The organism is Pelovirga sp., assembly GCF_059864205.1.
In genome coordinates this window covers 1-57,671 of sequence record NZ_JCBCBS010000157.1, presented here as the reverse complement: position 1 = coordinate 57,671, position 57,671 = coordinate 1, and the positions used below count along the sequence as shown (strand labels likewise).

The window sequence follows — 57,671 nt, the reverse complement described above, 5'->3', positions numbered from 1 at the left end:
ATGGATGGCGTTGTGATAGAAGATGATGTCATGATTGCTGCCGGCGCCCTGGTTACGCCAGGAACTCACGTACCTTCCGGCACCCTTTTTGCGGGTTCTCCTGCTCGTTGTAAAAGAAGGTTGACAGAGGAGGAAGTTGCCTTTCTTCTGCAATCTGCTAACAATTATCTCGAGTATGTGAAAACCTACGAAATCTAAACCCCTTATCTGTCGTGGCGGGTGCCCTGTGAATAATGTGAATCTGGACGGACTTAAAGATAGTCCCCTTTTTAAGGGCCTGGCTGCGAAAGAAATGGAATTATTTGGTACATTTCTTACGCCCCAGCAGATTTCCGCCGGCAAAACCATCTATATCGAAAACATGACGGGTGAGTCTTTATATCTGCTCAGCAAGGGGGCGGTTCGTATTTCACAGATGCTGGCGGAAGGTGATGAACAGACCCTGGTAATCCTTGGCCCTGGTGACACCTTTGGCGAACTGGCGGTTATTGATGGTGGACCGCGCGCAGCGACGGCGCGTGTTGTCGAAGATGTCAGTCTTTTTGCACTGCTGCGCAAAGACTATTATCAGCTCTGCAATAACAATCCGCGTCTGGGCATGCAGTTGACGTTGAACCTCTTCCGCTCCTTCAGTGAACGCCTGCGGCGCTCTAAACAGGATTATCGTAATATGTTGATTGCCAGCATCAACAGAAAAAAACAGTGATCTTCCGTTCTGCAGGATAAACCTGGAAGGGCGCCTTTAGTGGCTCCCTTTTTTTTGATTTGGCCCTGGCTTTTTTCAACCTTTTCGCACAGATGCTTAACCACGGAGACACAATGTCTGTCTTGCTTAACCAGCAGTTGATGTTCGGTTTAATTGGCGGCCTTGGGTTGTTTCTTTTCGGCATGAAAATCATGTCGGAAGGGTTACAAAAAATTGCCGGCGAAAAAATGCGGCAGATTTTAGCGGTCTTGACCAATCATCGGCTGGTTGCGGCCCTGGTTGGGGTCGGGGTTACGGCTCTTATTCAATCTTCCAGCGCAACCACAGTCATGGTGGTCGGCTTTGTCAATGCCGGTCTGCTCACCCTGATGCAGGCCATCGGAGTGATCCTGGGGGTCAATATTGGATCTACCATCACCGCCCAGATCATCGCCTTTAATGTCACTCAATATGCTTTGCCGGCTATTGGTTTTGGCGCAGCGTTAAGACTCTTCAGCAAAAAAAGACGGGTCAGTTATTTTGGTGAGGTGGTGCTCGGTTTCGGCCTGGTTTTTTTCGGCCTGGCCATCATGCGTCAGGGGTTTGATCCGTTACGTTCCAGTGAAGGATTTCAGCAGATTTTTATGCTGATTGGTGACTACAAATCTCTGGGCATACTGATTGGTGCTATCGTGACTATCATTGTTCAGAGTAGTACCGCCACCCTTGCTCTTACTCTGGCCCTGGCCACATCGGGTCTCATTACCTTTGACGCCAGTGTTGCCTTGATTCTGGGCGAAAACATCGGCACCACCATCACCGCCAATATCTCCGCTATCGGCACCAATATTGCTGCGCGCCGGGCGGCTTTTGCTCACTTTTTATTCAATGTTATCGGCGTGATTCTGATGCTGATTTTTTTCCAGCTTTATCTGAAGTTGATCACAGCGATAACCCCGGGAGAAGCCGACTTTGTTGTCCAGACCCAGGCACAGGCAGAGCTGTACGCTACTCCTGTGGGTGACAAACCCCACATCGCGCGCTACATCGCCAATGCTCATACCTTGTTCAATGTGATCAACACCCTCATTTTTCTGCCCTTTATTGGGGTGCTGGCTAAAATTTCGACCTATTTTATCCGTGGCGAAGGGCGGCAAGAGGTTATTCAGGTAAGGTTTATTGATGACCGGGTTCTTAATACTCCTCCCATTGCGATTGGTCAGGCACGCCGCGAAACCCGGCGCATGGCTCAACTTGCTTTTACCATGCTTGAGGAAACTAATCACTTTCTTGATGATAATGATGTACGACGTATTCCGGAACTGGAGAAAAATGAGGCAACCCTTGATCTCCTTCAACAGGAGATAATGAACTTTCTTGCCAAACTCTCACATCGCTCCATCTCTGCTGACACCTCTGTACAGATCAAAAAGCTGATGAATATCGTTGATCATTTAGAACGTATTGGTGATCACTGTCAGACTCTGTGGGAATTGAACACTCGTAAAATTAACGACAGAATCAAGTTTTCTCATACTGGTGTCAATGAGGTTGCTGCTATTGCTGACCGCGCCTACGAATTTTTACGTTTTATTATTGATGCGATGGAACATGATAAAAGGGAAATCGTTCAGCAGTCTATTGACTATGAAGATAGCATTGATGCCCTGGAAGAATCTTTGCGCATGAACCATATTACTCGCCTAAATACTGGTGAGTGTGCCGTTCAGCCGGGGCTGATCTTTATCGATATGCTTCAGTGTTACGAAAAGATCGGCGATCATACCTTCAAAATTTCTGACACCCTGACAAGCGACTAACGATGCAAGCTACCGTTGATATTGGCAGCAATACCGTCAGAATGCTTGTTGGTAGCTGTGACGCCGGTCGTTTGCAGCCACGCCTTTATGAACGCCGCATCACCCGACTGGGTGGTGGTTTTTCTGTGAAAATGGGACTGTCTGCCACCGCCATGGCGAGAACCCTTGCCGCTCTGAAAGAATTTTCGACTATTCTTGAACAACATCAGGCACAGTGCCTGCGAGCAGTCGGCACGGCCGCACTGCGTCGGGCTGTAAACCGCCAACAGTTCATTGAACAGGTTTTTCAGCATACAGGGCTCAGCATCGACGTGATTGATGGTGTCGAAGAGGCGCAACTAGCTGCCATCGGCGTACTGTCAGCCATCAGCCCACACCCTGGGAATGCGGTTATCTTTGATATCGGCGGTGGCAGTACCGAGCTTATTATTGTCATTGACGGACGTGTCTGCGTTCAGCAGAGCTATCCGTTTGGAGTGGTACGCCTTGCCGAAGAATACGACCCACACCAGCAAGAACAGACAATTGCTGCTATGCTGACTGATTTTCGCAGCCTATTCCAACACCAACTTTCATCTTCTCAGCCCATAGAATTGATCGGCACAGCAGGTACAATGACCACCCTGGCGGCTATTGATCTTGGTATGATCCACTATGACCCGACCGCGATCAATAACCACCGACTATCCCTGGCCTGGATGCACACCCTCTATGATCAGCTTGTAACCTTGTCGGCTATTGATCGTGAGCAGTTAGCGGGAATGGAGCAGGGCAGGGGGGATCTGATTCTTCCCGGTTTGCGGACAGCCACAGTGATTGCCGAAGCCCTTGGTGTCACTCACCTTAAAGTTGCTGATGCCGGCCTGCTCGAAGGAGTCTTTTTGGCTGCATGTCGTGATTGACAGATGTTCGAGCATTGCCTATTATCGCCATTCCATTTTTCTCCATCAACCTCTCAATTACTCAAATTACCAAGGCTGATCATGAATAAAGTTCTGCTCTCTGGAAACGAAGCGATTGCCCGGGGAACGTATGAGGCAGGCGCATTGGTCGCTTGTGCCTATCCCGGTACCCCCAGTACCGAAATCCTCGAAAACATGACGCGCTATAAGGAAGTTAAATCATCCTGGGCACCGAACGAAAAGGTCGCCCTCGAAGTTGGTATTGGTGCCTGTTTTGGTGGTGCCAGAGCCCTGGTGTCGATGAAACACGTTGGGGTTAATGTGGCTGCCGACCCTCTGTTTACCCTCACCTATACCGGTGTGCGCGGCGGTCTGGTGCTGGTTACTGCTGACGATCCGGAGCTGCATTCATCGCAGAACGAACAGGATAACCGTAACTTTGCCAAATTTGCCAAGATGCCGATGTTCGAACCGGCTGACAGTCAGGAAGCCCTTGATTTCACCAAGCTGGCCTTTGAGGTGAGTGAACAGTTCGATACACCGGCTTTTTTACGCAGTACGACGCGGATTTCTCACTCCAAGTCGGTCGTTATTTTGGGTGAGCGCCCGCAAAACATTCCGACCCCAAGCCTTGAGCGCAATCCTGCCAAACTGGTAATGCTCCCCGGCAATGCCCGTAAGCGTCACTACGATGTCGAGGAACGTATCCTTAAATTGGAAGAGTGGGGTTGCAGTCAGTCATTCAACCGGGTTGAAAAGGGCAAAGGGGAGGTTGGTGTTATCACCTCCGGAGTTTCTTATCAGTACGTCAAAGAGGTGCTGCCCGATGCTGATGTTCTCAAGCTTGGCATGGTTTATCCTCTGCCCAAACAACTGATCCGTGACTTTGCTGCCAAGTACACAACTCTCTATGTGGTTGAAGAACTGGACCCCTTCATTGAAGAACAGGTTCAGGCCATGGGTATTCCTGTTATCGGCAAAGCGAAAATTCCCATCTGTGGTGAATTAACCCCCGGGCGTCTGGCCAAAGGGCTTTTCGGTACCGCATTGCCGGATGAAAGTTCAACCCAACATCTGCCCCCGCGGCCACCTAACATGTGTCCGGGTTGCCCGCATCGCGGGGTTTTTATGGAGTTGAATCGCGCCAAAGCTTATGTTACCGGTGATATCGGCTGTTATACCCTGGGCTTTATGCCGCCCCTGTCGGCCATGGATACTTGTGTCTGTATGGGTGCAAGTATCGGTAACGCCACAGGTATCAGCAAGGTATTAAGTGAAGAGGAACAACGCAAGGTCGTTGCCGTTATTGGCGATTCGACCTTCCTGCATACCGGTATCAATGGTTTGATGGACATGGTTTACAATAATTCCACGGCCACTGTGATTATTCTCGACAATCGCATCACTGCCATGACCGGTCGCCAGGAAAATCCGGCTTCCGGTTACACCCTCGACAACAATCCGGCTTTTCGTGTCGATTTGGAACAACTCTGTCGCGCTGTTGGCGTGGAGCATGTGCGGATTGTCGATCCCTATAACATTGCCCTGACGCGCAGAACCCTGCGTGAGGAGATGGCCCGGCCGGAAGTTTCCGTCATCATCACCACCAGACCGTGCGTTTTGGTGCCCAGAGACAATCTTGAGCGGCGTCCGTCACTCTATGTCGACCATGACGTCTGTACCGGCTGCAAAGCCTGCCTGCGCCTGGGATGTCCTGCTATCGCCTGGGACGAAACCAGTAAAAAATCTAATATCGACAGGATCATCTGCGTTGGTTGCAAGGTCTGCCAGCAGACCTGCGGCTTTAACGCTTTCAAGGAAATAGAGGCCTGATAAGATGAAGACAACTAATATTCTTATTGCCGGGGTGGGTGGTCAGGGCATCCTGCTTGCCAGCGAGGTGCTGTCTGAAGTCTGTCTGATGGCGGGACTTGACGTTAAGAAAAATGAGATCCACGGCATGTCCCAGCGTGGTGGCAGTGTCGTTTCCCATGTGCGCTATGGCGAAAAAGTTTACTCGTCGATTATCCCGGAAGGAGAGGTTGACATTATTTTCAGCTTTGAATTAATGGAGACCTGTCGCTATCTGCCTTTGCTGCGCAAGAACGGTCGCGTTGTGGTGAACGACTGGAAGATCGCTCCACCTTCTGTTGCTCTGGGTAAGCAATCTTATCCGGAGAATCTAATTGCTACAATTGAGCAGCAATTTCCCTTAACAACCGTGGTTGACGGCCTGACCCTGGCGCTGGAAACCGGCAACGCTAAAACCGTCAACACAGTACTGCTGGGCGCGCTGTCCAATATTCTCGATTTTGACCATGAGATGTGGTTGATTGCTCTGAAAAAAATGGTTCCGGAAAAACTGGTTGATATCAATCTTCAAGCGTTTGCGGCAGGACGCGGAACCAACAGCTAGAAAAGTGGACAGGGAGAATCCGGATGATTTGGAACGATGATTTTGAAACATTGCCCAGAGAAGCAATTGAATCGCTACAGTTGCGCCGCCTGCAACAAACGCTGGAACGGGTTTACGCTACCGTCCCTTTTTATCGTAAGGCATTTGATCAGCTCGGGGTCAAACCAAAAGATATCAAAAAGCTCGAAGATTTGCAGCGCCTGCCTTTTACCTTAAAAAAGGATATGCGTGACAACTACCCTTACGGGCTTTTTGCTGTACCATTGGAACAGATTGTCCGTATTCATGCCTCTTCGGGGACGACCGGCAAGCCCACGGTTGTCGGCTACACCAAACGCGACATCGAAACCTGGACAGAACTGATGGCGCGCTCATTTTACGCTGCCGGTGCTCACAAAGGTGATGTCATTCATAACGCCTACGGTTATGGTTTGTTCACCGGAGGCCTGGGGGCCCACTATGGTGCTGAGCGCATCGGGGCCTCGGTCATTCCCATGTCGGGCGGCAACACCAAAAAGCAGTTGATGATCATGCAGGATTTTGGTTCCACAGTGCTGACCTGCACGCCGTCTTATAGCCTGTTTCTTGCTGAAGTCGCAGCAGAAGAGGGGATCGATATCCGCAAGCTCAAGCTAAAAGTCGGTATCCTCGGTGCTGAACCCTGGAGTGAAAAGATGCGCCAGGAAATCGAGAGTAAGCTCAACATAAAAGCGATTGATATTTATGGATTATCTGAAATTCTTGGGCCTGGCGTCGGTATTGAGTGCATCGAAGCTCAGAATGGTTTGCATGTCTGGGAAGATCACTTTCTACTGGAAATTATTAATCCCGAAACCCAGGAGGTATTGCCGGACGGTGAAAAAGGTGAACTGGTCATCACCACCATCACCAAAGAGGGGATACCTCTGATCCGTTACCGAACCCGCGATATTACCTGTCTGACCCGTGAACCCTGTATCTGCGGCAGAACCCATGCGCGTATCGAGCGACTTAGCGGGCGCAGTGATGACATGCTGATTATTCGTGGGGTCAATGTCTTCCCCAGTCAGATCGAGTCCGTACTGTTCACCATCAAGGGGATTGAACCCCATTATCAGTTGCTGGTTGATCGTGAAGGGACCCTGGATACACTTGAAGTATTGGTTGAGGTTGACGAGCAGACATTTTCCGATGAGGTACGTAAGCTGCAGCAACTATCAGGACTGATTCAAAAACAGATCAAGGATCTGCTCGGTGTTACCTGCAAGGTACGGCTGGTTGAACCCAAAACCCTGGCACGCAGTGAAGGCAAGGCGCAGCGTGTTATCGACAACCGCACTAAAATTACATCATGACCAAGGAGCAAGCCATGAAAGTCGAGCAGATTTCGGTTTTTATAGAGAACAAATCGGGTCGCCTGGCAGAAGTTTCCGGTGTGCTGGGTGATGCCAATGTCAATATTCGTGCACTGTCGTTGGCAGACACCTCTGATTTCGGCATCCTGCGGCTGATTGTCGATGACAGTGAAAAAGCCCTCAGTGTCCTGCGTGACAAGCATTTTACCGTTAATAAAACCGAAGTTATCGGGGTGGAAGTTCCCGACAGGCCCGGGGGATTGTCATCGATTTTAAAAATTCTCGACAATAACCAGATTAACGTCGAATACATGTACGCCTTTGTTGAGCGCTCGGGCAGCAATGCCGTGATTATCTTTCGCTTTGATAATGTTGACCAGGCCATTGCGGTATTGCTTAAAAACGGTGTCAATATCCTTGATGGTAAAAAAATAATATCGATATAGCTTTTAGTTAAGCAAGTATAGTGAAAGTGAATTATCATCAATGCCTGATCACCATTTAATCTGGAACACTGAAGCGGAGTGCCTGCCGCGCGAGCAAATTGAGCGCTTACAGCTGGAGCGCCTGCTGCAAACCCTGCAGCTGGTGAGTGACAATGTTCCCTGTTATCAACATAAATTCAAGGGTTGTGGTTTCAAGCCTGGTGACCTTAAAACGCTGGATGACATCCAGCATCTGCCATTCACCAGCAAGGAAGATCTGCGTCTGAACTATCCTTATGGCATGTTTGCTGTTCCTATGCGTGATGTTGTGCGTATCCACTCATCATCCGGGACCACCGGCAAGCCGACCGTCGTGGGCTACACCAAACGGGATATCAGTACCTGGACAGAGCTGGTAGCGCGCTTTATGACCGCCGCCGGGGTCACCCGCGAAGACATTGTCCATATCGCCTTTGGTTATGGTTTGTTTACCGGCGCTTTTGGTCTGCATTACGGCTCAGAGGCGATTGGTGCCTCAGTGATACCGATCTCCGGCGGCAACACCGATAAACAGATTATGATCATGCAGGATTATCGTTCTTCCGCACTGGTTTGTACGCCATCTTATGGCCTGACAATTGCTGATCGACTGGAGAAAAAGGGGATCGATCCGGCGAGTCTGGCGTTGCGTGTCGGGCTGTTCGGAGCCGAACCCTGGAGCGAGCAGATGCGTTGTGAACTGGAAACTCGCCTGGGAATTATCGCAACCGACAATTATGGGTTGTCGGAAATCATGGGGCCTGGTGTTGCCGGCGACTGCAGGTTAAAGCGCGGAATGCACCTGGCAGAAGATCACTTTATCTTTGAAATCATCGACCCTGACACGGGCCAGGTCCTGCCAAAAGGCTCTAAAGGGGAATTGGTTATTACTAGTCTGACCAAACAGGCCTTTCCCATGATCCGTTATCGCACCCGTGATATTACCCGAATTCATTACGATCACTGCGATTGTGGACGCACCCTGGCGCGAATGGAAAAAACCTGCGGCCGTACCGATGATATGCTGATTATCAAGGGGGTCAACGTATTTCCAACCCAGATTGAGGAAGTGTTGCTGCAGATTGAAGGGTGCCAGCCGCATTACCAACTGATTGTTGATCGTGTTAATAATTCAGATCAATTGGAAGTGCAGGTCGAAGTGAATGAGCACATCTTCTTTGATGAAATGAAGCGTCAGCGCCAATTCGTAACCGAAGCGGAAAAACGACTGGCAACGGTTCTCGGTGTCAGTGCCAAGGTCAAACTGGTCGAACCTTCATCCATTGTTCGTCATGAAGGCAAAGCCAGCCGCGTTATCGATAAACGCAAGCAATAGCCGGTGACTTTAGCCGTCAAATTTCTTGACATGCGCAGGTCAATCACTGATAATGCGCCTCGCTGTCAATAACGGGATGTGGCGCAGTCTGGTAGCGCACTTGACTGGGGGTCAAGGGGCCGCTGGTTCAAATCCAGTCATCCCGACCAATAAAAAAAGGATCACTTCACAAAAGAGGTGGTCCTTTTTTTTATGAATCATTTTACCCCCAAAAAGAGCGTACCTGTAGGGAGTTGAACTTTTATATACAATTATAGTTAGTGTGTCGCATAATATATATTATGTAAACTAATGTGCCGGTTTGGTGAATGGGTCATTTTAGCCGACACTGGCAAGCTCAAGACGACTCCCCCAGCGCTTGATCAGTTCTTCTCTTACCGGTCGGGCTTCTGGTGTGGTCAAGCGGTCGGTCTGCTCGACATAATCAAATGCTGCCTGCCTTGCTGCCTCAAGAATTGATACGTCTCGCGTCAGACTGGCGACCCGAAAGTCCGGCAAACCGGCCTGTCTGGTTCCAAGGAAATCTCCAGGTCCCCGAATCTGCAGGTCAGCTTCGGCGATTTTAAAACCGTCTTCCGTTTTGATCATAACGTCCAATCGTTTTTGGGCATCCTCGCTGTAATGTTCGGACGGAATCAGAATGCAGTAGCTCTGCTCAGCGCCACGGCCAACGCGTCCACGCAACTGATGCAACTGCGCCAGGCCAAAACGATCGGCATGTTCAATGACCATCAAAGTAGCATTGGGCACATCAACTCCCACCTCAATCACGGTTGTCGCCACCAGTATCCTGATGTCACCCGCACGAAAAGCGTTCATGACCACTTCCTTGTCTGCGCTTTTCATTTTGCCGTGGAGCAATCCGATCTGATCTTCAGGGAATATCTCACTGAGTTGTTGCGCGGCAATGGTTGCCGCCTGCAGATCACTTTTCTCTGAATCTTCAACCAAGGGATAAACAATGTAGGTCTGGCGACCTTTTTTGAGTTCTTCCCGGATAAAATCATGGGCTTTGGAGCGATTGCGCTGGTGAATTATCTTTGTTGAAACGGGTTTTCTGCCGGGCGGCAGTTCATCAATGACCGAAACGGACAGATCACCATAGAGGGTCATGGACAGGGTTCGCGGAATCGGCGTCGCCGTCATCACCAGGATATCCGGGTTGTTCCCTTTGGTTTTAAGGATGCCGCGCTGGCGCACCCCGAAACGATGCTGTTCATCGATAATACCAAGTCCAAGTTGCTGAAATTCAACGTTTTCCTGCAGTACGGCATGGGTTCCGGCAACCAGATCTATTGCTCCGGCAGCGATTCCAGCGTAACATTTTTTCTTTTCTGCCTGACTGGAGCTCCCCTGCAACAGACAGCAGGTCAGCCCCAACCTCTCCAGCCAGGGGACAAAGGTGCGAAAATGCTGTTCAGCCAGGATCTCCGTCGGCGCAACAACGGCAACCTGGAAGTTGTTTTCGATAGCAATCAGCGCCGCCATCAATGCCACAATCGTTTTGCCGCTGCCAACATCTCCCTGTAACAGGCGATTCATGGGGTGCGGAGCAGCCATGTCCTCTTTGATTTCGCCAAGCACCCGACGTTGCGCTGCTGTCAGCTTAAAGGGCAGGATCCTGCTTAATGGCAGCGTGTATTTGTGCGAACAGGGCATGATGCTCCCCTGCTCCAGTTGCACCCCTGCCCTTTTTAACGCCAGCCCCGCTTCCAGATAGAAAAACTCATCAAAAACAAGGGACTTACGACTTAAGTGACGCCCTTCTTCCAACTCCTTGAGGTTGGACTGCTTGTCAGGCCAGTGGACCTGGCGGAGGGCTTCCGGGCGATCGAGAAGATGGTATTTTTTTCGGATGGAATCAGGGGTGGTTGCCGGCAGATAGTGGGCGTAATCGCGGATCAGTGGAAACCAGATCGAGCGTATCTGCTTCTGGCTGATCCCTTCGGTTAAAGGGTATACCGGGACAATGCGACCAAAAGAAACAGGATCTTTACGGCTCAACAACGCCATGTCATCAGCGTCCTGGATCAGTTCGGAATCAGGATGATGGATTTCACGGGTGGCGCCAAAACGTTTGACCTCACCGATAAAAATGGCGGTCTGTCCGATTGGAAAACGCTTTTGCAGCCAGATTTTGCGATAAAAAAACCATTTTAGCGAGATGGTCCCACTGTCATCACCGACAATGACTTCATAAATGCGTCGCGATGTGCGTTTGCTTTGGGACTCGCCGGAAGCAAGCACAGTGCCCTTGAACACGTCAGGGGATCCGTCGCTTAGCTGGCGAATTGATTTTAGTTGGCGGCGGTCTTCGTAACGATGCGGCAGATGATAAAAAGCATCTTCAAGGCTAGCCAAGCCAAGCTTTTGTAAACGGGATTGTACTTTCGGGCCAACGCCGGTCAGCAGGATTAAGGGCTGGGATAAGATCCTGGCCGGATCTGAAGCTGTCCGATCAGGCATAATGGCTAGATATCACTCACTGGTCTGGTTCAAGGCTGCCAGCAATTTGTCAATATCAATTCCATGGGCATGAGCGCCCTGAGCAAGGGTTTCGGTCGAGGCCCCCAAACAACCGACGCAACCTAAGTTAAAGTTAGAAAGAATTTGCGCAGCGTCGGGATAAATCTGCAGCAGTTGATCAAAGGTCATATCCTTGGTAACAGGCTGATTCATAGAAAACCTCCGGCGATAATAACGAATTTTCAAATTCTCCCAAAAAAAATGCGAAAAAGCAAGGTGTCCGGCCCGACCATGCCATTTAGCAACCTGATTAGCACCGATCTTCCGTTCTACTCTGAAAAGTCGTCACTCTCGCGAAATCGGGAGTCCAGGGATCTGAGCAACCCCCCTGGATAACCGCCTTCGCGGGTATGACGTGCATTGTCGTTAAACACAGCGGAAGATCAGTACTAATCAGATTAAGCAAAATATTTCAGATAAGTGATCAACGCTGATTAAATATAGACAACACGGGTAATCTCATAGACACGCACACCTGATGGCACGACAATAGTGACTTCTTCGTCGACGCTGTGGCCGATCAGAGCTTTGCCAACCGGTGAAGTTATGGATATTTTGCCATCCTTGATGTCGGCTTCATCTTCACCAACAATCTGGTATGTTGCTTCTTTTTCGGTATCGATATCAAAGACAGTGACGGTCGCACCAAAAACAATTTTATCACTTTTGATGATGGCCGGATCAATTACCTGAGCTCGGGCAATTTTGTCGTTTAATTCCTGAATACGCCCCTCGACAAACCCCTGCCGCTCTTTGGCCGCATCGTATTCAGCATTTTCCGACAAATCGCCATGACCACGAGCTTCCGCTATATCCTGAACTACCTTGGGTCGTTCAACCCGAACCAGGGTTTTTAATTCTTCCTGCAGGCGACGATGCCCCTCTACGGTCATTGGAACCGAATTACCCATGTCTCTCGCTCCTAAAAAAAACAGCGGGCGGTGATTCACCGCCCACTGGTTAATTAAGTGTGTATTGTTGTTATAGATACTGATAATACTCTTGCAGGGGTTTAACGTCAAGGGTTTCTCGCTGCATCGCCAGTACCCCATCGGTAACCGCGTTAATTCCGGCAACGGTGGTAAAGTAGGCAATCTCATTCATCAGAGCGGCACGCCTGATGGAGTAGGAATCGGCCACCGAAGCAGCACCTAATGTGGTGTTGAAAACCATGGTGAATTCACGATTTTTAATGGCATCAACGCAGTGTGGCCGCCCCTCTTTGACCTTGTTGATATTGCTGACCTCAATCCCGTGATCGCTGAAAAACTGTGCTGTGCCCGCAGTTGCAACAATCTTGAAGCCGGCGCTTGCCAGGCGTTTGATGGCATCTAGAGCAGGTCGTTTGTCAGCGTCCTTGACACTGACAAAAACGGCTCCTGTCGTCGGCAACTTTACCCCCGCTGCTATCTGTGCCTTTGCAAAGGCGCGACCAAAGTCGAAGTCGATGCCCATGACCTCACCGGTTGATTTCATTTCCGGTCCCAACAGGGTGTCAACCCCGGGGAACTTGACGAAGGGGAAAACCGCTTCTTTAACGGAAATATAAGGGGGGATAATTTCACCTGATATCCCCTGCTCTGCCAACGACTGCCCTGCCATAACCAGCGCCGCAATTTGGGCCAGCGGTCGACCAGTAGCTTTGGAGACAAAAGGCACAGTACGACTGGCGCGTGGATTGACCTCCAGCAGATAGATGGCGTTGTCCTTGATGGCATACTGGATGTTCATCAGGCCGACAACCTTCAACTCCAGCGCCAGCTCCCGGGTTTGCCGACGAATTTCTGCAAGCAATTGCTGGGACAAGGAAATGGTCGGCAATGCACAGGCTGAATCGCCGGAATGGATGCCGGCTTCTTCAATGTGCTGCATAATTCCGCCGATGACCACATCGACACCATCAGCGATCGCATCGACATCCACTTCAATGGCATCCTGCAGGAATTTATCAATCAAGATAGGATGTTCGGGAGAGGCTGCCACCGCAAACTTCATGTAATTGCGCAGACGCTCGACATCATAAACAATTTCCATCGCGCGGCCGCCGAGCACGTAGGAAGGGCGAACCACCACCGGATAGCTGATTCGCTCGGCAATGACCTCGGCTTCTTCACAGGAGCGGGCAATGCCATTGTCCGGTTGCAGCAGTTCAAGCTTGTTGAGCAGGGCCTGAAAACGCTCTCGATCTTCGGCCCGGTCGATGGCATCCGGAGATGTGCCGATCACCGGCACACCGGCCTGTTCAAGGGCAACAGCGAGTTTTAACGGTGTTTGACCACCATACTGGACAATCACCCCTTCGGGTTTTTCAATGGCAACAATTTCAAGCACATCCTCCAGGGTCAACGGCTCAAAGTAAAGACGATCAGAGGTATCATAATCGGTAGAAACCGTTTCCGGGTTACAGTTAACCATAATGGTTTCAAAACCCGCCTTAGCCAGGGCAAAAGCGCCATGGACACAGCAGTAGTCGAATTCAATGCCTTGACCGATGCGGTTCGGGCCGCCACCTAAAATGATGATCTTGCGTTTGTCGGTAGGCTCCGCTTCACACTCGGTTTCATAAGTTGAATAAAAGTAGGGTGTGTAGGCTTCAAATTCAGCACCACAGGTATCCACGCGCTTGAACACCGGACGAATCTCATGAGCGTGCCGATACTGACGCACACTTGTTTCCGAACTGTTCAGCAGGGTAGCCAGGCGTCGGTCAGAAAAACCGTACTGTTTGGCCTGACGCAACAGATCGCTAAAGTCAGGGTTGTCTTCGTTCGTCGGCAACTTGCCGGCAAGCAGATCCCCTTCCATGTGAATCAGTTGGGCGATGTTGGAAACGAACCAGGGATCGATTCCGCTGAGTTGATAGATTCTGTCAACGCTAAAACCGGCGCGCAGGCCATCCGCCAGATACCAGATCCGTTCCCAGCCGGGAACCTGGAGCTTATTGCAGATCAGCGCTTGTTGTTCCTCGGTTAAGGGTGTTTTATAGTCCGCCGGAGCGGCAAAAATACGACTTTCCAAGCCATAAGAGCCAATCTCCATGGAACGCAAGGCCTTGTGAAAGCTCTCTTTGAAGGTGCGACCGATAGCCATTGCCTCCCCCACCGATTTCATCTGGGTGGTCAGGGTTGCATCAGCCTGGGGAAATTTTTCAAAGGTAAAACGGGGAATCTTGGTGACAACATAATCGATGGTCGGCTCAAAGGAGGCCAGGGTTTCTCTGGTGATATCGTTATAAATTTCATCCAAACGATAACCGACCGAGAGTTTGGCAGCAATTTTAGCGATGGGAAAGCCGGTGGCTTTACTCGCCAGGGCGGATGAGCGGGACACCCGCGGGTTCATTTCGATGACAACCAGGCGACCGTCGACCGGATTAATGCCGAACTGAATGTTGGAGCCGCCGGTATCAACACCGATCTCACGGATGATCTTCAAGGAGGCATCACGCAGGATCTGGTATTCCTTGTCAGTCAGGGTCTGGGCCGGTGCGACGGTAATGGAGTCGCCGGTATGAACCCCCATGGCGTCGAAATTTTCAATAGAACAGATGATGACGACATTATCGGCACAGTCGCGCATTACCTCCAATTCGTATTCTTTCCATCCCAGAATCGACTCATCGACCAGCACTTCATTGGTTGGCGACGCCTCAATCCCGGCCATCACCATCTCTTCATATTCTTCGCGGTTGTAGGCAATGCCACCGCCACTGCCGCCGAGGGTGAAAGATGGTCGGATAATGGTGGGAAAGCCAACATACTCGAGAATCTCCATCGCTTCCTGATAATTGTGAGCCAATCCGGAACGTGGAACCTCCAGACCGATTTTATCCATCGCCCGCTTGAACAGGGTACGATCTTCAGCTTTTTCAATTGACTCCTGGTTGGCACCAATCAGTTCCACGCCGAATTTTTGCAGCACTCCCCGCTGGGCTACTACCAGGGCGGTATTCAAAGCAGTTTGCCCACCTAATGTGGGTAGTACGGCATCGGGACGTTCTTTTTCTATAATCCGTTCAAGCACGTCGGGATTAACCGGCTCCACGTAGGTACGATCAGCAAAATCAGGGTCGGTCATAATGGTCGCCGGATTGGAGTTGAGCAGGATAACCTCGTACCCTTCTTCTTTTAACGCCTTACAGGCCTGGGTGCCGGAATAATCAAATTCACAGGCCTGACCAATGACGATAGGTCCGGCACCGATAATCAATATTTTTTTAAGGTCTTGACGTTTTGGCATGCTGATCCCTTGGAAGAGAGTGCTATGAAACTGAATATTTCAAAGTGTTACATGATATTCCTGCAATGAATGAATCTGTTCCGCCCCCTGAATTCGCGCAGCAATCCCCTGCGCTGCCGCCTGCGCTGCAGCTGCTGTGGTGATATAGGGTACCTTGTAACGGATAGCGGTTTTACGGATATATGAGTCATCATGCAGACTCTGTCTGCCGATCGGCGTATTGATCACCAGCTGAATCTCACCATTCTTGAGCAGATCGGCAATATTGGGGCGTCCTTCATGCATCTTTTGGACGGGTTCAACGTCCACCCCATGCTGTTGCAGATACGCCGCCGTGCCGGAGGTGGCGAGCAGCTTAAAACCGTTGGCAGCAAAGGTTCGCGCCGCACCAAGAATCGCTGATTTGTCAGCTTCAGCAACCGTCATCAAAACCGTACCACTTAAGGGCAGGCTGGTGCCGGTGGCTTCTTGTGCCCGGTAGAAGGCTAACCCATAGCTGCTTGCCAGACCGAGTACCTCTCCAGTGGAGCGCATCTCAGGGCCCAATACCGGATCGACTTCGGGAAACATGTTAAACGGGAAAACCGCTTCTTTAACGCCAAAGTAGGGAATATGTTGTTTGAGCGAGGCCGGAATATCCAGTGATTTGCCCAGCATCGCCTGAACGGCCAGACGTGGCATGGGAATAGCACAAACCTTGGAGACCAACGGTACGGTACGGCTGGCGCGGGGATTTGCCTCAAGGATATAAACCTGATCCTGATAAATGGCATACTGGATATTCATCAGACCGACAACCCCCATTTCAACGGCAATGCGACGAGTATATTCGCTGATGGTGTCAATATGCTGCGCCGGGATATTAACCGGGGGGATGACACAAGCCGAGTCCCCGGAATGAACCCCGGCCATTTCAATATGCTCCATCACCGCCGGAACAAAGGCGGTGTGACCGTCACAGATGGCGTCGGCTTCGGCTTCAACCGCATTATCAAGGAAGCTATCGATCAGAATCGGTCGGCCCGGTGATATATCGACCGCTTTTTGCAGATATTCAAGCAGCATCTGCTCATCATGAACGATCTCCATCGCCCGGCCACCCAGCACGTATGATGGACGAACAATCAGCGGATAGCCGATACGCGCAGCGATGCAGATGGCTTCATCAATGCTGGAGGCCATACCTGAAACTGGTTGTGGAATTCCCAGCTTGACCATGATGGCGTTAAATTGTTCGCGGTCTTCAGCCATATCGATGGTTTCAGGACTGGTGCCGATAATTTTGACCCCAGCGGCTTGCAGCTCTGCAGCGATGTTCAGCGGTGTCTGGCCACCGAACTGGACTACCACCCCTTCCGGTTGTTCTTTATGATAGATCGCCAGCACATCCTCAACCGTGAGGGGTTCGAAATAGAGTTTGTCCGAGGTATCGTAGTCAGTAGATACGGTTTCCGGATTGCAGTTGATCATGATGGTTTCATAGCCGGCGTCGCGCAGCGCCAGCGCGGTATGGACGCAGCAGTAATCAAATTCGATCCCCTGACCGATCCGGTTCGGGCCGCCACCTAATACCATGATTTTTTTGCGCTCACTGACCGGCACCGAATCAGTGATGTTGTAGCTCGAATAATAGTAAGCGGCATCTTCAACGCCGCTGACCGGAACCGCCTCCCAGGCCTCTTCAACCCCAAGGGCTTGGCGTTTTTCACGTATGCTGGTTTCTGTAACGCCAAGAATCTGGGCGAGGTAGCGGTCGGCAAATCCATCCTTTTTTGCCTGAATCAACAAATCATCCGGTGGCAGCTGCCCATGATAGACAAGAATTTTCTCCTCAAGTTCAACCAGTTCCTTCATCTGTTCCAGAAAGTAAGCTTTGATATGGGTGCGCTGATGTAATATTTCAATGCTCGCGCCTTTGCGCAGGGCCTCGTAAAGAATGTAATGGCGCTCGCTGCTCGGCTCGACCAGCAGTTCCAGCAGTTCTTCAAGGCTCTTTTTGTTGAAATCAGCAGCAAAACCCAAACCATAACGACCATTTTCCAGGGAGCGAATCGCCTTGTTCAACGCTTCTTTGTAGTTTTTACCAATGCTCATCACTTCGCCGACGGCACGCATCTGGGTACCGAGGCGATCCTTGACCCCCTTGAATTTCTCAAAAGCCCAGCGAGCGAATTTAACCACCACATAGTCACCGGATGGCGTGTATTTTTCCAGGCTGCCGTCGCGCCAATAGGGAATTTCATCCAGGGTCAGGCCGGCGGCCAGCATGGCCGATACCAGGGCGATGGGGAAGCCTGTCGCCTTGCTCGCCAACGCTGAAGAGCGCGAGGTGCGTGGATTGATCTCAATGACGACGACACGGTCGCTGACCGGATCGTGAGCAAACTGCACATTGGTGCCACCGATTACCTCAATCGCTTCAACAATGCGGTGGGCGTAATCCTCCAGACGCTCCTGCAATTCCTGGGGCACTGTGAGAAAAGGAGCGGTGCAGAAAGAGTCGCCGGTATGAACCCCCATGGCATCGACGTTTTCAATAAAACAGACAGTGACCTTCTGGTTTTTGGCGTCACGCACCACTTCCACTTCGAGCTCTTCCCAGCCACGTACCGACTCTTCGATAAGGATCTGGCTGACCGGGCTTAACGATAAACCACGGGAAGCAATCTCATCGAATTCTTCAAGATTGTAAGCAAAACCGCCACCGGTTCCACCCATGGTATAGGCGGGACGGATAACCACCGGCAGTCCGGTGCGTCCAATAATCTCACGCGCCTCGTCCATGGTGGTGGCTATTTCACTGGCGGCCGTTTCGATATCAAGGGAGGCCATGGTCTGCTTAAAGGTATCGCGATCTTCACCACGTTTGATGGCATCAAGATTAACGCCAATCACTTCAACATGGTACTTGTCGAGAACTCCGGCCTCAGCCAGAGCCATGGACAGGTTCAGGGCCGTCTGGCCACCGAGGTTGGGTAACAGGGCATCGGGGCGCTCTTTGGCGATGATCTCCGTCAGGGTCGGCACATTGAGGGGTTCAATATAGGTGGCATCAGCCATTCCTGGGTCGGTCATGATGGTGGCCGGGTTGGAATTGACCAGAATAATCCGATAACCGAGCTTGCGCAGCGCTTTACATGCCTGAGTACCGGAATAATCAAACTCACAGGCCTGGCCGATGATAATCGGGCCGGAGCCGATAATTAGAATGCTTTTAATGTCCTCACGTTTGGGCATGATTTCTCCTTCGTTGGAAACTACTTATGTTTTTGCATCATTGCAATAAACCGATCGAACAGATAGGCCGCATCATGGGGCCCAGGTGATGCTTCCGGGTGATATTGGACAGAAAAAGCCGGATACTCAAGATGGACAATCCCCTCGACGGTCTGGTCGTTGAGATTGATATGGGTCACCTTGACCTTGTCGGCGTCCAGGGTTTTGGCGTCAACGGCAAAACCATGATTTTGCGCGGTAATTTCTACCTGCCGACGCTGATAGTTGAGAACCGGCTGGTTACCGCCGCGATGCCCGAATTTCAACTTATAGGTCCGGCCACCACAGGCGATTGACAGTAGTTGGTGGCCGAGACAGATACCAAAGATCGGCACTTTGCCAAGCAGCTCAGCAATTGTTTCCTGGGCATAATGAAGTGGCCCGGGGTCGCCGGGACCGTTACTTAAAAACACGCCGTGCGGATTGAGCTTCAACACTTCAGCAGCACTGGTAGCAGCAGGGACAACAGTAACCTTGCAACCACGTGATGTCAGATTGCGCAGGATATTGCGCTTGATGCCGAAGTCAAATGCCACGACCTGATATTGAGCGGTCGCCGGATCGATATCAGCATATCCGCCAGCCAGATCCCAAAGCCCCTGGTGAAACTGGTAGGGGGTATCACAGGTTACCTCACGCACCAGATCACGCCCCACCAGGCCGGGTGCTGCCTGGGCCTTTTTAATCAGACTGTGTGGGTCACTATCAATAGTTGAAATGATCCCGGTCTGGGCGCCGGTCGTGCGGATATGGCGCACCAATGCTCGGGTATCAATGCCTTCGATGGAAACAATATTGTTCTGCTTGAGATAGGCATCGAGGGTCATCTGCGAGCGGAAGTTGCTCGGGAAGGGACAGGATTCGCGCACGACAAAGCCGGACAGGTGAGGTTTGGCCGATTCGACGTCCTCGTCGTTGATGCCGTAGTTACCGATCTGCGGATAGGTCATGGTGACAATTTCACCATGGTAGGAGGGGTCGGTGAGGATCTCCTGATACCCGGTCATGCTGGTGTTAAAAACCACCTCACCGGTTACCTCTCCGGCAACGCCGAGGGAGGTGCCGATAAAATATTTGCCGTCGGCCAATGCCAGAACTGCTTTCATTTGCGCCTCTATGGAATGTTGTTTGGCTTTAACGCTGATAAACCGTCCGTCCGGCCAGCAACGTTCTTATTGCTGCACCGCGCATGGTCCAACCATCAAAGGGGGTGTTTTTACTCTTGGATTTGAGCTCATTGGCTATCAACGTCCATTCCAGTTCGGGGTCGATCAATGTAATATCTGCCGCTGCGCCGACCTCCAGCGAACCCCGGTCAATACCGATGATTGCAGCGGGCTGACAGGTCATCAGGGCAATCGCCTGCTGACGACTGATGATGCCATCCCTGACCAGATTCATGGTCAAGGGCAGCAGGGTTTCAAGCCCGACGATGCCATTGAGGGCAACGGCAAACTCGACATTCTTTTCATCGTAATGATGCGGGGCATGATCCGTCGCAATGGCATCGATGGTGCCATCGGCCAGACCGACGCGCACCGCATCAACGTCAGCCTGACGGCGCAGGGGCGGATTCATCTTGGCGTTGGTATTGTAACCTCGGACCGCCTCATCAGTCAGGGTAAAGTGGTGCGGGGTCGCTTCGCAGGTCACCTTGACCCCGCGCGCCTTGGCCTGTCTGATCAATTCGACGCTTCCTCTGGTCGAGACATGGGCAACATGGAGACGGCTGTTGGTAAATTCCGCCAGCATAATGTCCCGCGCGGTGGCGGCATCTTCAGCAACCCAGGGAATTCCCTTGAGCCCCAATTCGGTAGCCACCTCCCCTTCATTCATACACCCCTCCCCGACCAGACTTAAATCTTCAGCATGGGAAATAATGGGGGCGCCAAAGGTGTCAGCATATTCAAAAGCGCGGCGCATCAGTTCACCACTGACCACCGGCACCCCATCATCGGAAAAAGCCACACAGCCGGCGGCCTTGAGTTCACCCATCTCCGACAGGACATCACCTTTCATCGCCTGGCTGATCGCTGCTACCGGATAGACATTGGCGCTGCCATGCCGGCGCGCCTTGTTGATGATGTATTCAACAATAGGAGCGCTATCGATCACCGGCTTGGTATTGGGCATGCAGGCCAGCGAGGTAACCCCTCCGGCAGCGGCAGCACGGGTGCCGCTGATAATATCTTCCTTATACTCAAGACCTGGATCACGCAGATGAACATGGATGTCAATCAGTCCCGGGGTCACCAGAAGGCCGGCAGCATCGATGATCTCGGCATCATCAGCATGCAGACCGGTACCAACCGCAGCAACCCTGCCCTGGTCAATCAACAGATCAGATTGACCATCGATATTGTTTTTTGGATCGATCAAGAGCCCATTTATAACAAGTATTTTCATGTCAATACCTCAAGTTATTATTTAATTCTGCTGAAGGGGTTCACCACCGGAAACCAGGTATAAAAGTGCCATGCGCACAGCAACACCATTTTCTACCTGATCGAGAATAACATTGTGAGGACCGTCGGCAACCTGGGATGAAATCTCCACGCCACGATTCATCGGCCCCGGATGCAGGACAATGACATCCGGTTTGGCGAGTTTGATGTTTTCCGGATTTAAACCATAAAAGCGGGCATATTCGCGTAATGACGGAATCAGGGTTTTGCCCTGACGTTCGCGTTGAATGCGAAGCATCATGATACAGTCAACGTCACGAATGGCTTCACGCAGATCGGTATAAACTTCACACCCCAGCTTTTCCAACCCCGGCGGCAACATGGTACGCGGACCGGCCACCCGTACTTTGGCACCGAGCTTGGTCAGGCAGTAGATATTGGAGCGTACCACCCGGCTGTGGGTAACATCGCCGGCGATGGTTACGGTAAGACCCTCGATCTTCTCTTTGTGCTGACGGATAGTAAAGACATCAAGCAGCGCCTGACTGGGATGCTCATGGGTACCATCGCCGGCATTGATGACCGAGCACTTTAGGCGTTGGGCAAGATAGTCACAGGCACCGGAAGCACTGTGGCGCATCACGATAATATCAGGGTGCATAGCTTCAATATTTTTTGCCGTATCTTCGAGGGTTTCCCCTTTAACCACAGATGAAGATGACGCGCTGATGTTGATGGTATCGGCGGAAAGACGTTTGCCGGCGATCTCAAAGGAAGTGCGGGTGCGGGTACTGGCTTCGAAAAACAGGTTGACGATGGTTTTGCCACGCAGGGTCGGTACTTTCTTGATCTGGCGGCTGTTGATCTCTTTGAAGCTGGCAGCGCTGTCGAGAATAAAATGGATTTCAGCCGCTGATAGATCTTTGATGCCCAGAATATGTTTTGGATTAAAATTCATGATGATCCTCCGCCGTTAGCCTTTGAGCAGATAAATTGCTCGGGGAATGTTCTGTTCGTCAAAATCAACCTTGATCTGCTCATTGCGGGAGGTCGGCAGATTACGACCAACATAATCCGGACGAATCGGCAGTTCTCGATGGCCACGATCAATCAGGATCGCCAACTGGATGCTCTGTGGGCGCCCAAGATCCATCACCGCGTCCATAGCGGCACGAATCGTTCGCCCGGTGAAAAGAACATCATCGACCAGCACCACCCGCTTACCATCAAGATTAAAGCGAATATCAGTCTGTCCGACGGCTAGATGCCCACGTGAAGCGAGATCATCGCGGTACATGGTGATGTCAATGCTGCCGAAAGGCACTGTGACGGATTCAATATCGTTGATGCGGCGCTGAATCTGCTCGCCAAGATAGGCTCCCCCAGTGCGAATACCGATCAACACCAGATTTTCAACACCCTTGTTTTTTTCAATAATTTCGTGGGCAATGCGGGTCAGCGCCCGATTCACTCCGTCAAGATCGAGTATTTCCACCGATTCAGTCGACACAAGGACCTCCTGCAACGAAAGGGGCACAAAAAAACACCTGTACAGATAATGTGTACAGGTGCGCGGTTTTTTTATTTAGTATTTGCAACATGTGTGCTCCCTTGCTGACCTCTCGGATCAGTTTAAAGGGTAAAAGGAATTTAAGCGTCCTTAAGGTACAACGCTGCTAACGGACTTGTCAATAGGGCAAACAACAAGTTTAATTTAATGAATAGGACGCCCAATACGATTGAAGCGAATCTTGCCTGACAGACTCGCCTGGGCATCCCATGACCAGTACTTAATAAAGGCCAGCCCTTTGACCTTGGAATCATCAACAAATCCCCAAAAGCGACCATCGAAGGAAAAATCGCGATTATCTCCCAGAACAAAATACTGATTTTCAGGTACCTTGAATGGTGCCATATAGTCGCGTGGGCCAACAGCAGCCGGCAGCACCTGGCTGTCCCGGTAGATTTCCTGCTCAAATTGCAGCAATTCGCCATTGACAAAAACCTGCTTGGCGCGAATTTCTACCACATCGCCAGGCAGGCCGATCAAACGTTTGATGAAATCACGGCGCTGAAAGTAGGACTTCCCCTCATCTTCAGGAAACTCAAAAACAATCACATCACCACGTTCCGGACTGCGCAAAGCCAGATAGCGCTTATCACTAAAGGGCAGTTTGGTGCCATAAATAAATTTGTTGACCAGCAGATGATCGCCAATCAGCAGGGTGTCAAGCATTGAGCCGGAAGGAATTTTGAACGCCTGAAAAACGAAGGTGCGAATAATCAGTGCCAGAACGACAGCGATGATCAGTGCTTCAGACCATTCGCGATACCAGGGTTTATTTGATTCAACCTGCGTTTTTTTCTTACGGAAAAAAGTCATGGATTTACTCTTTGATTTTAAGGATTGCCAGAAAAGCCTCCTGCGGCAACTCGACACTGCCGACCTGTTTCATCCGTTTTTTACCCGCCTTCTGTTTTTCCAGCAGTTTACGCTTGCGGGTGATATCGCCACCATAACATTTGGCGGTAACATCTTTGCGCAGGGCCTTGACGGTTGAACGGGCTATTACCTTATTGCCGATTGCCGCCTGAATAGCAACCTCGTATTGCTGGCGGGGGATAAATTCCTTCATTGTTGCCACCAGGTCACGGCCCCGGTGCTGAGCCTTGTCGTTGTGAACAATCAGTGATAAGGCATCGACAACGTCGCCATTGATCAGCACATTCAGGCGCACCAGACGACTTACCCGAAAATCCAGATGTTCATAATCCAGTGAAGCATAACCGCGACTGATGGATTTCAGTCGATCAAAAAAATCGAGAACAATCTCGTTCAACGGCAATTCAAACACAATCATCACGCGATTAGCGGTCAGGTACTTGATTTCACGTTGGATGCCGCGCTTTTCAATACAGAGTCCCAGTACCGCCCCGACAAATTCATTGGGTACATGGATTGAAGCCAGCACGAAGGGCTCTTCAATCTGCTGAATCATCTGGACATCAGGGAGCATGTTGGCACTTTCAACATTCAGCACCTCCCCTTTGACGGTGGTTACCTTGTAAACAACGGTGGGCGCCGTGGTAATCAATTCGACGTTGAACTCGCGCTCCAACCGCTCCTGAATGATTTCCATATGCAACAGGCCGAGGAAACCGCAACGAAAACCAAATCCCAAAGCCAGAGAGTTTTCCGGTTCGAATGAAAAGGCGGCGTCATTCAGGCGTAGCTTTTCCAGCGCATCGCGCAGGGCATCATATTCGCCACTGTCGATGGGATACAGCCCGGAGAACACCATCGGCTTGACCACCTGATAGCCAGGCAGGGCTTTTGTAGCCGGTTGATGGTGATGCGTCAGGGTGTCACCGACCTTGGCATCATCAACCACCTTGATGCCGGCAATAACAAAACCAACTTCACCGGCAGAGAGGCTTGGCAGCTCAATCGGATGAGGGCTGAAGGCACCCACCTTATTGACCTCGTACACCCCGCCAGTTGCCATCAGACGGACCTTATCGCCTTTTTTCACGGATCCTTCAAATATCCGCACCAGGATAATAACGCCCTGATAGGAATCGTACCAGGAGTCGAAAATCAACCCCTGCAGCAACCCCTGCGGGTTTCCTTTTGGTGGCGGAATTTTTTTTACCAGGGCCTCGAGAATTTCTGGGATCCCCTTCCCTTCCTTGGCGCTGGCGAAGATAGCATCACTGGTATCGATACCAATGATTTCTTCGATTTCCTCACAGACGCGGTGCGGATCAGCACTGGGCAAATCCACCTTGTTCAGTACGGGAAAAACTTCCAGATTCTGGTCAATGGCCATATAGACATTGGCCAGGGTCTGGGCCTCAACCCCCTGGGCCGCATCGACAACCAGCAAAGCGCCTTCGCAGGCAGACAGGGAGCGACTGACTTCGTAGGAAAAATCGACATGGCCGGGAGTGTCAATCAGATTAAGGATATAAGATTGGCCATCCAGCGCTTTGTAGGTCAGTCTTACCGCCTGTGCCTTGATGGTAATCCCGCGCTCTTTTTCCAGCTCCATTTTGTCCAGGTACTGATCGGACTTTTCCCGATCGGTCAGGGCGCCGGTTGCTTCCAGCAGACGGTCAGCAAGGGTGGATTTGCCGTGGTCGATATGGGCGATAATGGAAAAATTACGAATGTTATTTGGGTCCATGATGACTCGACAGAATATAATAAATTTAAAAGCGTGTCATCCTAAGCAGTAACGTTCTGCTTGTAAAGAATAAACGTAGAGCGCTATTAGAGCAGTTTTTTCGAGCATGATCGTTACCGGTTGCGTGTTAACAACCCCCACCCTTCTGCGACGATCATTCCCACGATAATCAACGCGCCACCGAACCAGGCCAATGTTGATAGTCGGTCGCCGGCGAGCCAGATGGAAAACATCGCGGCAAATACCGGTTCAAGTGTGTAGATCAGGGCCGCCCGGGTCGGAGTTGTACGGTTCTGAAAGGTGGTCATGGCCCAAAATGCATAGGCCGTCGCAAAAACCGCAGTAATCACCAGCGCGGTTATCAACGAAAGGGTCCATAATTGTGGCCAGGATACCGGTTCAAACAGGAGGCTGCCGATACATGCCAGAATGGCCATGGTTGCAATCTGCACACAGGCCAGGGCGCGGCCGTCATAACCACGGGTAAAAACATCCAGACCAAGGATATGCAGGGCAATAAAAACAGAACAGATCAACACCAGCAGGTCGCCGGGATTGAAACTCCAGGGAGATCGCCAGGTCAGCATGAAAAGTCCGATAATCGCCAGCACAACACCGATTTTAGAGCCGGTTGCCGCCGGTTTTTTTAATAATGGACCGGCCAGCAGCGGCACCCAGATTACATTGAGGCCAGTCAGAAATCCGGCGTTCGATGAACTGGTCAGGGCCAGACCGTAGGTTTGAAACAGATAGGACAAGAACAACAATACTCCGAGGATGATTCCTGCCAGCCAGCCCCGACGATCCAGGCTGGAAAAACCTGTACTGCCTGACAATAAGGCCAGTAACAGAGCAGCGATGGCAAAACGGACCCACAAGAAAGACAGAACCGGTGTTTCGGTAATCGCATCTTTAACAATCGGGAAGGTTGCCCCCCAGAACAGAGTCACCGAAATCAACATCAATTCAGCGTTGAGTTGGCGACGATTGATTTTAGCCGGATCAAAAAGTAACACGCGATGCTATTTCCTCAGATAAATGAGCTTGTTTAAAACAAAATCAACATGATATAACTCAAGTATTACCGTTACACGGATATTTTATCAGCGCTGCTCCAACGCTGTTCTAAGGAAATTTTCCCCTGGATTCCACTCGAACAGAGGGCATAGAACAGATTCTACAGATTTTTAAAAAGGGTCATCCATGGAGCATACGAATCGATCAAAACGGGAGCCGGTCGAAGTCATTTGCCTACGCTGCCGCTACACCGAGATCGTTTATTTTCCAGTAGAAGACCTGCCCCTGTGCCCCCGATGCGGGATCCGCATGTCTATATCTGAACTTCTCGATGAAGGCAAATCCTATTGAATGAATTACGGTTTTTTTCGTCGTCAGATGAGGTCCACGGCGCTTCTGACATAACATTAAATTGAGTATGGAGGATGATCGATGAAAATTGTAAAAATCATGCTGGCCTGTCTGTTATCTATCGGTTTACTGGCTCCTGCCTTCGCTACTGCCGACGTCCTTGACGACATTCTGCAGCGCGGCGTGTTGCGGGTCGGTATGGAACCCGGGTACATGCCATTTGAATTGACCAACCAGCGCGGTGAGATTATCGGCTTCGATGTAGATATCGCCCGGCGCATGGCCAATGCCATGGGCGTCAAGCTGGAACTGGTCAGCACTGCCTGGGATGGCATCATTCCCGCCCTGCTGACCGATAAATTCGATATTATCATGAGCGGTATGACCCTGACTCAACAACGTAACCTTTCGGTTAATTTTGCCAACCCTTATATCGTCGTTGGTCAGACGGTACTGATCCGTAAGGAAATCGCCGATGAGGTCAAGTCATACCGTGATCTGAACGATCCCAAATACAAGGTCTCGTCAAAACTCGGCACGACCGGCGAGCAAGCGGTTCAGCGGATGATCCCGCGCGCTCAGTACGTTTCTTTTGAAACCGAGCAGGAAGCGGTTCTCGATATGCTCAATGGCAAGGTTCACGCGGTTGTATATGATCTTCCCCTGCTCTCCATTACCAACGCCCAGCGTAATGATGGCAATCTGGTGTTTCTTGATGAGCCTTTCACCCATGAGCCCCTGGCCTGGGCAATCCGCCGCGGCAATTACGATTTTCTTAACTGGCTCAACAACTTCCTCAATCAGATTAAGAACGACGGAACCTATGAGCAGATCTACAACAAGTGGTTTGTCAGCGATGAGTGGTTAAAGCAGATCCAGAACTGATTTTGTATCTGTTCAGCACCGGGTCGGGAAACCTATGTCAAGGGACGCGATTGTTTACCCTTGCCACAGGATCCAAAGGCCCTGCGCAAGGATAGTGCTGAATAGTTACCTGATTTTTTTCCTTAAGGGGCGGGCATTATGGTCGACATGAACAATGGATGCCCGCCCTTTCCCATCTTTGAAAGCAACAAAAAGGGCGAACACTCACGTGAACAGCTATCGTAAAGACTGGCATTGGCGGTTATTGACGATATTAATCCTGGTTGTCATTGGTGCAGGGCTCTGGGTAGCAACCAGTAAAGTCAATTATACCTGGCGCTGGAATCGCGTTCCCCAGTATTTCGTTTACCATCATGAAACCGTCAAACGGGCTGTTTACGACAGCCGTGTTATCGACGTTGAAGAGTTTGGCAATTCAACCACCGTAAAGATTCGCAATCAATTTGATGAATTGGAAACCTTTTCCATCGATTCCGGTACCTTGAAAGTTTCCCCAGATGAAAGTCTTTTTGCCGGCGATCAAATCGGTTCTATTTTTAAGTGGGAAATCGGCCCCTTATTGTACGGCCTCGGGGTCACCCTATGGATATCCGCCATTTCCAGCATCATTGGTCTCATCATCGGCCTGATTACCGGTCTTTGTCGCTTGGCCAAAAACATTACTCTGCGGCAATTATCGATTATTTATATTGAAATTATCCGCGGAACACCTTTACTGGTGCAGATTTTCATTGTTTACTTCTTTTTCGGCACGGTGCTTAACATTGATCGTATGGCTGCTGGCATAGCGGCGTTATCCATTTTTGCCGGTGCTTATGTTGCGGAAATCATCCGCGCAGGGATTCAGTCGATTCCCAAGGGTCAGATGGAGGCCGCCCGCTCTCTGGGCATGAACACGCCTCAGGCAATGGTCCACATCATTCTGCCTCAGGCTTTCAAACGAACGCTCCCTCCTTTGGCCGGACAGTTTATCAGCCTGATCAAAGACTCGTCACTGGTGTCTGTCATTGCCATCACCGACCTGACCAAAGCCGGTCGCGAAGTAATCACCTCGACCTTTGCCACCTTTGAAATCTGGTTTGTTGTCGCATTCCTTTATCTTACCCTCACGTCGGTCCTTTCTCAGGTGATTGCCTGGGTTGAACGGAGGCTAGCAGTCAGTGATTAAAACCATCGATCTGAAGAAAACTTTTCATGGCCGTGGGCAGGTCGTGCACGCCGTTGACGGCATTACCACTCATATTAAGGCCGGCGAAGTAGTTGTTGTCATCGGCCCCTCAGGATCAGGAAAATCAACCTATCTACGCTGTTTAAACGGCCTTGAAGAACTGACTTGCGGTCATATTTATATAGATGGTGTTGACCTGGCGGATCGCAAAACCGACATGAACAAGGTGCGTCGCGAAGTTGGGATGGTGTTTCAGCAGTTCAATCTGTTTCCACACAAAACCGTGCTTGAAAATCTTGTTCTGGCCCAAACTGTTGTGCGAAGGAGAAAAAAGGTCGAGGCCGCAGACAAAGCACGAACCCTGCTGAAGAAGGTAGGAATAGCTGAAAAGGAAATGGAATACCCGATTCGACTATCAGGGGGGCAGCAACAGCGGGTAGCTATCGCCCGAGCATTAGCCATGGATCCTAAAGTCATGCTGTTCGATGAGCCTACCAGTGCCCTTGACCCGGAGATGGTGGGCGAGGTTCTAGAGGTCATGAAACAACTGGCGCGTGAAGGAATGACCATGGTGGTAGTCACCCATGAGATGGGTTTTGCCCGTGAGGTTGCTGATCGGGTACTGTTTATGGACCATGGTAAACTGGTCGAAGAAGGAACCCCCGAACATTTTTTCACCAACCCGCAGGAAGACCGCGCCAAACTTTTTCTAAAACAGGTGCTTTAGGTTCTTCCTGGCGCAGTCATTGCTATTTAATCTCCACCGGCAGTTTCATTGCTTGCCAGGCAGCATACCCACCTAAAAGCGCATAGACACCTGTATAACCATTATTGGCAAGAATCAACGCCAGACTGGCGCTGGAAGATTCATTAGGTCAGGTGCAGTAGGTCACAACGACCGTGTCGCCCGACACCGTGCGCTTAAACTCGTCAAATTCAGCTTGTGATGTGATACGCAGCGCGCCGGGAATCTTATCAACAGCCTGCTGCCACTGACCGGGCGTGCGCGTATCAACAAAAATCACTGATTGCTGACGTTGCAGGGCGAGAAGATCGATAACATTGATCCGCTGAACCTGATCAGGATGAGTTGGTGTTGCAGCCAGTGCAGCTGATGAGGAAAAGACCAGGCCCAGGACAAAAATAACATGAATTGTTTTCCGTAACATCTTCACCTGCTCCTTGATTCTTTGAGTGATAGTTGGGCTTATTGTAAGGTTTCTTTCAAATACGCCAAAAAACGTCGCCGATCCTCAATCTGGGCCGGTCATACTCCTTTACCAAACATATCAGAGGTTGCGCGAAAAAGGTACCACTCGCAACAGGTGTTTAAACAAAAAGAGTTTTAACTATTCAGCTCTCTCCTTGCGCCCCTTGACATAGGACCCCCGATCCGGTGCTGAACAGATACAAAGAGTTTAAACAGAAAGGCTATTGGCCAGATAGGGGAACATGGGATTAATCGGTCGAATTCCGGCCTGCGTCACTTTTTTTAAATCTGTTAACGCAATAGCCGTACCTTTCAAACCAGTCATGGTACCGGTGTGACCCTGAATCAATCCATCAACCGCAGCACGTCCGAATCGTGCCCCCAGCAGACGGTCAAAGGCCGAAGGGGAACCGCCGCGCTGATAGTGACCAAGAACAATAACCCGGGTTTCAAAACCGATACTGTCTTTGATCTGGGCGGCGATATCCTCGGCTCGGCCTGCACCCTCGGCCACCATGATGATACTGTTATTACGCCCTTCCTGATAACGCTTGCGCAAGTCCTTACAGATCTGTCCCAGGTCGTAAGGTTCTTCCGGAATCAGGCTGAACTCGGCACCGGTCGCAATCGTGGCAACAACCGTCAGATAACCACAATTGCGCCCCATTATTTCGACGACAAAAGCGCGGGTATGGGAAGACGCGGTGTCCTTAAGGTTGTCAACCGCCCGGACGATATTATTCAGCGCGGTATCGACTCCCAGGGACAAGTCTGTGTATGGAATGTCATTGTCGATGGAGGCGGGAATTCCGACGACTGGAATACCCTGCTGGTGAATAGCCAGTCCCCCAGCCAAAGAGCCATCACCGCCGATGACCACCAATCCCTCGACCCCGAGCCCCTTCAAGTTGTCGCAGGCCAGGCGCAGACCGGCATCGGTGTGCATTTCCTTGCAGCGGGCACTTTGCAGAAAGGTTCCGCCGCGTTGCAGCACGCCGCTGACGGATTTGGTTGTCAATTTTTCGTACAATCGATCAATCAACCCCTGATACCCCTTTCGCACACCAAAGACCTCGATGCCGGACACCAGACCGGCGCGTACCACGGCTCTGACTGCGGCATTCATTCCGGATGAGTCGCCACCGCTGGTCAATACAGCTATTCGTTTAAGCATGATGTTTCCCTTTCATGTTGAAATAATGTCAGATGGTTAACCATAAAAGATATAAATAGCATTTACCCACTTTATCAATGATGATTTCTCTCATTTGTTTCACATAGATAGTAATAGTCTAAAGAGGTTTTTCCAGTTCTCAAAAAAAATATATTTTCTATGGTCGTTATCCTTGACTGTAAAAAAAAAGGGTTCTAAATTGCCGACAGCTATCATACTCTATCAGACTACCAACGAGCTGAACAAAACTATATGATTGATCCCTTCACAATGGCCTACACCGCAATCGGTGGCCTTGGCATCTTTATTCTTGGCATGAAGTTTCTCTCTGACAGCCTGCAGTTGCTGTCGGGCGGTGTTATCCGCAAGGTCATCTCATCACTGACCAGTAATCGTTTTTTGGCGGTTCTTGTCGGCATTTCGGTAACAGCATTTGTCCAGTCATCGACCATTTCAACCGTCATGGTGGTTGGCCTGGTCAACGCCGGCCTGATGCAGTTGACCCAGGCCATCGGTTTTATTCTCGGTGCCAACATCGGCACCACGGTTACCGGCTGGATCCTGGCCATAAAAATTGGAAAATACGGACTGCTTCTTGTCGGCCTCGGCATTTTCCCCATGCTCTTTTCCAAAAATGATCGGATTACCGCGACGGCCCGGGTCCTTGTTGCCCTGGGCCTGATCTTTTTGGGACTGGAGATCATGAGCGATGCGTTCCGGCCACTACGAAGCGACGAACGCTTTATGAACCTGATGCTACTTCTTGACGCTCAGTCCTTGATCAGCATTCTCGGTTGCGTTCTCATCGGTTGTCTCCTCACGATGGCGGTTCAGAGCAGCTCGGCCATGCTCGGCATCACCATTGCTCTGGCGGCAACCGGCGCTATCCCCTTCCATACCGCTGTCGCGCTGGTTATGGGGGAAAATATCGGCACAACCATCACCGCCCAACTGGCAGCCATCGGTGGCTCGGTCGCTGCGCGACGCACTGCAATGGCTCATAGTGTATTTAATGTCGTGGGGGTATGCATTATCGTCATCATCTTCTCCCCCTTCGTCGCTCTGGTTGAGTCACTTGTCCCCGGCACCGCCAATTTTGCCAACGAAGTCGGTGACCGACCTTATATTGCCGCCCACATTGCTTTTGCCCATAGCATGTTCAATATCACGGCTACTCTTATTGTCTTACCGTTTCTCGGACTATTAGCCAAGCTGGTCATTAACATGGTACCGGATAAGGAAGGTGGCCCCAAAGGTTCCTTTAAGTATGTCGGGGCTCCGGGTTCCATGCCCATCGCTATTGGTGTCGGTATGGTTTTTGAGGAGTTGAAAAAAATGCAGGGGCGGGTTCATAAAGCTCTACGACATGCCTTCAGTTTTCTCCAGCGTGACCTTAAGGGACACGAAAAGTTTTACCGTAAGGTGAAGGCAATTGAAGAACAGACAGATATTATTCAACACGAAATTACGACATTTACGGTTGCACTGATGCAAGGGGGAAAATCCACCAAGGAACAATCCGATCGTGCCTATGCCTATGTTCGTGCGGCCGACGAACTGGAATCCATTGCCGATTATGCCCTTTCTTTATGTTCCTATATGCGCCGCCTGGAAAAGAACGATCTCGACTACAGTGCTGATGCCTGGAATGATCTGCACAATTTTCATCATGAACTCTTCGCTTTTTATAACCTGGTCTGCAAGGTTTTTCATAGCGAGGCTGAAATCAATAAAAGCCTTATTCGCAATGAGGCAAAACGCCTTAACGACCTGGCTGATTCTATCCGTAAGGCCCATCTTGACCGGATGAAGGCCGGATCCTGCAATGCCCTGCCCGCTTTAACCTTCAGCGACATGGCGGTCGCTATGCGCCGCATCAAAAACCATACCGTTAACCTCTACGAAGCCCTGGCTGAAGAAGACGAATGAGGCAAGCTGAACGACACGCATCAATCATCCTGATATACACTGAAAACGCCCCGTCACTTCATGTTGCTGAACTTCCTGCAGGAGAAATTCGCGGAAGATTTTCTCGGTCAAGGTGGGAATTTTATCCAGTAGTTGCACCAGGGAAATCATATTGACCATGTTGTTTTTCGCCGTTGTAATCGGAACAATATCTCCGCGCTGAATTTCCTCCCAGATCAGATGGGCGGTTGCAACCCCCAGCCCCATTCCCAATCGCAAGCTGTTCAGTAAAGCTTCATGGGTATCCAACGTCATGACCACGGACAATGTCTGCGGAATCCTGCCGAAATGATGACGAAACCAGAGGTCAAGAATCGACGGATCATCTTCGTCGGTAACAAAATCCTTGCCGACCAGATTGGTCTGGCTGTGATCACCATTAATCTCCCCAGTATAGTAATCCCTCGAGGAAACCAGCATCATCTCTTCTCGCAGCAACGGTTCCATGCTGAAAATATCCGGAAATCCAGGTAATTCCCCCGGTTCGTAATAAACATCGACAAGAGCAAAATCAAGCTCACCCTTTTGCAGCATGGATAACAGCGGTACGGCTTCCTTAAGTTTTAACTCAAACACAACGTCCGGATAAATCGCGCGAAACCGCTGGCAAAAACGTGGCAGGTATTCCTTACCAAACTCACGGGGGGCCCCGATGCGCAGCTTGCCGGCTGGTCGATCGTGCGGCAAACGTATCGCGTCGATGTCACTGATCAGCTTCTCGATCAATGGTGCGATCAGGCTGTAGAGATGCTGTGCGGCTGCCGTCGGCACCAATTGTTTGTGCATTCGGATAAACAGCGGTGTTTTTACTTCTTCTTCAAGTTTTTTCAGCTGCTGACTGACAGCCGGCTGGGTCAGATTCAACTTCTGTGACGCAGCTACACTGCTACCAAGTTTATAAACAAAGTAAAATATTTTTAAACGATTCATGTCTGGCAGGTTAATCATGAATTATCCTATGGTTCGAATTTGAGTAATTTACTTATACATAATAATAGTGGAATAATCCAGCCATACAGAATCAATTTCGCGAGTAATCCCAGGAAACACAGAACGTCTGGTTATAGACAACCTAAGTCGTCGACCAGACCAGGGTAAACAGGAGCCCACCATGACATATCTGATGTTAGCAATTTTTGTGACTATCGCTGTGTTGACGATTATCGGATCAGTTCGTCTGAAAGTATGGGAGCATCATGGTCGCGTCGTCAACGGTGACTGGATCACTGACGACGAAAGACTGCATCTGATGAGCCGCTGGGGCGCCGGGTATTGACCCGTTAAAAACATCCTGCTCTTGAACTGTTCGACGGTTAGTGATAAACCCTTCCTTCATGAATCCTCAACAGCTTTCATCTGATTCATTTAAATCGGCAATTCCCGCCGTCTGGCCGATCTGTCTCGGCTATTTCCCTATCGGTCTGGCCCTTGGCGTTCTCGCTCAGCAAGCGGCTATTCCCTGGTGGGCTATGGCGCTGATGTCCGTTCTGGTGTTTGCCGGCAGTGCGCAGTTTATCTGCGTTGCGATGATTGTGGCCGGCAGTTCCCTGTGGGCGATGATTGGCACGACCTTTATCGTTAATTTACGCCATGTGCTGATGAGTTCCGCTCTGGCCGTTTATCTGCATGGTGTCAGACGCTCTTTTTTGGCGCTATTTTCCTACGGTATCACCGACGAAAGCTTTGCCGTCAACATGGCACGTTTTCGTGCCGGCAACTGGACGCTCTTTCAGGCCCTGATCGTCAATCATCTGGCCAACAGCGTCTGGATCCTGGCCACTGTCAGCGGGGTATTGATCGGACAGCTAGTCCCTGCCGGGGCCTTTGGTATCGACTATGCTCTGGTCGGCATGTTTATCTGTTTGCTGGTGTTCCAGCTTCATGGCCGACTCTATGTCATCACCGCGCTTATTGCTGCCACTGTCGCCGTGCTATGGGCCTGGTTGATTCCGGGCGATTCCTATATTGTCGGCGCAGCTGTCTGTGCCGCAACCTGCGGCTATCTGCTCCAAAAAAGACGCGGTAAAAGCTGATGAGTGCTGCTGAATATCTGTTTCTTTTTATCGGCATGGGGCTGGTCACCTACCTGCCCCGCGCCCTGCCCTTGCTCTATCTGTCCCATAAAAAGATGCCGCAAGGACTGATTGACTGGCTTGGTTACATCCCGGTTGCTGTCCTTGGCGCATTACTGGCTCCGATCCTATTCATCGATACAACCATTGCAGCAATCACCTTTGGCAAGCTGGAATTTCTGGTCGCCATTCCGACATTGATCTTTGCCGTAAAAACCCGTAGTCTCGGCGGCACCGTGCTGGTAGGGATGTTCTTTTACTGGTTGGCCGGCATTTTTTTATAAGCACTCTCCATGGAATTAACAATGAAACTGACAGGTAAGCAAGCAAGATATTTACGTGGCCTCGGTCACCATCTGCAGGCGATTGTGATGATTGGCAAGGATGAATTGACTGACAGAGTGGTTGCCGCTACCGACGAAGCCTTGACCAGCCACGAGTTGATAAAAGTGAAGTTGCAGGATGGTTGCCTCAGCGACCGCCGCGAGATCGCCAGTGAACTGGCCCAGGCAACCTCTTCCAGCGTCGCCCAGGTTCTCGGCCGTACTTTTCTGCTCTATCGCAGAAACCCGGAAAACCCACAAATTTCCCTACCAAAGCCCTGATCGCCCTTCCCCGAATATGTCCCTAAAATGCTAAGATATATAGGCTTTTCTTTTTAATTAAGACTATCAGGCTGATATGGTGCAGGGAACCGACCACTTTCGCACCCGGGTGGAAGAAGGGCTGGAGATCATCAGGGCCCTGCGCGGACACACCAGCGGCATGGCGGTACCGGCTTACGTTATTGATGCTCCTGGCGGTGGTGGCAAAATTCCGTTGCTCCCAGATTACCTGCAATCCCTTGGTGCCGATGTCGTTTTAAAAAATTACCAGGGCAAAGAATTTCACTACGCCAATGCTGCAGAACGCGAATTGGATGAACCCCTTGAAAAAGAGGTTAACCGTAGCTACTGACAAACGCGAAAAAAGCAACCCCTCGGCGCCTTTAGCCGACCGGAGGGGTTGCTTTCCCGCCGCAAAACAGGAATGATGGATGCAAGTTGAACGACGAAGCCATCAACCCATAACTGGTTTTATCCTATGTATTCCTTTGATTTGACCCTGGATCCACCAACCAGCCGGGAGCTTGACAGCGCCCTGACTGAGCTGAAAAAACAGCGCCGTAAACTGATGATCCGTTCCTGCATTTCCGACGGAATCCATATCGTGCTGCTGTTGCTGCTTTATTTTGGTAATTTTCTCAGCGGTCGTTCCATTATGGTGTTGATTGCCTTAAGCCTGGTCATTGCCATCATTCTTGCGACCGCGACCCGGGAATCATTGTTTTTTTCCGATCTGATTGCTATTGCTGTCACCATCATCACCACGGCAGCGGCCGCAACGCTGCTGCTTGCCATCGCCATGCATCAGCCCTGGGGGGGCAGTATTGTTGCCGGTCTGCTTGCCGGCACCATCGTCAGCTCCGGCACCATTTTAGGGCGTAGATTGAAAAAAATCATGTTTGCCATTGAGCAGTTAACACTGATTCCGGCTGATGATCCGGTCCTTGAGGAGTTGGGCGTTTTCTGTCAACGCTACCCGGACTTGCGTCATTACCGTGAGCAGGCGTCACGCAATTTGCGTCCGCATCTGACCTATGGTGAGCTCTTTGCCATGCGCGACTGGCATCAACAGCGGGGTGAACAGAGACCGGTGAACGGTGACCGGTGAACGGTGAGCGGTGAACGGTAACTTGATACCGCCAGGCTGAAGAGGTTACACTGGGAAATCGACTGTACTGGCTTTGCAAGGGTGATGATGAAACAAATTCTGCTGTTTTCACTATTTACTGCTCTATTCTTCTTTTCTACACCAACCTGGGCTGCTGTCGATTATCATCTCGAGGTGCAACTGCACCCGGCGCAGCAGCAACTGGAAGGCACAGCAACCTTTAGCGTTCCTCAGTTTGCTGACCGGCAATTCCATGCGCGACTTGCACCCACGGCAATAGTCCATCAGGTGCGCCAGGGAACCCGGGCAATCAATTACCAGTTCAGGGATGATCGCCTGAGTTTGCAGCTCATCAATGATGATCCCGTTACCATCAATTATTCAGCCATCTTCAATGATCCGGTTGCCACCATACCGGTCCATACCGAAGACCCGAGTTTCGGTATTTCGGCAACTATCAGCCCGGTCGGCACCTATCTTTCAGCCGGCACCGCCTGGTATCCACAAATCAGTGCCGCAGATATCAACTATCACATTCGCATCAGCGCTCCCGGCAACACGGAGGCGATCACATCCGGCCGGCGCCAGTATCGCTACCATGATGGCGCCTTTAGCACATCAGCCTGGGAGATCGACTATCCGCTGCGCGGACTGACCCTTTCCGCCGGCCCCTATCAGGTATTTGAGGATATCAGCGGCTCCGTGCCAATCTATGCCTACTTTTACCCCGAGTCAGCCGATCTGGCACCAACCTATCTGAAGGAATCGCGCCGCTATCTTGATCTCTATGAACGGCTGTTCGGTCCCTACCCTTTTGCCCACTTTGCTATTGTTGAAAACTTTTTTCCAACCGGTTACGGTTTGCCCGGCTGGACCCTGCTCGGCAACACGGTTATCCGCCTGCCTTTTGTCGTCACCACCAGTCTCGGTCACGAAATTGCCCATTCCTGGTGGGGAAACGGGGTCTGGGTAGATTTCAATCAAGGTAACTGGTCTGAAGGGCTGGTATCCTATATCGCTGATCACCTGTTTGAAGAATATAACAGTAGTGAAAATGCGCGCAGCTACCGACTCAATCAGCTGATAACCTACGCAAACCTGACCAATCCGATAAACCGCTTTACCGTGCAGAACTTCATCTATCGCAGTGATCGTCCGAGCCAGTCCATTGGCTACGGCAAAACCATGATGGTTTTTCACATGCTGCGCCATGAGGTCGGGGATCAAATCTTTTGGCGGACGTTAGGCGAGATTGCCGCACAACAGATGTTCACCCGCATTGGCTGGAGTCATTTTGCTGACTATTTCGGCGCCGCAACTGGCCGTGATTTAACCCCCTTCTTTAGCCAATGGATCAGCCGCACGGATGATCTGCAACTGCAGCTTGTGCAGACAACGCAGGTAGAAACCGATCAAGGCTGGTTAACAGGCGCCACATTAAAGCAGAACACCACGCCTTATCAACTAATGGTCAACATACGACTGGAAAACCATCAGGAGCAACTCACACAAACTATCCGTCTCAACCGCGAACAGCATGAATTTTCCATCGCTACCGAATGGCGTCCGGAGCGTATCATTATCGATCCGGATGTCGACCTGTTTCGCCTGATGGCAGCAACGGAAATTCCGTCAACCATCGCTTCGATCCGCGGCAGCACAAAGCTGCTGGCTGTTGTCGCTGACCACTTGACACCGGTTCCGGCAGCGCGACAGAGCTTGTTGGCCGGCCTGCGTCAGGCGCATATACCGATTATCTCTGTCGAACAGGTGACTGCAGAGCAACTAAGTCAGCATGACTTGCTGATTTTCGGGATTAATGACCGGTTGATGCCGGCGGCTGAGATGGATGAGAGGTTAAAAAAACTACTTAGCAAGGAAGAGGATGGAGCAACGACGTGCGCAGAGGGTGTCGGCGTGATCGTCACACGCAACCCCTATCATCCCGAGCGCCATGCGGCATGGTTTGTCAGTGATGGATCAGAACATGTTGTGTCCGTTGCCCGCAGAATCCCCCATTACGGGCGCTACGGCCAACTCTTTTTTGCCGATGGCAACAACCAGCTCAAAGAGCTCAATCTACCAACCACCACCCCGCTACAGAAATTTTTTATTCAGCAGAAATAACCTGCATGTCTGTTCAGGCGCGCTCAAACGGCTCATAAAGGCGCTTGTATTCATCCTGGGCATAGCGATCGGTCATGCTGGCGATATAGTCGCAGATCACCCGTTCTCGGCCATGAAGCTCGTAGCGGCGTTGGTACTTTTCCGGCAACAGCAAGGGATTATCCATATAATTTTCAAACAGCAAGGTTAAAAAGCGTTCGGCCTTAACCCGCATCCGCTCGACCTTATGGTGGCGGTAGAGTTTTCTGAACAAAAAAGCTTTCAGCTCCTTGTTACGTTCTTTCATCTCTTGGCTAAAAGTCACCAGCTTGCCGGTGTGGCGGCGCACATCATCCAGATAGACAATTGAGTGGCGCTGCAGTTGCGCCGCTGTTGTCGCTACCAGATCCTGGATCAGTTCACCGATCAAGCGACTGACCGTCTGCAGAATATGGCGTTTTTCGCTGATCCCGGGAAAGCGCCGACCAACATCGACCCAGGTGCGCTGCCAGAGTTCTACCCCGGTCAGGTCATCCAGAATAACGTAGCCGGCCTTTAAACCATCATCAATGTCATGGTTGTTATAGGCGATTTCATCAGCGAGATCGATGATCTGCGCTTCGAGGGTCGGCTGTTCGGCCGGACAATAATGAGTGACAGCAGAGATGCCCGCATGATCGTAGGACGTGGTGTGCTTGATAATCCCTTCGCGGGTTTCGTAGCATAAATTCAAGCCGTCAAAGTCCGGATAGCGTTGCTCCAGCACCTCAACAATCCGCAGTGATTGCTGATTATGTTCAAAACCGCCGTGATCCTTCATCAAACGGTTTAACACATGCTCGCCGGTATGACCAAAGGGGGTATGTCCCAGATCGTGGGAGAGGGCCAGGGCCTCTACCAGGTCTTCATTGAGTTTCAGTTTGCGGGCAATGCCGCGGGCAATCTGGGCGACTTCCAGAGAGTGAGTCAAGCGCGTCCGATAATAGTCCCCTTCGTGATTGACAAACACCTGGGTTTTGTATTCAAGGCGGCGAAACGCAGCACAATGGATAATCCGGTCGCGATCGCGCTCAAACGCCAGGCGATCATCCTTGTAGATTTCATCATATTTGCGTCCCCGGCTGCCTTCACTTTTAGCTGCATATTCAGCTAGATACTGTTCATGCATGGCTACACTCCTTGGGCAAATGAATTGTCACTTGTATCTGTTCAGCACCGGGTAGGGAACTCTATGTCAAGGGACGCGATTGTTTCCCGTTGGGTCATCCATGACCGCTTGTTGTCGCCGTCTATGGCGACAACAACCCTTGCCACAGGATCCAAAGGCCCGGCGCGAAGGAAGGCAGCTGAACAATTGCTGTCACTGTTACAATACTAACCAGGTGTGACAATTTAAGTCACGGAAACAGAGATTAAAATCAAAAATTTTTTCACCTTGCCCTTAGCCGGTGCGACTGGTAAAAACCGGACAAACAAAAACCTCATTATGAGTCAGGAGTTGTCAACAACCATGCGTATTATCGCCGGCTCAGCCCGCGGGAAAAAACTGGCTGCCTTTGACGGCAAGCAGATCCGGCCAACCCCGGACCGCGTTCGTGAAGCTCTATTCAGCACGTTGAACAGTCGTTTTGGCGGATTCAATGGTCTCAAGGTGCTGGAACTTTTTGCCGGGACCGGCGCCCAGTCCCTCGAAGCCTTAAGCCGTGGAGCAGCAACGGCAGTAATGATCGAGCATAGTTCCTATGCCATCAAATTGATGAAAGAAAATATTGCCGGTTGCGGTTTTGGCGATCGGGTGACACTGCTCCCCGGTGAGCTTCCCGCCTGCCTGGACAAGGTGTGCCGGTATGCACCCTTTGACCTGATTCTTCTCGACCCTCCTTACCACACCGGTTTGACTGATCAGGTCCTCGCCAGAGTCGAATCCTTGAATCTTTTAGCGGATGGTGGAATAATCTGCGCCGAGACACAACGCAATGAGATGCCAGAGTACCAGGGTGCATTAACCTTGCTTGATCGCCGTTGCTATGGTTCAACCGCAATCCATCTGTTTGGCTTACCTTGAGGAAACTTCATGAATCGACATATAGCCATCTACCCAGGCTCATTTGACCCGTTAACCAACGGCCATCTTGATATCATCAACCGCGGCCTGGAAATTTTTGATACGGTTGTCGTTGCCGTCGCCTGCAACAATGAAAAAAGCGGCCTGTTTTCCATCATCGAGCGCATCGACATGATTAATCAACTGGTCGCTGACAATTCGCGCATCCAGGTTGAAACCTTCAGTGGGTTGCTGGTAGATTATGTGGTCAGCAAAAAGGCCCGGGTCATTCTGCGCGGGTTGCGTGCAGTTACCGACTTTGAATTTGAATTCCAGCTGGCGCAGATGAATCGTACCGTGTGTGAGCAGGTAGAAACCCTCTTTATGATGACCTCCCCCGAGTGCGCTTATTTAAGCTCATCCATTGTCAAAGAGGTCGGCCGCCTCAAGGGAGATATCAGCAAGTTCGTGCCGGCACTGGTCGCCGACAAGCTAATAGAAAAGTTCGGCCATCGCTGAACCTCAGCCCATCTCCTCCAAACGTACAATCATCTCACAGAGTCTGTCAGCCATGTGCTGTTGCAGCAATTTTCCCTTGACGGCACTTGCTTTTGTCGGGTCCCCCCAGATTCCTCCCGGCCAGTATTTCTGTTTATCGCGTACCAGAATTCCTGGCGGAAAAGATGGATATTCTGCCGGTGAGGTACCTTTCACCAGTAACGGATGTGAATGCAGCAGCCGTGAGGTTTCAATCTCGCCGGCATGGGAATCTCCCGGGGTTTCCAGTAGCCCTTGTGCTACCTTAAGGGCCAGATCATATTCCTTGATCACCGCGATCTGGATGTCAGTAAAACGGTTCAACAATTCTTCACCGGCATCAACCAGGGTTGCCATATGGGTGGTGCCGGCGTGACCACTAAGCAGAATGACATAACGCAGCCCCTGGGCATAGAGGGAGGATACCAGGTCCAGCACCAGCATCTTTAAAGTGCCGGTGGAAATGCCGATCGTCCCGGGATGCTGCGCCGTTGAACGGCAAACACCATAGTGGACCGGTGGCGCAATAAAAAGAGGCCGTCTGGTGGCAGCCACCCGGGCAATATCGATGGCCTGGAGGGTGTCGGTATCAAGGGGCAGATGGCTGCCGTGTTGCTCTGTCGATCCAAAGGGGACAATAACCGTGCGCGTGGTTTTCAGACCGGCACCAAATTCCACCATCGTCATTTCTTCTATAATCATCGTGACTCCAAAAAAAAATATCAAGTTGATTCTAGATAAAACTATTTAACCCCTAAATATACATGGGTTTGTGGAATTACAAGAACTTCAGGGTGGATAGTTGCAACGAGGGCTTGCAGTGCCAGGAGCCTGGGAACAGAAACCCCAACCCGGTTGTTGCGGGTCAGCGGTTGCAGAATGATGGGGGTTGCTGGTCTGACGGCCTGGACCAACTGCGCGGCCTGGAGTAGTTCTTCATCGGTGGTGGCTTCACCAACAATCACTTTTACCGAGCACTGTGTTTGTGTGGCAATTGCGAGAAAATCGGCATGCGCCTGCCAGTCTGTTATCTGGCCGGTTACCGACGGCAGCTTGATATCCATGGCGACATAATCAACATGGTCGACTATCAGTCGCAAAGCTGCAGGCAAAGTGCCATTGGTTTCCAGGGAGATCGGCAACAGTTGGCGCAGGTGGGGCAGCCAAAGCTCAAGCAGTTCGGCATGCAGTAACGGCTCACCGCCAGTGATGCTGATGGAGTGATGGGCTTGGGGGTGTTTTTTCAACCATTGTTTAAGCAGATTCACTACCCGATCAAGGGGAACCGGGTTCTCATACTCAACTAGAGCGCCGGAACCGGAATCTTCCTCCACCAGGCACAGACTTCTACTTAAAAAACTGGTATCACAGTAGTCGCAGTCGAGATTACAGCCGGCAAAACGGATAAAAACCTGGCGCCGGCCTAATAGCTCCCCCTCCCCTTGCAGCGAAGAAAATACTTCGATCAGATCAGCTGCGGGTATATGCAGCATATGCGTTATCCGATTCCCATACCGTTACCTTCTGGACAATCACCTCATATTCTTGCAGCGACTTCTGAATTTGCTCAAAAACATAACGGGCAATCTGTTCCGAAGAAGGGCTGATATCTTTAAAGGCATCAAGATCATTAAGATACTTGTGATCCAGATAGTTCATGACCTCACGCGTATGTTTTTTCAGAATTTTGAAATCGATGCCAAGCCCCGATTTATCAAGACTTTCGGCACTGACCGTGACTTCAACCTTCCAGTTATGACCATGCAGGTTTTCGCAGTCGCCCTGATAATGCAACAGATTATGAGCGGCAGCGAAGCTGGTTATGATGGACAGATGGTACATGGTTTCTCCTCAAATCAAGAAAAAGGTGTCTCGTCCAGATCGTCTGTCGGTTCCGGCGCTTTTTCGCCGGCCACCGCGTATTCCTCATTATCCCAGCGCCCAAGGTCAATCAATCGACAGCGTTCCGAGCAAAAAGGGCGCGAGGGATTATTCTGCCATTGGGTTTGAGTTCTGCAGTAAGGGCAGTTTATTTTGATAATCTTCTCCATTGAAACAACCTTTTTAGTCATCTTTTTTCTATTCTAGCCAACCTTGGGCAGGTGTGACAATGATTCCTTGATCTCTTCTTCCGGATATTCATAGTCGTTGAGCTTGCCCGCCAGATAATCATCGTATGCAGTCATATCAACATGGCCGTGACCGGAGAGATTGAAGAGGATCGTCTTTTCCTTACCTTCTTCTTTGGCCTGCAGGGCTTCATCAATGGCGCCACGGATCGCATGGCTCGATTCCGGTGCCGGAATAATTCCCTCACAGCGGGAAAACTGCACCGCCGCTTCAAAACAGGCGAGCTGGTGCACCGCCTTGGCTTCGACAACACCGGCGTGTACCAACTGCGATACCAGCGGCGAAGCACCATGATAGCGCAATCCGCCGGCATGGATCCCCGGTGGCATAAAATCATGGCCAAGGGTGTACATCATGGACACCGGTGCCATTTTGGCCGTATCACCGTAGTCAAAGGCATAGACACCACGGGTCAGGGTCGGACAGCTGGCCGGTTCCAGAGCAACGACCCGTACCTGTTTGCCATGGGCCTTGTCGGCAATAAAGGGAAAGGCAATACCGGCAAAGTTGGAACCGCCACCATGACAGCCAATAACCACATCGGGGTAATCCCCGATCATCTCCATCTGTGCCTTGGACTCCAGACCAATAATCGTCTGATGCAGACAAACGTGATTGAGCACGCTACCTAAAGCATAGCGGGTATCGTCGCGGGTGGCTGCGTCTTCCACCGCCTCACTGATAGCGATACCGAGGGAGCCGTTACTGTCGGGATGCTGGGCGAGAATTGAACGACCGGCATTGGTACGGTTCGATGGGGATGGGATAACCTCGGCACCCCAGAGTTGCATCATGCTCTTGCGGTAGGGCTTCTGGTTGTAGGACACCTTGACCATATAAACGGTACACTCCAACCCGAACATCTGACAGGCCAGGGAAATGGATGATCCCCATTGGCCGGCGCCGGTTTCGGTGGCAATACGTTTGGTGCCGGAAATCTTGTTGTAATAGGCCTGCGGAACAGCGCTGTTGGGCTTATGGGAGCCGGCCGGGGAACCGCCTTCATACTTGTAGTAGATTTTCGCCGGGGTAGCGAGCACCTTTTCCAGGCGATGAGCGCGGTACATGGGCGCCGGACGCCACAGCTGGTAAATATCGAGAACTTCCTGCGGGATATCGATCCAGCGCTGGTTAGACACCTCCTGCTCAATCAAGGGCATGGGAAACAGGGGGAGCAAATCATCGGGAGAGACTGGTTGCATGGTGCCGGGATGAATTACCGGTGCCAGAGGGCCTGGCATGTCGGGAATAATATTGTACCATTGGCGTGGAATCTGTGATTCCGGAAGGATGATCTTGGTCTGCATGGGGTCTCCTTGCACTATGTCAGCTTTGTCACTGTTCAACGCAGAAAAAATTGTCGATAGAAATAATGATTCAAGGACTTAACAGCTTCATTGGATAGCACGTAACGCCAGTAAAAACAAGGTTGCACAGCACCTTCAATGGTTGAAAAAAGTACCTGATTACAGACCTAAAGATTCATCAATCAGTCAATTTTTACCCCTCATCTGAGGTTTTGGGATGACCGATAGCAATACACAGGCAATCCGCCTCAGCGTAGATAGCTGAACCGCTGCATACCCTCCCCTTCACCAGCACTTTACGCCCGCTCATGGAAACCACTTCGCTCTCGACCGTCACCACAGTTTGCAGCGGCAACAGGTTACGAAAACTGACATTGAGATTGGCAACAACTACCGCGTGACCTGCAGCCCAGCCGGTTAAACCCAGCACCTCGTCAAGCACCGCCGCTATCGCGCCACCGTGAGCATGACCGGGCGGCCCCTCGGTTTCCGGACCAAACCACACCCGCGCTTTGAGCTGCTGAGCGGCATCACGATAATAGCGGATGCGAAAACGCTCCCCGTGTGGATCACCGGAAATAAATCGCAACGAACTGCCCACCAGGGCCGGCGCATCAAAAGCGGTCCAGTCGGATTCCCCGCGCAAATCGACTGCCATACCATCCGCTTTGGCCATTGTTGTGTCCATAAGCAACCCTTTCGTTGTGAAAAAAAAGGGCCAAAGCTGCTGTCAGCTAAAGCCCTTGTTTTTATTGGAGCGGGAAACGGGATTCGAACCCGCGACTCTCAGCTTGGGAAGCTGATACTCTACCAACTGAGTTATTCCCGCATGGTGGTGCGCAGTATAGAGATAGCGTTCAGTTTTTGTCAAATCCAAAATGCGTTCGTAACCACCCGTGTGCTTCATCTGCGGAATCAATCCTTCCTGTTATTTCCAGCATTTTAATCTGTTGCAGCAACTCACCGATAATACTCTTATCCGTACCGGCATATGGCATGATGGCATGACCATCGAGAAGGTCAGGAATACGGCCGTTAACCTGCTGTTGCTCATAGGCCTTGAGCAAAGTGATCACGGTATCATCATGCAATTGTCCCCGACCCCAGCCATGATAAAAGACCCGCTCCACACCACACGGATGGAGCTGTTCCACAACCAGAGCCCGCTGACGATCTGACGAAAACCGGCGCAACCGTTGAAGCCATGACGCCGGCAGATCATCACGCAGGGCTCCCAACATACGTTGCTGGGCTCTGCTCAGGCGCAGTTCAGCAGAAATCTGGTCGAAGCGTTGCGGTGCATACGCCATTAACAGCGCGGCCAGGTGAAACACCGGGCGCTGCGGTTGAAACTCCTTGCTGATGGCAAGTTGATGTTGATGACAAAAAGCATTAAAGCGATCAAAAAGGGATTGCTGGGTTGCAACATAATCCGATACAGACCAGCTTGGATCGGGCTCTCCAATAAGCACCTCCAACACCGTTGTCCGGGATAAAATCTCTAGTGCGTAGGTCATATTTCTGACTGCAACAATCTTCAGTAGTTCTTCACGAATCCGCTCCACCGCGACCTGCTTCAGCAACTGCGCCTGCTGTGTCATTGCGGTGATGGTTTGGTCATCTATCGTGAAATTCAGAACTGCGGCATGACGAACACCTTTAAGAATCCGCAGCGGGTCATCGCTGAAACTGGCGGCAGAACACATCCTCAGTTGCCGACTTTTGAGGTCAGTAACACCGCTTAAAGGGTCAAACAGATGAGCAGGTTTATTGATGGGGATAGCGATGGCATTGATGGTAAAGTCGCGTGCAGCCAGATCACCGGCGATGGTTACCGCGCGCAACGGGGAAAAATCAAAAGAAATGCCGTCAGCCAGTAGAATTCGGCTCTGTCGCCGTTGCTCGTCGAGCCAGAACCAGTATCCCCTTCCCTTGGCCCACCTGCGCGCCCAATCGCTTGGGTCTTCGCTGCTGACGAGATCAATATCCGCGCATTCGTTGTCCAGCAACAGATCACGCACACAGCCGCCAACCAGCCAGGAAGTCATACCACCGGCACGCAAACTCTCAATAAACTCCGAAAAAACCGGAATCTGTTGACTCAATTTCGCTACAAGCTGACTGTTATCCATTGAAAATCATTCTACTGATACCAATAGGAATAAATAAAACAATCTGGTTGTCTATTTGACTCCAGTAAAGCAGAAAACAGGATCTGGATTCTGCGACTTTGCTTCGCTACGCGCAGAATGACGCCCGGTTCTTTTCCATAAACGTGCTTCTTTGTCATCCTGCGCGAAGTCGCAGGATCCAGATTATTAGCAGGTCGCATCGGTCCCGATCTTCTAACCGTTATAGCTGGAGCCAAGTGGATAACCAAATAAAACAAAAGGGCTGCGATCAGTTGCAGCCCTTTTATTTTGGGTAGAAATACAGGTTTCTGATCTGGAAAAGAGCTAAGCCAGATCCTGCTCCGCTTGATGGATCAGATCAAACAATTCCTGGATATCCTCTTCCTCGATGCAGGAGAAAGCGATGCGCAGATCCTTGCTGCCGATAGAGATGGTGCCGACACCATACTTGTCGAGCAGGTGCACGCGCAGTTTTTCAGCATCGACCCTTTTCAATTCGAGACACATGAAATAGCCGGAATTGAATGGATAGTAGCTCCAGGAATCGGCATATTTGCTATCGCCGAGAACTTCCTTCACCTTGAGGGCACGACCTTGCATTACCTCAAACTTTTCTTGTTTCTGCTTGTCAAAATCAGGGGAGCGTAACGCATCAATAACAAAGGTCTGCGACGGATGCGGACAGTTGGAAATGGTCGCCCGGATAATCCCCAGGGTTTTTTTCTCCAGCGCAGTCAGAACTTCGTTACTGTCACCTGTCATACCGTCAGCAAAGGTGATAAAACCGACGCGGAAGCCCCAGACGAACTCCTCTTTGGTCGCACCATCAAGCTTAATAGTAAGAAGACGGGGGTGTTGATTCGCCAGCTTGCCGAACAATGACTCTTTCAGAGAGTCTTCGTAAAAAAGACCAAAATAGGCATCGTCGGTGATAACCACCAGGTTGCAGCCATCCGCAGCAACTTCCTTAAGGGCTGCTACCAGAGCATCGCCTTCAGCTACGGTCGGGGTATAACCACTGGGGTTGTTGGGGAAGTTAAGCAGGACAATCGCCTTGCCCTTTTCAGTTGCAGTTTGTTTGAGACAAGCCTTGAACGCCTCAACGTTAAAACCACCGGCATCGGTGAAGGTGGTGAATTTTTTAACTACCGCACCACGGCGAGTGACAAAGGTCAGGTTATAGTTACCCCACATCATATCGGGCAGCACCACCTGATCGCCGGCATCCATGAACAGGTCAGCAACGATGGACAACCCGTGGGTCAAGGCACTGGTCACCACCGGCATGCCAAACACCTTATCCTGCTGGCTGGGATTTTCACGCAGCATCTTCTCGCGCCAAAGCTTGCGCAGTTCCGGCTTACCGGCCGGCGGCGCGTAGGGATAGATGTCTTTGGGATCAAAACCCTTTAGCTTATCTTGAATGCACTGAAGGAACATGGGACCGCCCTTTTCGGTGGCAGTCCCGATGGTGGCATTAAATTTATGAGCTTTTTCTTTGGCCTCAGCCGACTGGCTCAGAATACCTTTAGGAAAGAACAGGTTCTTGCCCAGATCCGACAGCATTTCAAGGGTATGGGGATTGTTTTTTTGAATCAGTTCGTTCAGTTCCACTGCAAGTGGGTTCATCTTGATCCTCCGTCGGGAATATGTGGCAACAAGCCACTTTGTTAAATGTCTAAGGGATTTTTATCTGTGTTGAAATCAGCTTTTTCTTTTTTCTTACGATTCTTGCTACGTGTCCGCTCAACCAGATAAAGAATGCCAAATGTTATCAGCAGGACTACCAAAGTCAACAGAATATCAGCAAATCGGAAAGAAGCCATAAGTACCTCTTTTTCTAATTCTAAGAGACTGGTGTAACACGCTTCAACGCTGTGCGTGCGTGCTCATGCTTGTCATCAAGTCGGGTCGCCATGGTCAGGGCTTCATAAGCACCGGCCAGATCATTGGCAGACTCACGACAGATACCGATGAAATAATAGAGTTCGGCACCAGGTAGTTCGCGCAACAGCTCCCCCTGATGAACCAGCTTTTCAACAAGCTCATATGCCGCAGGCATATCGCCGGAGTCGAACAGCTGTCGCGCTTGTCCGAGTTGCTCCAATTGGAGCTGCAAGGGTTGTCCAGGCGCACCACCTTGCTCAATAAGAGCGAGGCGCTGTTGCAGCTGAACCCGTTCTGTCTCGTTGTCCATCTGACTGACAGCATGCTGCCAGTAAAGCTTGGCCTGATGATAATTACCCGACAGATAACAGACCTGACCGAGGTAGTTGAGGTTATTGACATCCTGCTGCCGGACCCGGCGGGCTTTTTCAAACCACTGGCGGGCAGACTGAAGCTGATCACCGGCTGTGATCAAATGATCAGGATGAACGGCCAGGTTGAAACAGCAGGTGCCCAACTTGTGCAGCAAACCAAAGTTACGTTCGTCCAAGTGCAACAATATTTTCAGCAAGGGGATTTTATTCTGCAGCGCGACATCATCATGAGGGCGCAGGTCGAGCAGCAGCAACTGTGAACCCATATCGGAAATCAAGAAAGGATACGCCTGCCGCAGGATATTGGCGTAAACAACAGCCTGTTCCGTTTCCGGATTGGCACAAAGATACGCATAAATCCCTTCACCGATATGGCGCTCAGAGGGGGCAACAGACAGATCATCAGGAGTGTCGGTGGCGCATAGTGGTAACGGAATGGAAGGCAACTCCAGTTGGTCATCCTCGCCGATAGACAAGGTCATCCCCTCAGGTGGCGTCCAGAACATAAAGGATTCTGCGGTGGATGGTGGTGGTGTTTTGGACATCAGTAAATACCTCACTAGTAAGCCGTGAAAATCTACTGCAAAATTGAAGATTAATCAACCGCAGGGTTTTTATTTATGAGGTAACTATTCACCACTATCCTTGTGCAGGGTCGGGGGTCCTGTGGCAGGGGTGTTTGTCGCCATGGATGGCGACAACAAGCGGTCATGGATGACGCAAAGCGTCCCTTGGCATAGGACTCCAGACCCGGTGGCGAATAGATGTGAATTGAGAAAATGGCTGGGGCGCCAGGATTCGCCCACTACGTCACCGCCATCACGGCGGTTCCTGCGTCGGCTCCCCTTCGCTCACTGACGCGGCCATCCATGGCCGCTCTTCTGACATTAAGTCAGCGTTCGCTGCGCTTCGAATCCTGGCGGATGAAATTGTTTTTGAATTGAGAAAATGGCTGGGGCGCCAGGATTCGAACCTGGGAATGCCGGAATCAAAATCCGGTGCCTTACCGCTTGGCGACGCCCCAATGAAGGAAGAACGATTTTCTAGCAAAGATAATTTACAGCGTCAAGGGAAAACCTTTAAACGGCAAAATCAATCAGCCACCAAGACACCAAGAACTCCAAGAAGATCAGGTAAACGCTTTTATTGTTTTAACCTCTATCCGTTTTTTTGTCTCTCTTGGTGCCCTTGGAGCCTTGGTGGCTAGAAGGTTTTTAGTATGATTTAAACATTCTTCGTTGACCAGAAACGATTACGCAGGGAATCGGCCAGTGAATAAAGCACCGGCACCACAATCAGGGTCAACAGGGTGGCAAAGGCGAGTCCGAAAATAACCGCAACAGCCATAGGGCCCCACCATTCCGACGATTCTCCACCAATTTCCCAGGCGAAGGCATGAAAATCGAAACTGACCCCGAGAGCCATGGGCAGCAGCCCGAGGATTGTCGTTGCTGCAGTGAGCAATACCGGGCGAAAGCGCACCATGCCGGCACGCATAATGGCGGCAAAGGTATCCATGCCGCTACGCATCAGCTGATTGGTGTAGTCGATGAGGACGATGGCGTTGTTAACAACAACTCCGGCCAGAGAAATGGCGCCGATCCCGGTCATGATAATGCCAAATGGCTTGGCGGTAATCAGCAGCCCGAGAAAGACCCCGGTCAGCGAAAGAACAACCGTTGTCATGACAATCAACGCCTGCAACAGGGAATTGAACTGGGTCACAAGCACCAGCATGATCAACAGCACCGCACCAATAAAGGCTTTGGATAAAAAGGCGGTGGCCTTGTTCTGTTCCTCCTGCTCACCTGAATAGGCAACCAGGTAGCCGTTGGGCAGGCGCAGGTCAGCAAGACGTTCCTGGATTTCCATCAACACTTCATTACTGTTGCGCCCGTAGGTCTCAGCCGACAAGGTAGCAACCCGTTTCAAATCGAGATGACGAATCGAACCAAAGCCCACCCCGGTTTCGACATGAGCAACGGTCGATAAGGGTATCGGCACCCCGGTTTCGGCGGGAATCAGCAGGTTGTCGATGTCGGCCAGGTGCTGCCGCCGTGACGGCGGAAAACGCGCAACGATATCGTATTCATCCTCCCCTTCACGAAAAACCCCCAGTTTGGTACCACTGATGGCCGCCTTGGCCATCTCCGATATTTCCGAGGTTGACAACTGCAGCAGACTGGCCTTTTCACGGTCTACGACAATGCGAATTTCCGGTTGCGCCCGTGCCAGGTCATCCTGCAGATCAACCAGGCCGGGTACCGACTCGATTCTGCTATGGATCTCCTTGACCAACCCCTCAATCACATCAATATCTTCACCGCTGACCTCAATATTGACCGGTGGTCCGGTGGGAGGGCCTTCTTTTTGCTTTTCTACAATAAAATACGCACCCGGAATCGGTAACACCGCCTGACGAATGCGATCCAGCACATCGGTGGCCGGCTCCTTACGGTCATGACGGTCGACAAATTCAAGGGAGATCTTGCTCAGATTGGAGAGAATGCTGCCACCGCCACCATCAGCGCTGCTGGTGGTACCGACATCGGTGATAACAAACTGGATATCCGGCTCAGCCAGAGAAATTGCCTCAACAGTGCGGGCCAGCAGATCTGAAGTGTCAAGATTGGTGCCAACCGGTGCCTCAATTTCGATAAAAGCACGGTTAGGTTGCGTATCAGGAAACAACTCAACACCGTGATCGAAAATAACATAGAGGGTGGTAATGCCAACCAGCATGATCAGTGCTGCCAATGCTACCAGCAGACGCCGGCGCAGGGCATATTCGAGCGACCAGGCGTAGACCCTGAGAATGAGCGGCAACTTTTTATCTTCAAGGCGCCGATCCGGGTGAACGGTCATTATGTGGGCACAAATTGTCGGGTTAATCACCAATGCGACAAACAACGATGCCAGCAAGGTGATCATCAGGGTCTTCGGCAAAAATGCCATAAACTCCCCCATAATACCGGGCCAGAACAACAGCGGGAAAAAAGCACAGAGGGTTGTCACCGTAGAACTGATAACCGGCCAGCCGACCTCAGACACGGCAATCTTTGCCGCCTGATCACCGCTGGTCCCGCCTTGCATGTGACGATAGACATTTTCGACGATAACAATGGCGTTATCAACCAGCATACCGAGGGCAAGAATCAGACTGAACAGCACGACCATATTCAGGGTGATGTTGAGCAGATAGAGAACCGAAAAGGCAATCAACATGGTAAAAGGGATCGCCAGGGCAACGAAAAAGGAATTGCGAAAACCTAAGAACAAAAATAGCACGCTAACGACCAGTATCAGGCCGGTAATAATGTTGTTTTCGAGATCGCGCACCATGTTGCGAATATCGTCGGACTGGTTGAAGGTAACCGCCAACTCCACCCCGGGGGGCAGCATGGGTTCGGCATCAGCCAGCAGGGCAAATACCCGGTCAGCGACGTCAATAATATTGGCGCCGGAACGTTTTTTGATGGCAAGGGTGACACTCTGTTCGCCATTGAGTCGTGAATAACTGCTGCGATCTTCAAATGCGTCAACCACATCAGCGACATCTTTGAAATAGATGATGCGACCGTCGCGGCGGGTCAGAACCAGATTGTCGATTTCGTTGGGGTCGGTAAATTCGCCGGGGATTCGCAGCAGGTATTTGGCTTCACCGATATCAATACTGCCACCCGGGATATTGACATTCTCGCGCGCAACCGCGCGGATCACTTCGGCCAGGGAAATCTGATAAGCAAACATGCGGTCAGGGTCAAACTCAACGCGTATTTCACGCTCGCGTCCACCACTTAAGACCACTTCGAGAACGCCGGGGATGGTCTGGATCCAGTCCTGGAGTTCCTCGCCGACCTTCTTTAATACTGTTTCGTCGGCGCTGCCCGCTACCGAGACCATCAGAATAGGAAACTCCGACAGGTTGATCTCCTGCACTATCGGATCGTTTTCCAGATTGCGCGGCAGATCCCCTTTGGCCTGGTCGACCTTATCACGCACCCATTGCATGGCCAGGTCGATATCCACATCGGGGATAAATTCGATGATGATCATCGATGATCCTTCGGCACTGACCGAACGGATCTTTTCAACGTCTTTTAGTCCTTTCAGTTTGCGCTCAATTGGATGGGTGATCAGGCTTTCGATATCTACCGGTGCTACCCCTTCATAGGGGGTCACGACCAGCACATAGGGTACGGTGACATCAGGGGTCGATTCACGCGGCAGGATTAGATAGCTGTACATGCCGGCAATGATAATAATCAACATCAACGAAAAAACCGTGCTGCGCCGCTCAACTGCGGCATCAGTGATCAGCATTACCGTGCCTCTTCTACGTTGACGGCGACGCCATCAATCAATAACTGCTGTCCTTTGATCACCAGATGCTGTCCAACCTCAAGGCCACTGCGCACTACCAGCTGCTGACCGACCGATCTGCCGGTTATGACTTCAACCTCACGCGCATAACCATCTTCAACAATATAAGCGACCTTGATATTACGCCGATCCAGTACCGAGAACATTGGTACAACCAAGGCCTGCTGATGCTCCTGACGGACAAAGGTGGCACGGGCAATCATCCCCGGCCGCAATTTAGCGCCTGGCTGCGCAATCAGCATTCTGGTGTGATAAGTACGTGAGGTTTCATCAGCGACAAAGGCAATATGCTCGATCACTGCCGTTAGTGGTTCAGCCTGATCGCCATGAATAATTGCCGGGGTAATAGTCACCTGTTGACCAGGGTGCAAAAAAATCACATCTTTTTCCGGAACATCGGCAATAACCTCCAACTGCTCAACCGACACCAGTCGCAAGAGCGGTTTACCGATATCAACATATTCACCAGCATCCACCAGACGGCGGTCAATCACGCCGCTAATGGGTGCGCGCAAAGTTGTTTTTTTTAACTGAATCCGCGCCTGTTCCAACAGTGTTTGTGCCGCTGTCAGCCCATTATTGACATCGTCCAGCTCCTGCTTACTGATCAGTCCTTCCGCTGCCAAACGCTGAAGCCGATCTCGACGTGTGGTCAACACTGCAACATTTCGGGTTTCACGTTCCAACTGGGCACGTACCACAGCAGAGTCTATTTCTATCAGTGCCTGACCCTGTACGACACTCATGCCCTCACGCACCGGGGTTTTTACTACCGTGCCGGCAATTTCAGCTGAGAGGATCAGATCGTCATGCGCCTGTACCCGTGCCGGCAGGGTAAAGGTTTCGGTCAGATCAACGGGAACCAGGGATTGGGTAACGACATTGACCCGCCGAGCGTGGTCGGCAACGCCTGCCGCCGGTGGTGCGGAATCACAGCCACTGATGAGCAACAGAGCAAAAGGCAGCAACAGGCTGCAGATAGATAATCTCCTCATCATCAACGCTTAAAAGCCCTCCCCGTCGGCAGCCGGATAAATCTGGTAACGGTCAAATATTTCACCCACCACAAACGCCAGGTTGGCGTAGGCCAGATGGTGAGCGGTAAACGCCTGCAAGCGCGTAATCCGGGCACTAATCATATTGTCCTGAAAAGCTACCAACCGATGGGTATCGGAAAGCCCTTCATCAAGACGGCGCTGCTCCTGCTCAAGGGCAATAGTTGCCAGTCGCTCAAACTCTGCGCTGATGGCCTGCTGTTCCTGCGTGTGGTTCAGTTCCACGATCCTTTCACGAATCTGTGTCTGGGTGTCCATATCCAGGTCGCTAAGCTGGTAGCGCTGCTGCTGGACAGACATCTGGGACTGACGCTGACGAGATTGGGCGGCGCGGTTGCCCAAAGGGACGGAAAATTCCAGAGCAACGCCCCACTGATAACCGTCAGCGCTGCTCATGCCGGCAAACGAATCCTCCCAGTTGCCACGGTAAGGGGTATCGGCCTGCTGACGTCCGGCCAAACCGTTAAGGCCGGCCTGCAAGCGCAGATCAAGTTGCGGTTTAAGCTGCTGGTTAAAAAAATCAAGCTGCCGTTGCCGGCTGGCCAGCGATAATTGCGCAATCTGTCGATCCAGACGCTTTACCCGTGCGGTTTCCAGCAGTATCTCATACTGATCGGAAAATGCAGAAGGTTCAGGTTCATCTGCAAAAAGCGGTGTGGGGTTAAAGCCCGCCGGCAGCTGTCCGTCCAATTGACGATTTAACTGTTCAAAGAGCAAGTCGTGCTGTTGCCGCGCCTGGGCCAGCAGCAAACGGCGTTCCGCCAGGGTCGCCTCGGCACCCTGGATTTCAGTAATGGCGACCAGTCCCTCTTCAAAGCGGCGGTGATTAACATCAAGCAGGCCCTCGGCCAATACCAACGCCTCGTTACGCAAGGCCATAATCTGGTATTGCAAAGCCAGTTGGCGCAGGGCGTATTCAAGCTGCAGCGCTAATTGCTGAGCATGGAGTAAAAATCCCAGTTCTGTCTGTTGCAGTTGATAGCCGGCGCGATCGATCGCCGTTTGATTAGCGATCTGACCATAGTTGCGCAGTAACGGCTGGTTCAATTCAATGACAAAGGCACTGCGATAGCGCGGATCAAGGGTGCTGGAGGCATCAAAGCCGCTGAATCGCTCGGTCAACAGACGAGCTGACGCTGTCATGCCGCTACTGAAGCGTTGGCGCAAACCGATGGTCCCCTGGTACTGGCGGGTCGTCATTCGGCCACTGAACTGATCAGTGACAAAAGGAGCTTTTTGTTGCTCATAACCGACCAGGGTAAAGGCCTCGGGATCAAATGCTGCTTGTTCAATCACAATCGCCTGTTGTGCCTTGTCAATCTCTACCTGGTCGATCTGCAGTTGGGTATTGGTGCGCAACCCCAGGATAATCAGCTCATTGAGAGACGAAGGTGCTGACCGGGACAGCTGTGGACAGGCGAGTCCGACAAGGATCAATACACACGCAAGCAGATAGCTCATGAGATGATCCCATGGCAGACTTGATGAAAAAGGGTTCTCATGCTCTTTTCAACCTCTTCTAACGAATCAAAATAGCCACTGTACCAGCCGGCCAACAGGCCGACGTAGAGGGAGAAAAAATGCCCGGACAGGGTGAAATGGTCCTGGTTCGGGGCAATCTCCCCGCGCTCTTCTGCTACACAAAAAACCCCCTCAAGGATGTCAAAATAGCGTTGGTTATGTTCCCGGGCTTTGTCGGTTGGTTCTTTAGGAAACAACATCTCTCGCAGCAACAAGCGCCCAAACTCACGATTTTCTGTGATAAAAACAAACTTGATCATAAAAAATGCAATCAGATATTCGACAAAAGAAATCTCCTTTGAATGCTGTTCCTTGAATTGGTTGAATGCTATGACCAACCGGTCATCACAGTACTGCAGGAAGATATCATCCTTGGCGGGAAAGTAGCCGTAGATTGTCGCCTTGCCGACCCCGGCAGCGTGGGCGATATCTTCCATACTGGTGGCATCAAACCCTTTGCAACTGAACAGCTCGACCGCAGCTTCCTCAATCGCGCGCCGGGTTTGCTGTTTTTTTTGTGCCCTGACACCACTCATGTTCAACTCCACAAAAAGAATCTCGAATGCAGTCGAGTTTACCTGAAAATGGTTTCAGGTCAACAAAAGAGCCAAGACATAAGAGGATAATTGTGGCATAGTGCGCGCAAGTAAAATGAAAAGCGCCAACAACCTGCAGAGAGTTTAAATCAATGAATGATATAAATGAACGTCCGGTCGCTGATCTGCGCCGTAACCTACGTGCCCCACTGATTATTCAAAAAGTCCATCTGCATGGCGAACGATCGACTATTTTTGGTTACAGCAAGAACGTCAGCCGTAGCGGTATGTATATTTCAACCACCAACCCTATCGAAGCGGGTCAACAGGTTGAGTTGGAATTTCAGCTGCCGCCCCCCCTCCGGGGGACTGTTCGCTGTTTGTGTGAAGTCGTCTGGAAGCGCCCCTTTGGTAGCCATCTTCCTTTTGAAGCAGGTATGGGAATGAAGTTTGTCGATTTGCCGGTAGAAATTTCTGAGCAGCTGGATGACTGGGTTCGCAGCCAGAGCTA

General features: G+C 51.0%; 53 protein-coding genes and 3 tRNA genes (1 of these 56 running past the window's edge). 25 read left to right on the top strand and 31 right to left on the bottom strand.

From position 1 onward, the window contains the following. The 10 genes from AC6F7T_RS10335 to AC6F7T_RS10290 all read left to right on the top strand — a co-directional run. Positions 1 to 198: the 3' portion of a DapH/DapD/GlmU-related protein gene (locus tag AC6F7T_RS10335; RefSeq protein ID WP_500718573.1), read on the top strand. 309 nt of this gene lie to the left of the window's left edge; 198 of the gene's 507 nt are visible here — the last part of the coding sequence; its start codon lies off the left edge, out of view; it ends in the stop codon at positions 196 to 198. A gap of 28 nt (positions 199 to 226) precedes the next feature. Further along, a complete protein-coding gene (locus AC6F7T_RS10330; RefSeq protein WP_500718571.1) occupies positions 227 to 706 on the top strand; it encodes a cyclic nucleotide-binding domain-containing protein in 480 nt (159 codons plus the stop codon). Positions 707 to 819: 113 nt separating this feature from the next. Then, positions 820 to 2,505 carry a Na/Pi symporter gene (locus AC6F7T_RS10325; protein ID WP_500718569.1) on the top strand — a complete coding sequence of 562 codons (1,686 nt, stop codon included), beginning with the start codon at positions 820 to 822 and terminating at the stop codon, positions 2,503 to 2,505. Between the two features lie 2 nt (positions 2,506 to 2,507). Continuing rightward, a complete protein-coding gene (locus AC6F7T_RS10320; protein ID WP_500718567.1) occupies positions 2,508 to 3,407 on the top strand; it encodes a Ppx/GppA phosphatase family protein in 900 nt (299 codons plus the stop codon). A gap of 81 nt (positions 3,408 to 3,488) precedes the next feature. After that, positions 3,489 to 5,240 (top strand): indolepyruvate ferredoxin oxidoreductase subunit alpha, encoded by a 1,752-nt coding sequence (gene iorA, locus AC6F7T_RS10315; protein WP_500718565.1) that lies wholly within the window; start codon positions 3,489 to 3,491, stop codon positions 5,238 to 5,240. Positions 5,241 to 5,244: 4 nt separating this feature from the next. Beyond that, positions 5,245 to 5,823 carry an indolepyruvate oxidoreductase subunit beta gene (locus AC6F7T_RS10310; RefSeq protein ID WP_500718563.1) on the top strand — a complete coding sequence of 193 codons (579 nt, stop codon included), beginning with the start codon at positions 5,245 to 5,247 and terminating at the stop codon, positions 5,821 to 5,823. Between the two features lie 23 nt (positions 5,824 to 5,846). Continuing rightward, positions 5,847 to 7,157 (top strand): AMP-binding protein, encoded by a 1,311-nt coding sequence (locus AC6F7T_RS10305; RefSeq protein WP_500718561.1) that lies wholly within the window; start codon positions 5,847 to 5,849, stop codon positions 7,155 to 7,157. A 14-nt stretch (positions 7,158 to 7,171) separates the two neighbouring features. Then, positions 7,172 to 7,603 carry an ACT domain-containing protein gene (locus tag AC6F7T_RS10300; RefSeq protein ID WP_500718559.1) on the top strand — a complete coding sequence of 144 codons (432 nt, stop codon included), beginning with the start codon at positions 7,172 to 7,174 and terminating at the stop codon, positions 7,601 to 7,603. 40 nt (positions 7,604 to 7,643) lie between these two features. After that, entirely contained in the window at positions 7,644 to 8,957 is a 1,314-nt protein-coding gene (locus AC6F7T_RS10295; RefSeq protein ID WP_500718557.1) for an AMP-binding protein, read from the top strand. 72 nt (positions 8,958 to 9,029) lie between these two features. Next, a tRNA-Pro gene (locus AC6F7T_RS10290) sits at positions 9,030 to 9,106 on the top strand. A 169-nt stretch (positions 9,107 to 9,275) separates the two neighbouring features. On the opposite strand, the gene recG is transcribed toward AC6F7T_RS10290, so the two are convergent. From recG to AC6F7T_RS10230, 12 genes are all read right to left on the bottom strand, one after another. Next, positions 9,276 to 11,423 carry an ATP-dependent DNA helicase RecG gene (gene recG / locus AC6F7T_RS10285; protein ID WP_500718555.1) on the bottom strand — a complete coding sequence of 716 codons (2,148 nt, stop codon included), beginning with the start codon at positions 11,421 to 11,423 and terminating at the stop codon, positions 9,276 to 9,278. A 12-nt stretch (positions 11,424 to 11,435) separates the two neighbouring features. Further along, positions 11,436 to 11,636: a DUF1858 domain-containing protein gene (locus AC6F7T_RS10280; RefSeq protein WP_500718554.1), complete on the bottom strand. Its 201-nt coding sequence runs from the start codon at positions 11,634 to 11,636 to the stop codon at positions 11,436 to 11,438. A 281-nt stretch (positions 11,637 to 11,917) separates the two neighbouring features. Continuing rightward, positions 11,918 to 12,394 carry a transcription elongation factor GreA gene (gene greA / locus AC6F7T_RS10275; RefSeq protein WP_500718552.1) on the bottom strand — a complete coding sequence of 159 codons (477 nt, stop codon included), beginning with the start codon at positions 12,392 to 12,394 and terminating at the stop codon, positions 11,918 to 11,920. A gap of 70 nt (positions 12,395 to 12,464) precedes the next feature. Beyond that, positions 12,465 to 15,722, bottom strand: a complete 3,258-nt coding sequence (gene carB, locus AC6F7T_RS10270; RefSeq protein ID WP_500718550.1) for a carbamoyl-phosphate synthase large subunit — start codon at positions 15,720 to 15,722, stop codon at positions 12,465 to 12,467. A 39-nt stretch (positions 15,723 to 15,761) separates the two neighbouring features. Beyond that, on the bottom strand, positions 15,762 to 18,959 hold the full coding sequence (carB, locus tag AC6F7T_RS10265) for a carbamoyl-phosphate synthase large subunit (RefSeq protein WP_500718549.1): 3,198 nt from the start codon (positions 18,957 to 18,959) through the stop codon (positions 15,762 to 15,764). A 20-nt stretch (positions 18,960 to 18,979) separates the two neighbouring features. After that, complete coding sequence (carA, locus tag AC6F7T_RS10260) at positions 18,980 to 20,104, bottom strand: glutamine-hydrolyzing carbamoyl-phosphate synthase small subunit (RefSeq protein WP_500718547.1); 1,125 nt, start codon at positions 20,102 to 20,104, stop codon at positions 18,980 to 18,982. 28 nt (positions 20,105 to 20,132) lie between these two features. After that, complete coding sequence (locus AC6F7T_RS10255) at positions 20,133 to 21,404, bottom strand: dihydroorotase (RefSeq protein WP_500718546.1); 1,272 nt, start codon at positions 21,402 to 21,404, stop codon at positions 20,133 to 20,135. Between the two features lie 21 nt (positions 21,405 to 21,425). Beyond that, positions 21,426 to 22,361 carry an aspartate carbamoyltransferase catalytic subunit gene (locus AC6F7T_RS10250; RefSeq protein ID WP_191153541.1) on the bottom strand — a complete coding sequence of 312 codons (936 nt, stop codon included), beginning with the start codon at positions 22,359 to 22,361 and terminating at the stop codon, positions 21,426 to 21,428. A 15-nt stretch (positions 22,362 to 22,376) separates the two neighbouring features. Then, positions 22,377 to 22,913, bottom strand: coding sequence for a bifunctional pyr operon transcriptional regulator/uracil phosphoribosyltransferase PyrR (pyrR, locus tag AC6F7T_RS10245; RefSeq protein WP_500718545.1), 537 nt, complete (start codon positions 22,911 to 22,913; stop codon positions 22,377 to 22,379). Between the two features lie 204 nt (positions 22,914 to 23,117). Continuing rightward, positions 23,118 to 23,786, bottom strand: a complete 669-nt coding sequence (lepB, locus tag AC6F7T_RS10240; RefSeq protein ID WP_500718543.1) for a signal peptidase I — start codon at positions 23,784 to 23,786, stop codon at positions 23,118 to 23,120. 4 nt (positions 23,787 to 23,790) lie between these two features. Continuing rightward, entirely contained in the window at positions 23,791 to 25,590 is a 1,800-nt protein-coding gene (gene lepA / locus AC6F7T_RS10235; protein ID WP_500718542.1) for a translation elongation factor 4, read from the bottom strand. Between the two features lie 113 nt (positions 25,591 to 25,703). Then, a complete protein-coding gene (locus tag AC6F7T_RS10230) occupies positions 25,704 to 26,606 on the bottom strand; it encodes an EamA family transporter (RefSeq protein ID WP_500718541.1) in 903 nt (300 codons plus the stop codon). 433 nt (positions 26,607 to 27,039) lie between these two features. On the opposite strand from AC6F7T_RS10230, the gene AC6F7T_RS10225 reads away from it, so the two are divergent. The 3 genes from AC6F7T_RS10225 to AC6F7T_RS10215 all read left to right on the top strand — a co-directional run bounded on the left by AC6F7T_RS10225 (position 27,040) and on the right by AC6F7T_RS10215 (position 29,738). Then, positions 27,040 to 27,843, top strand: coding sequence for a transporter substrate-binding domain-containing protein (locus tag AC6F7T_RS10225; RefSeq protein ID WP_500718539.1), 804 nt, complete (start codon positions 27,040 to 27,042; stop codon positions 27,841 to 27,843). Positions 27,844 to 28,051: 208 nt separating this feature from the next. Then, positions 28,052 to 29,011, top strand: coding sequence for an ABC transporter permease subunit (locus AC6F7T_RS10220; protein ID WP_500718537.1), 960 nt, complete (start codon positions 28,052 to 28,054; stop codon positions 29,009 to 29,011). Beyond that, on the top strand, positions 29,004 to 29,738 hold the full coding sequence (locus AC6F7T_RS10215; RefSeq protein ID WP_500718536.1) for an ATP-binding cassette domain-containing protein: 735 nt from the start codon (positions 29,004 to 29,006) through the stop codon (positions 29,736 to 29,738). Before AC6F7T_RS10220 ends, AC6F7T_RS10215 begins: the two co-directional genes overlap by 8 nt. A 148-nt stretch (positions 29,739 to 29,886) precedes the next feature. Here the strand turns inward: AC6F7T_RS10215 and AC6F7T_RS10210 are convergent, their stop codons facing one another. Both AC6F7T_RS10210 and pfkA read right to left on the bottom strand, forming a co-directional pair. Further along, on the bottom strand, positions 29,887 to 30,180 hold the full coding sequence (locus AC6F7T_RS10210; protein WP_500718534.1) for a rhodanese-like domain-containing protein: 294 nt from the start codon (positions 30,178 to 30,180) through the stop codon (positions 29,887 to 29,889). Positions 30,181 to 30,429: 249 nt separating this feature from the next. Continuing rightward, entirely contained in the window at positions 30,430 to 31,395 is a 966-nt protein-coding gene (gene pfkA, locus AC6F7T_RS10205) for a 6-phosphofructokinase (RefSeq protein WP_500718532.1), read from the bottom strand. A 270-nt stretch (positions 31,396 to 31,665) separates the two neighbouring features. Here pfkA and AC6F7T_RS10200 point away from each other — a divergent pair, with 270 nt between their 5' ends. Then, positions 31,666 to 33,324, top strand: a complete 1,659-nt coding sequence (locus tag AC6F7T_RS10200; RefSeq protein ID WP_500718530.1) for a Na/Pi symporter — start codon at positions 31,666 to 31,668, stop codon at positions 33,322 to 33,324. A gap of 24 nt (positions 33,325 to 33,348) precedes the next feature. Here the strand turns inward: AC6F7T_RS10200 and AC6F7T_RS10195 are convergent, their stop codons facing one another. Continuing rightward, entirely contained in the window at positions 33,349 to 34,311 is a 963-nt protein-coding gene (locus AC6F7T_RS10195; RefSeq protein ID WP_500718529.1) for a LysR substrate-binding domain-containing protein, read from the bottom strand. A 163-nt stretch (positions 34,312 to 34,474) separates the two neighbouring features. Between AC6F7T_RS10195 and AC6F7T_RS10190 the strand changes: the two genes are divergently transcribed. The 7 genes from AC6F7T_RS10190 (at position 34,475) to AC6F7T_RS10160 (ending at position 39,275) form a co-directional block, all read left to right on the top strand. Then, positions 34,475 to 34,639 carry a hypothetical protein gene (locus AC6F7T_RS10190; protein ID WP_500718527.1) on the top strand — a complete coding sequence of 55 codons (165 nt, stop codon included), beginning with the start codon at positions 34,475 to 34,477 and terminating at the stop codon, positions 34,637 to 34,639. A gap of 58 nt (positions 34,640 to 34,697) precedes the next feature. After that, positions 34,698 to 35,396 carry an AzlC family ABC transporter permease gene (locus tag AC6F7T_RS10185; protein WP_500718525.1) on the top strand — a complete coding sequence of 233 codons (699 nt, stop codon included), beginning with the start codon at positions 34,698 to 34,700 and terminating at the stop codon, positions 35,394 to 35,396. Continuing rightward, positions 35,396 to 35,719: an AzlD domain-containing protein gene (locus AC6F7T_RS10180; protein WP_500718523.1), complete on the top strand. Its 324-nt coding sequence runs from the start codon at positions 35,396 to 35,398 to the stop codon at positions 35,717 to 35,719. Before AC6F7T_RS10185 ends, AC6F7T_RS10180 begins: the two co-directional genes overlap by 1 nt. 21 nt (positions 35,720 to 35,740) lie before the next feature. Beyond that, entirely contained in the window at positions 35,741 to 36,040 is a 300-nt protein-coding gene (gene yhbY / locus AC6F7T_RS10175) for a ribosome assembly RNA-binding protein YhbY (protein ID WP_500718522.1), read from the top strand. A 76-nt stretch (positions 36,041 to 36,116) separates the two neighbouring features. Then, positions 36,117 to 36,392 (top strand): hypothetical protein, encoded by a 276-nt coding sequence (locus tag AC6F7T_RS10170; RefSeq protein ID WP_500718520.1) that lies wholly within the window; start codon positions 36,117 to 36,119, stop codon positions 36,390 to 36,392. A 126-nt stretch (positions 36,393 to 36,518) separates the two neighbouring features. Further along, positions 36,519 to 37,148, top strand: coding sequence for a hypothetical protein (locus AC6F7T_RS10165; protein WP_500718518.1), 630 nt, complete (start codon positions 36,519 to 36,521; stop codon positions 37,146 to 37,148). Between the two features lie 84 nt (positions 37,149 to 37,232). Then, positions 37,233 to 39,275, top strand: coding sequence for a M1 family aminopeptidase (locus tag AC6F7T_RS10160; RefSeq protein WP_500718517.1), 2,043 nt, complete (start codon positions 37,233 to 37,235; stop codon positions 39,273 to 39,275). 13 nt (positions 39,276 to 39,288) lie between these two features. Here the strand turns inward: AC6F7T_RS10160 and AC6F7T_RS10155 are convergent, their stop codons facing one another. Next, positions 39,289 to 40,422: a deoxyguanosinetriphosphate triphosphohydrolase gene (locus AC6F7T_RS10155; protein ID WP_500718516.1), complete on the bottom strand. Its 1,134-nt coding sequence runs from the start codon at positions 40,420 to 40,422 to the stop codon at positions 39,289 to 39,291. Positions 40,423 to 40,485: 63 nt separating this feature from the next. On the opposite strand from AC6F7T_RS10155, the gene AC6F7T_RS10150 reads away from it, so the two are divergent. From AC6F7T_RS10150 to coaD, 3 genes are all read left to right on the top strand, one after another. Beyond that, complete coding sequence (locus AC6F7T_RS10150) at positions 40,486 to 40,632, top strand: hypothetical protein (RefSeq protein WP_500718514.1); 147 nt, start codon at positions 40,486 to 40,488, stop codon at positions 40,630 to 40,632. A gap of 132 nt (positions 40,633 to 40,764) precedes the next feature. After that, a complete protein-coding gene (rsmD, locus tag AC6F7T_RS10145) occupies positions 40,765 to 41,319 on the top strand; it encodes a 16S rRNA (guanine(966)-N(2))-methyltransferase RsmD (RefSeq protein ID WP_500718512.1) in 555 nt (184 codons plus the stop codon). Between the two features lie 9 nt (positions 41,320 to 41,328). After that, the gene (gene coaD, locus AC6F7T_RS10140; protein ID WP_500718510.1) at positions 41,329 to 41,817 is read left to right on the top strand and encodes a pantetheine-phosphate adenylyltransferase; all 489 of its coding nucleotides are present in this window, start codon (positions 41,329 to 41,331) and stop codon (positions 41,815 to 41,817) included. Between the two features lie 3 nt (positions 41,818 to 41,820). Here the strand turns inward: coaD and AC6F7T_RS10135 are convergent, their stop codons facing one another. From AC6F7T_RS10135 to AC6F7T_RS10065, 15 genes are all read right to left on the bottom strand, one after another. Beyond that, on the bottom strand, positions 41,821 to 42,537 hold the full coding sequence (locus AC6F7T_RS10135) for a creatininase family protein (RefSeq protein ID WP_500718509.1): 717 nt from the start codon (positions 42,535 to 42,537) through the stop codon (positions 41,821 to 41,823). A 41-nt stretch (positions 42,538 to 42,578) separates the two neighbouring features. After that, on the bottom strand, positions 42,579 to 43,328 hold the full coding sequence (locus tag AC6F7T_RS10130) for a radical SAM protein (RefSeq protein ID WP_500718507.1): 750 nt from the start codon (positions 43,326 to 43,328) through the stop codon (positions 42,579 to 42,581). Next, positions 43,306 to 43,677, bottom strand: coding sequence for a 6-carboxytetrahydropterin synthase QueD (gene queD, locus AC6F7T_RS10125; RefSeq protein ID WP_500718505.1), 372 nt, complete (start codon positions 43,675 to 43,677; stop codon positions 43,306 to 43,308). The genes AC6F7T_RS10130 and queD overlap by 23 nt, the downstream gene beginning before the upstream one ends. 14 nt (positions 43,678 to 43,691) lie before the next feature. Further along, entirely contained in the window at positions 43,692 to 43,886 is a 195-nt protein-coding gene (locus AC6F7T_RS10120) for a DNA gyrase inhibitor YacG (RefSeq protein ID WP_500718503.1), read from the bottom strand. A 33-nt stretch (positions 43,887 to 43,919) separates the two neighbouring features. Beyond that, positions 43,920 to 45,272: a TrpB-like pyridoxal phosphate-dependent enzyme gene (locus AC6F7T_RS10115; protein WP_500718502.1), complete on the bottom strand. Its 1,353-nt coding sequence runs from the start codon at positions 45,270 to 45,272 to the stop codon at positions 43,920 to 43,922. Between the two features lie 193 nt (positions 45,273 to 45,465). Then, entirely contained in the window at positions 45,466 to 45,960 is a 495-nt protein-coding gene (locus AC6F7T_RS10110) for a hotdog domain-containing protein (protein WP_500718500.1), read from the bottom strand. A gap of 65 nt (positions 45,961 to 46,025) precedes the next feature. Continuing rightward, positions 46,026 to 46,101: transfer RNA gene (locus AC6F7T_RS10105), tRNA-Gly, on the bottom strand. A gap of 28 nt (positions 46,102 to 46,129) precedes the next feature. After that, positions 46,130 to 47,404: a tRNA nucleotidyltransferase/poly(A) polymerase-related protein gene (locus tag AC6F7T_RS10100; RefSeq protein WP_500718498.1), complete on the bottom strand. Its 1,275-nt coding sequence runs from the start codon at positions 47,402 to 47,404 to the stop codon at positions 46,130 to 46,132. Between the two features lie 324 nt (positions 47,405 to 47,728). Continuing rightward, the gene (locus AC6F7T_RS10095; RefSeq protein ID WP_500718496.1) at positions 47,729 to 49,033 is read right to left on the bottom strand and encodes an aminotransferase class I/II-fold pyridoxal phosphate-dependent enzyme; all 1,305 of its coding nucleotides are present in this window, start codon (positions 49,031 to 49,033) and stop codon (positions 47,729 to 47,731) included. A gap of 217 nt (positions 49,034 to 49,250) precedes the next feature. Further along, entirely contained in the window at positions 49,251 to 50,210 is a 960-nt protein-coding gene (locus tag AC6F7T_RS10090; RefSeq protein ID WP_500718495.1) for a tetratricopeptide repeat protein, read from the bottom strand. 404 nt (positions 50,211 to 50,614) lie between these two features. Further along, a tRNA-Gln gene (locus tag AC6F7T_RS10085) sits at positions 50,615 to 50,689 on the bottom strand. 200 nt (positions 50,690 to 50,889) lie between these two features. Beyond that, positions 50,890 to 53,988, bottom strand: coding sequence for an efflux RND transporter permease subunit (locus AC6F7T_RS10080; RefSeq protein WP_500718493.1), 3,099 nt, complete (start codon positions 53,986 to 53,988; stop codon positions 50,890 to 50,892). Beyond that, entirely contained in the window at positions 53,988 to 55,046 is a 1,059-nt protein-coding gene (locus AC6F7T_RS10075; RefSeq protein WP_500718491.1) for an efflux RND transporter periplasmic adaptor subunit, read from the bottom strand. Before AC6F7T_RS10075 ends, AC6F7T_RS10080 begins: the two co-directional genes overlap by 1 nt. A 6-nt stretch (positions 55,047 to 55,052) precedes the next feature. Beyond that, positions 55,053 to 56,564 carry a TolC family protein gene (locus AC6F7T_RS10070; protein ID WP_500718489.1) on the bottom strand — a complete coding sequence of 504 codons (1,512 nt, stop codon included), beginning with the start codon at positions 56,562 to 56,564 and terminating at the stop codon, positions 55,053 to 55,055. Continuing rightward, complete coding sequence (locus AC6F7T_RS10065; protein WP_500718488.1) at positions 56,561 to 57,160, bottom strand: TetR family transcriptional regulator; 600 nt, start codon at positions 57,158 to 57,160, stop codon at positions 56,561 to 56,563. Before AC6F7T_RS10065 ends, AC6F7T_RS10070 begins: the two co-directional genes overlap by 4 nt. Before the next feature lie 152 nt (positions 57,161 to 57,312). Here AC6F7T_RS10065 and AC6F7T_RS10060 point away from each other — a divergent pair. Then, the coding region (locus tag AC6F7T_RS10060; RefSeq protein WP_500718486.1) for a PilZ domain-containing protein at positions 57,313 to 57,671 on the top strand (359 nt) is incomplete at its 3' end.

Excerpts from the sequence above, each read along its gene's own strand:
- AC6F7T_RS10280 (WP_500718554.1), bottom strand. The coding sequence starts at position 11,636 with ATGAATCAGCCTGTTACCAAGGATATGACCTTTGATCAACTGCTGCAG.
- AC6F7T_RS10115 (WP_500718502.1), bottom strand. The coding sequence starts at position 45,272 with ATGCAGACCAAGATCATCCTTCCGGAATCACAGATTCCACGCCAATGG.
- AC6F7T_RS10255 (WP_500718546.1), bottom strand. The coding sequence starts at position 21,404 with ATGAAAATACTTGTTATAAATGGGCTCTTGATCGATCCAAAAAACAAT.
- AC6F7T_RS10095 (WP_500718496.1), bottom strand. The coding sequence starts at position 49,033 with ATGAACCCACTTGCAGTGGAACTGAACGAACTGATTCAAAAAAACAAT.
- AC6F7T_RS10090 (WP_500718495.1), bottom strand. The coding sequence starts at position 50,210 with ATGTCCAAAACACCACCACCATCCACCGCAGAATCCTTTATGTTCTGG.
- AC6F7T_RS10075 (WP_500718491.1), bottom strand. The coding sequence starts at position 55,046 with ATGATGAGGAGATTATCTATCTGCAGCCTGTTGCTGCCTTTTGCTCTG.
- AC6F7T_RS10070 (WP_500718489.1), bottom strand. The coding sequence starts at position 56,564 with ATGAGCTATCTGCTTGCGTGTGTATTGATCCTTGTCGGACTCGCCTGT.
- AC6F7T_RS10080 (WP_500718493.1), bottom strand. The coding sequence starts at position 53,988 with ATGCTGATCACTGATGCCGCAGTTGAGCGGCGCAGCACGGTTTTTTCG.
- AC6F7T_RS10325 (WP_500718569.1), top strand. The coding sequence starts at position 820 with ATGTCTGTCTTGCTTAACCAGCAGTTGATGTTCGGTTTAATTGGCGGC.
- AC6F7T_RS10100 (WP_500718498.1), bottom strand. The coding sequence starts at position 47,404 with ATGGATAACAGTCAGCTTGTAGCGAAATTGAGTCAACAGATTCCGGTT.
- AC6F7T_RS10295 (WP_500718557.1), top strand. The coding sequence starts at position 7,644 with ATGCCTGATCACCATTTAATCTGGAACACTGAAGCGGAGTGCCTGCCG.
- AC6F7T_RS10300 (WP_500718559.1), top strand. The coding sequence starts at position 7,172 with ATGAAAGTCGAGCAGATTTCGGTTTTTATAGAGAACAAATCGGGTCGC.
- AC6F7T_RS10200 (WP_500718530.1), top strand. The coding sequence starts at position 31,666 with ATGGCCTACACCGCAATCGGTGGCCTTGGCATCTTTATTCTTGGCATG.
- AC6F7T_RS10120 (WP_500718503.1), bottom strand. The coding sequence starts at position 43,886 with ATGGAGAAGATTATCAAAATAAACTGCCCTTACTGCAGAACTCAAACC.
- AC6F7T_RS10135 (WP_500718509.1), bottom strand. The coding sequence starts at position 42,537 with ATGATTATAGAAGAAATGACGATGGTGGAATTTGGTGCCGGTCTGAAA.
- recG (WP_500718555.1), bottom strand. The coding sequence starts at position 11,423 with ATGCCTGATCGGACAGCTTCAGATCCGGCCAGGATCTTATCCCAGCCC.
- AC6F7T_RS10190 (WP_500718527.1), top strand. The coding sequence starts at position 34,475 with ATGACATATCTGATGTTAGCAATTTTTGTGACTATCGCTGTGTTGACG.
- AC6F7T_RS10065 (WP_500718488.1), bottom strand. The coding sequence starts at position 57,160 with ATGAGTGGTGTCAGGGCACAAAAAAAACAGCAAACCCGGCGCGCGATT.
- rsmD (WP_500718512.1), top strand. The coding sequence starts at position 40,765 with ATGCGTATTATCGCCGGCTCAGCCCGCGGGAAAAAACTGGCTGCCTTT.
- pfkA (WP_500718532.1), bottom strand. The coding sequence starts at position 31,395 with ATGCTTAAACGAATAGCTGTATTGACCAGCGGTGGCGACTCATCCGGA.
- AC6F7T_RS10180 (WP_500718523.1), top strand. The coding sequence starts at position 35,396 with ATGAGTGCTGCTGAATATCTGTTTCTTTTTATCGGCATGGGGCTGGTC.
- carA (WP_500718547.1), bottom strand. The coding sequence starts at position 20,104 with ATGAAAGCAGTTCTGGCATTGGCCGACGGCAAATATTTTATCGGCACC.
- queD (WP_500718505.1), bottom strand. The coding sequence starts at position 43,677 with ATGTACCATCTGTCCATCATAACCAGCTTCGCTGCCGCTCATAATCTG.
- AC6F7T_RS10305 (WP_500718561.1), top strand. The coding sequence starts at position 5,847 with ATGATTTGGAACGATGATTTTGAAACATTGCCCAGAGAAGCAATTGAA.
- AC6F7T_RS10170 (WP_500718520.1), top strand. The coding sequence starts at position 36,117 with ATGGTGCAGGGAACCGACCACTTTCGCACCCGGGTGGAAGAAGGGCTG.
- AC6F7T_RS10310 (WP_500718563.1), top strand. The coding sequence starts at position 5,245 with ATGAAGACAACTAATATTCTTATTGCCGGGGTGGGTGGTCAGGGCATC.
- AC6F7T_RS10155 (WP_500718516.1), bottom strand. The coding sequence starts at position 40,422 with ATGCATGAACAGTATCTAGCTGAATATGCAGCTAAAAGTGAAGGCAGC.
- AC6F7T_RS10150 (WP_500718514.1), top strand. The coding sequence starts at position 40,486 with ATGTCAAGGGACGCGATTGTTTCCCGTTGGGTCATCCATGACCGCTTG.
- AC6F7T_RS10160 (WP_500718517.1), top strand. The coding sequence starts at position 37,233 with ATGATGAAACAAATTCTGCTGTTTTCACTATTTACTGCTCTATTCTTC.
- lepB (WP_500718543.1), bottom strand. The coding sequence starts at position 23,786 with ATGACTTTTTTCCGTAAGAAAAAAACGCAGGTTGAATCAAATAAACCC.
- AC6F7T_RS10185 (WP_500718525.1), top strand. The coding sequence starts at position 34,698 with ATGAATCCTCAACAGCTTTCATCTGATTCATTTAAATCGGCAATTCCC.
- yhbY (WP_500718522.1), top strand. The coding sequence starts at position 35,741 with ATGAAACTGACAGGTAAGCAAGCAAGATATTTACGTGGCCTCGGTCAC.
- AC6F7T_RS10130 (WP_500718507.1), bottom strand. The coding sequence starts at position 43,328 with ATGCTGCATATACCCGCAGCTGATCTGATCGAAGTATTTTCTTCGCTG.
- AC6F7T_RS10225 (WP_500718539.1), top strand. The coding sequence starts at position 27,040 with ATGAAAATTGTAAAAATCATGCTGGCCTGTCTGTTATCTATCGGTTTA.
- AC6F7T_RS10110 (WP_500718500.1), bottom strand. The coding sequence starts at position 45,960 with ATGGACACAACAATGGCCAAAGCGGATGGTATGGCAGTCGATTTGCGC.
- AC6F7T_RS10250 (WP_191153541.1), bottom strand. The coding sequence starts at position 22,361 with ATGAATTTTAATCCAAAACATATTCTGGGCATCAAAGATCTATCAGCG.
- AC6F7T_RS10165 (WP_500718518.1), top strand. The coding sequence starts at position 36,519 with ATGTATTCCTTTGATTTGACCCTGGATCCACCAACCAGCCGGGAGCTT.
- AC6F7T_RS10320 (WP_500718567.1), top strand. The coding sequence starts at position 2,508 with ATGCAAGCTACCGTTGATATTGGCAGCAATACCGTCAGAATGCTTGTT.
- lepA (WP_500718542.1), bottom strand. The coding sequence starts at position 25,590 with ATGGACCCAAATAACATTCGTAATTTTTCCATTATCGCCCATATCGAC.
- AC6F7T_RS10210 (WP_500718534.1), bottom strand. The coding sequence starts at position 30,180 with ATGTTACGGAAAACAATTCATGTTATTTTTGTCCTGGGCCTGGTCTTT.
- carB (WP_500718550.1), bottom strand. The coding sequence starts at position 15,722 with ATGCCAAAACGTCAAGACCTTAAAAAAATATTGATTATCGGTGCCGGA.
- carB (WP_500718549.1), bottom strand. The coding sequence starts at position 18,959 with ATGCCCAAACGTGAGGACATTAAAAGCATTCTAATTATCGGCTCCGGC.
- iorA (WP_500718565.1), top strand. The coding sequence starts at position 3,489 with ATGAATAAAGTTCTGCTCTCTGGAAACGAAGCGATTGCCCGGGGAACG.
- AC6F7T_RS10195 (WP_500718529.1), bottom strand. The coding sequence starts at position 34,311 with ATGATTAACCTGCCAGACATGAATCGTTTAAAAATATTTTACTTTGTT.
- greA (WP_500718552.1), bottom strand. The coding sequence starts at position 12,394 with ATGGGTAATTCGGTTCCAATGACCGTAGAGGGGCATCGTCGCCTGCAG.
- coaD (WP_500718510.1), top strand. The coding sequence starts at position 41,329 with ATGAATCGACATATAGCCATCTACCCAGGCTCATTTGACCCGTTAACC.